31 protein-coding genes are annotated in these 45203 nt (G+C 61.6%); 17 read left to right on the plus strand and 14 right to left on the minus strand.

The features are described 5' to 3' along the window. A partial coding sequence (locus OXT71_21325; GenBank protein MDE2928935.1) for an aminomethyl transferase family protein occupies positions 1–199 on the plus strand: 199 nt, incomplete at its 5' end. A gap of 102 nt (positions 200–301) precedes the next feature. Here the strand turns inward: OXT71_21325 and OXT71_21330 are convergent. After that, positions 302–1417, minus strand: coding sequence for a TauD/TfdA family dioxygenase (locus OXT71_21330; protein ID MDE2928936.1), 1116 nt, complete (start codon positions 1415–1417; stop codon positions 302–304). 288 nt (positions 1418–1705) lie between these two features. Here OXT71_21330 and OXT71_21335 point away from each other — a divergent pair, with 288 nt between their 5' ends. Then, positions 1706–2827: a mandelate racemase/muconate lactonizing enzyme family protein gene (locus tag OXT71_21335; protein MDE2928937.1), complete on the plus strand. Its 1122-nt coding sequence runs from the start codon at positions 1706–1708 to the stop codon at positions 2825–2827. A gap of 803 nt (positions 2828–3630) precedes the next feature. Then, on the plus strand, positions 3631–4392 hold the full coding sequence (locus OXT71_21340; GenBank protein ID MDE2928938.1) for a hypothetical protein: 762 nt from the start codon (positions 3631–3633) through the stop codon (positions 4390–4392). 69 nt (positions 4393–4461) lie between these two features. Here OXT71_21340 and OXT71_21345 read toward each other — a convergent pair whose 3' ends face one another. Next, a complete protein-coding gene (locus tag OXT71_21345) occupies positions 4462–5937 on the minus strand; it encodes a PQQ-binding-like beta-propeller repeat protein (protein ID MDE2928939.1) in 1476 nt (491 codons plus the stop codon). 72 nt (positions 5938–6009) lie between these two features. Then, complete coding sequence (locus tag OXT71_21350; protein ID MDE2928940.1) at positions 6010–6231, minus strand: hypothetical protein; 222 nt, start codon at positions 6229–6231, stop codon at positions 6010–6012. Positions 6232–6745: 514 nt separating this feature from the next. Between OXT71_21350 and OXT71_21355 the strand changes: the two genes are divergently transcribed. From OXT71_21355 to OXT71_21370, 4 genes are all read left to right on the plus strand, one after another. Then, a complete protein-coding gene (locus tag OXT71_21355; GenBank protein MDE2928941.1) occupies positions 6746–9256 on the plus strand; it encodes a hypothetical protein in 2511 nt (836 codons plus the stop codon). Positions 9257–9473: 217 nt separating this feature from the next. Then, positions 9474–9944 carry a hypothetical protein gene (locus tag OXT71_21360; protein ID MDE2928942.1) on the plus strand — a complete coding sequence of 157 codons (471 nt, stop codon included), beginning with the start codon at positions 9474–9476 and terminating at the stop codon, positions 9942–9944. A gap of 351 nt (positions 9945–10295) precedes the next feature. After that, positions 10296–12812, plus strand: coding sequence for a DUF1553 domain-containing protein (locus OXT71_21365; protein MDE2928943.1), 2517 nt, complete (start codon positions 10296–10298; stop codon positions 12810–12812). A gap of 5 nt (positions 12813–12817) precedes the next feature. Then, positions 12818–14245, plus strand: coding sequence for a DUF1501 domain-containing protein (locus tag OXT71_21370; GenBank protein MDE2928944.1), 1428 nt, complete (start codon positions 12818–12820; stop codon positions 14243–14245). 96 nt (positions 14246–14341) lie between these two features. Here OXT71_21370 and OXT71_21375 read toward each other — a convergent pair whose 3' ends face one another. The 5 genes from OXT71_21375 to OXT71_21395 all read right to left on the minus strand — a co-directional run bounded on the left by OXT71_21375 (position 14342) and on the right by OXT71_21395 (position 19580). Continuing rightward, positions 14342–15484, minus strand: a complete 1143-nt coding sequence (locus OXT71_21375) for a Gfo/Idh/MocA family oxidoreductase (GenBank protein ID MDE2928945.1) — start codon at positions 15482–15484, stop codon at positions 14342–14344. A 76-nt stretch (positions 15485–15560) separates the two neighbouring features. Continuing rightward, positions 15561–15914 (minus strand): hypothetical protein, encoded by a 354-nt coding sequence (locus OXT71_21380; protein MDE2928946.1) that lies wholly within the window; start codon positions 15912–15914, stop codon positions 15561–15563. 63 nt (positions 15915–15977) lie between these two features. Further along, entirely contained in the window at positions 15978–16760 is a 783-nt protein-coding gene (locus OXT71_21385; GenBank protein ID MDE2928947.1) for a class II aldolase/adducin family protein, read from the minus strand. A gap of 152 nt (positions 16761–16912) precedes the next feature. Then, entirely contained in the window at positions 16913–18292 is a 1380-nt protein-coding gene (locus tag OXT71_21390; GenBank protein MDE2928948.1) for a hypothetical protein, read from the minus strand. A gap of 10 nt (positions 18293–18302) precedes the next feature. Then, on the minus strand, positions 18303–19580 hold the full coding sequence (locus OXT71_21395) for an Nramp family divalent metal transporter (protein MDE2928949.1): 1278 nt from the start codon (positions 19578–19580) through the stop codon (positions 18303–18305). A gap of 243 nt (positions 19581–19823) precedes the next feature. Between OXT71_21395 and OXT71_21400 the strand changes: the two genes are divergently transcribed. Together OXT71_21400 and OXT71_21405 are read left to right on the plus strand one after the other, a co-directional pair. Next, complete coding sequence (locus tag OXT71_21400; GenBank protein ID MDE2928950.1) at positions 19824–22868, plus strand: PSD1 and planctomycete cytochrome C domain-containing protein; 3045 nt, start codon at positions 19824–19826, stop codon at positions 22866–22868. 19 nt (positions 22869–22887) lie between these two features. Continuing rightward, positions 22888–24339 carry a DUF1501 domain-containing protein gene (locus OXT71_21405; GenBank protein ID MDE2928951.1) on the plus strand — a complete coding sequence of 484 codons (1452 nt, stop codon included), beginning with the start codon at positions 22888–22890 and terminating at the stop codon, positions 24337–24339. A 131-nt stretch (positions 24340–24470) separates the two neighbouring features. On the opposite strand, the gene OXT71_21410 is transcribed toward OXT71_21405, so the two are convergent. Further along, positions 24471–26207, minus strand: a complete 1737-nt coding sequence (locus OXT71_21410; GenBank protein ID MDE2928952.1) for a B12-binding domain-containing radical SAM protein — start codon at positions 26205–26207, stop codon at positions 24471–24473. A gap of 100 nt (positions 26208–26307) precedes the next feature. Here OXT71_21410 and OXT71_21415 point away from each other — a divergent pair, with 100 nt between their 5' ends. Then, positions 26308–26478 carry a hypothetical protein gene (locus tag OXT71_21415; GenBank protein ID MDE2928953.1) on the plus strand — a complete coding sequence of 57 codons (171 nt, stop codon included), beginning with the start codon at positions 26308–26310 and terminating at the stop codon, positions 26476–26478. Between the two features lie 50 nt (positions 26479–26528). On the opposite strand, the gene OXT71_21420 is transcribed toward OXT71_21415, so the two are convergent. Together OXT71_21420 and OXT71_21425 are read right to left on the minus strand one after the other, a co-directional pair. After that, complete coding sequence (locus OXT71_21420; GenBank protein ID MDE2928954.1) at positions 26529–27602, minus strand: ASPIC/UnbV domain-containing protein; 1074 nt, start codon at positions 27600–27602, stop codon at positions 26529–26531. A 21-nt stretch (positions 27603–27623) separates the two neighbouring features. Then, the gene (locus OXT71_21425; protein MDE2928955.1) at positions 27624–29333 is read right to left on the minus strand and encodes a VCBS repeat-containing protein; all 1710 of its coding nucleotides are present in this window, start codon (positions 29331–29333) and stop codon (positions 27624–27626) included. Positions 29334–29463: 130 nt separating this feature from the next. Between OXT71_21425 and OXT71_21430 the strand changes: the two genes are divergently transcribed. Together OXT71_21430 and OXT71_21435 are read left to right on the plus strand one after the other, a co-directional pair. Then, positions 29464–30147, plus strand: a complete 684-nt coding sequence (locus tag OXT71_21430) for a methyltransferase domain-containing protein (protein MDE2928956.1) — start codon at positions 29464–29466, stop codon at positions 30145–30147. Positions 30148–30191: 44 nt separating this feature from the next. Continuing rightward, positions 30192–31910, plus strand: a complete 1719-nt coding sequence (locus OXT71_21435; GenBank protein MDE2928957.1) for a hypothetical protein — start codon at positions 30192–30194, stop codon at positions 31908–31910. On the opposite strand, the gene OXT71_21440 is transcribed toward OXT71_21435, so the two are convergent. Beyond that, complete coding sequence (locus OXT71_21440) at positions 31812–33014, minus strand: galactose mutarotase (GenBank protein ID MDE2928958.1); 1203 nt, start codon at positions 33012–33014, stop codon at positions 31812–31814. The genes OXT71_21435 and OXT71_21440 overlap by 99 nt on opposite strands. A 191-nt stretch (positions 33015–33205) precedes the next feature. Between OXT71_21440 and OXT71_21445 the strand changes: the two genes are divergently transcribed. The 4 genes from OXT71_21445 (at position 33206) to OXT71_21460 (ending at position 41935) form a co-directional block, all read left to right on the plus strand. After that, the gene (locus tag OXT71_21445) at positions 33206–36559 is read left to right on the plus strand and encodes a PSD1 and planctomycete cytochrome C domain-containing protein (GenBank protein ID MDE2928959.1); all 3354 of its coding nucleotides are present in this window, start codon (positions 33206–33208) and stop codon (positions 36557–36559) included. Positions 36560–36563: 4 nt separating this feature from the next. Further along, complete coding sequence (locus tag OXT71_21450; protein MDE2928960.1) at positions 36564–37988, plus strand: DUF1501 domain-containing protein; 1425 nt, start codon at positions 36564–36566, stop codon at positions 37986–37988. A 39-nt stretch (positions 37989–38027) separates the two neighbouring features. Continuing rightward, the gene (gene cysK, locus OXT71_21455; protein ID MDE2928961.1) at positions 38028–38966 is read left to right on the plus strand and encodes a cysteine synthase A; all 939 of its coding nucleotides are present in this window, start codon (positions 38028–38030) and stop codon (positions 38964–38966) included. A gap of 401 nt (positions 38967–39367) precedes the next feature. Next, positions 39368–41935 carry a UvrD-helicase domain-containing protein gene (locus tag OXT71_21460; protein ID MDE2928962.1) on the plus strand — a complete coding sequence of 856 codons (2568 nt, stop codon included), beginning with the start codon at positions 39368–39370 and terminating at the stop codon, positions 41933–41935. Between the two features lie 79 nt (positions 41936–42014). On the opposite strand, the gene OXT71_21465 is transcribed toward OXT71_21460, so the two are convergent. After that, positions 42015–43376, minus strand: coding sequence for a M23 family metallopeptidase (locus tag OXT71_21465; GenBank protein MDE2928963.1), 1362 nt, complete (start codon positions 43374–43376; stop codon positions 42015–42017). A gap of 155 nt (positions 43377–43531) precedes the next feature. Between OXT71_21465 and OXT71_21470 the strand changes: the two genes are divergently transcribed. Next, the gene (locus OXT71_21470; protein MDE2928964.1) at positions 43532–44710 is read left to right on the plus strand and encodes a pyridoxal phosphate-dependent aminotransferase; all 1179 of its coding nucleotides are present in this window, start codon (positions 43532–43534) and stop codon (positions 44708–44710) included. A 41-nt stretch (positions 44711–44751) separates the two neighbouring features. On the opposite strand, the gene OXT71_21475 is transcribed toward OXT71_21470, so the two are convergent. Beyond that, positions 44752–45066: a putative quinol monooxygenase gene (locus OXT71_21475; GenBank protein MDE2928965.1), complete on the minus strand. Its 315-nt coding sequence runs from the start codon at positions 45064–45066 to the stop codon at positions 44752–44754. Positions 45067–45203 lie beyond the last annotated feature (137 nt).

The raw sequence follows: 45203 nt of genomic DNA on the forward strand, positions 1-45203 counted from the left end.
CTGCAACATCGCGCTCGGGTACATACCTGCCGGGAAGTCGGCCGTCGGCACGGAGCTCACGGTGTGGCTGCCCGACGAATACGCCAGCGAGGCGGGCCGGCCGGACCGCGCGCGGGTGTGCGAGGTTCCCTTCCGCCCCTCAGTGAACCCCAGCGCCCGCGAGATCGCTTTCGCCCGGGGCCTGGACGCGACGGTGTAGGCGCCCGCATCCGTGAGCAGGTTCGGCCCAGCGCAAACCGGCTCTGATGCCGGCTCTGCGATCGGGCTCGGAATTCAGGGCATTTCCGCGGGTTTGCGGCCTTCAGATCCGGCCGGTGCGGCGCAGCAACCTCAGGTGGTTGCGCACGTTGTCGTGCTCGAAGTAGGCGTCCTGCAGGTGGCGGCGCCCCTTGGAGCGCAGCGCGGTGCGGCCGTGCAGCACACGGTGCCCGGCGCACAGCAGAATCTGCCCGCCCTCCAACCGGACGGAAGCCTGGGCGTTGGGGTCATTGATGCGCCTGGACAGCTCGTGGTAGGCGGCGTAGAAGTCGCCAAGCCGAGGCTCCGACAGGGGAATGGCCTGCATTTGCTGGGTGTTGAAGCGCAGCAACCTGATCTCGCCGCCGCTGTCCAGCTCGACCATGGGGTTGGCCGCGTAGCACTCGTACTCTTCGCTGAAGAGGCGAAAAGGCACCGGCACCGCGCAAAGCACGTCGAACTTGCCGGGGTGATCGTTGCGTAGTTCGTTGAGCACGCCGAAGCCGTCCACGACGCAAGACTCGCCGCCTTCGCATTCGTTCACCAGCATGTGCAGCGCCTGAACGCTGGGCGGCCAGTTGTAGCTGGTAAAGTCGTTGTGCGGCGCGACCGCCAGATCCGTGTGCGCGATGCTGTATCCCTTGGGGTCGACCACGACGTTGTGGATGCGTTCGAACAGCACTTCGCGGATTGGCCCCAAACGGGTCGCGAGCTGCTCCGACGAATCCGGGTCGGTGGGGGCGTCGACCAGCACGCAGACCCCGGTCCGCAGAATCTCCTCGATCATCTCCGCCGCCGTGCTGTCGTCCGCCAGGAACCGTTGATAGTCGTACTTGCGCGGCTGGAACCGGCTGTCCCAGTAGTGCAGGTCCAAACGAGGCCGGCTCAGGAGGCCGTGGATCTCACGTGACCGAAAGCGCGTGCGGTGTCCGTCCGGCCAGGCGATGGAGATGGCTTCGTGCTCGGATCCGGTGCGTTCGATGCTGACCTGCAACGGTCTCAGGTCCTTGGCGACCCGGAAGATGTGGAACCGCTTCTCCGTGGTCTGCACGACGCGGCACTCGCTGCAACCGCAATTGTCGCGCAGCCAGAGGTAGGGAAGACGGGTGCGTTCGCCACCGCTCCAAACCGCGGTCAGGTCATCGACATTCCGGGCGACGCTGCTGATCGATTGCTGCATGGTCGATCCCCTCGATCCGTTGTGACCGGCCCGGAGCATGCGCTGCCGCAACGGCTCCGGGCATCCGTGCGTTGAGGAACGCTTCGGAGCATTAGGTTCGCTTTTTTACCGCGTGTCAAGCACCGGCCCCGGGCGGGCTCCCTTGACATAGTCCTGCGTTTTCAAGCACGTTTCGTCGCCAGGAACCCTGATCGGAAGAGTGACAAGATCAGAGGGAGAAGGGGCCGGTTGTGGCCAGTACGAGCGCCGTTGCGGTAGAGCCCCCACCCCCCCGGAGGGACGGTCCTCATGCAGATCGAACGTGTCGAAGTCATGGTCGTGGCGCCGAAAGTTCAGCGCTTTACGTGGTCGCACGACCTGGATGAGCAGTACACGACCAATACCATCGTCCGGATCACGACGAAGGACGGCCACGAGGGCATCGGCGGCGTCTGGAACAGCACATCCTACGATTTTGATCGCTACACCTGCGAGACATTGCGGCACCTGATCCCCGCGGTGGTCGGCCAGGACGCGACGGCGCGGGAAGAGATCTGGAAAAGCCTGTGGCCGCGGGTCTTTCCCCTTCCGCCGCAAGCCCTGTCCGTCATCGACATCGCGTTGTGGGACCTGAGGGGAAAGGTCGCCGGAAAACCCCTTTATCAGCTCTTGGGAGGAGCAATGGATCGAATCCCATCGTATGCCAGCACGCCGATGCTGGACGACGTGCCGACGTACCTCCGCTTTATCGAAGAAATGATCGAGCGCGGCTTTACGGCCGTGAAGTTCCACTGCTGGTGCCTGCCCGAAAAGGACCTGGAGCTGGCCCGCGCCGCCCGCAAGGAATTCGGCGACGGTGTGGCCTTCATGTTGGACGCGGAAAACAACTACGACCTGCAGAGCGCCAAGCGGGTGGGCGCAGAGCTGGGCGACCTGGGATTCACCTGGTTCGAAGCTCCACTGTTTGACTACGACCTGCCGGGTTATCGCGAGCTGACCCGGAGCGTTGGAGTACCGGTCATTCCCTCGGGGAATTGGCTTCAGGACCTGACGGCATTCAAGCACGCAGTGGCGACCCAATGTTGGACGGCGGCCCGGACCGATGTCGCAGTCGCCGGCGGCTTCACAGGGGGCCGGAAGTACCTGGCCGCAGCGAAAGCCGCGGGTATGCGCTGCGAGGTCATGGCCTGGGGCACCACGCTGGTTTCAGCCGCCAACCTCCACCTGATGCTGGGGACCGGACTGAGCACCTATTTCGAGCAGGCGGTCCCGTGGGAACCGTACGAATACGGGATGCACGACGTGATCCGCGCCGGTCCCGACGGACATGTCGTCGCGCCGTCGGCTCCCGGCCTGGGGGTGGAAGTCGACTGGGACGCCATGGAAGCGGCAACGATCCACCGGCTCGATTCCCGGTCGCTGTCGTATTAGGAGCGGGGGTTGTTAACCCCCGCGTGACCAATTTTCACAATGGAGCTCGAAAGCATGGGCGCCCGTGCGGTTTCATCATCGTCCGTCCTCTCCGCCCTGAAATTGCCGTCAAGCCCCCGAAATATCGCCATAGGCATGGAAGAGAAAACAGAGCCGCGGTAGGCCCTGCCTCCGGGCTTCGTGAAATGGCTCGGGACCGCGCGGAACTCTGGACGGAGAAGGGACAGTTCCCTAGCTGATCCGGATTTCTCACTTGGAGGTATTCACTCGATTGACCACGTGAACTCTCAACCTGGGTTGTCGGTGCGGGTGATCAACCTGGATCATATCTTCAAGAGCCGGAATCCGAACGAAGCACGGTTGATCCGGTGACCCGCATGGCCCGGACTGTGCGCGCGCGACCGGTTCCATCGAACACGCCCCTTGGCCCGCCAGGATTACGAGTGCTACCGCAATCACCCCAAACACCACCCGGCTGTACCAATCAGCCAACATGACAATTTGTCTCGATTCCATATTCACTCCCCCTGCGGTTCGTCGGCCTTGTATTGACGGGAATTTGAATCACGCAACCTAAAGATGGTTGCCACCACTATCTTGGATGCGTGTCCAGGCGAGATTTCTCAGTGTCAGAGCAACGGGAATGCCGGCGACCATGTACGGATGCAGGAAAGTGGCCGTTGAAATTGTCAGACGTCGAAGGAGTGGATCAGTCCAGAGCCGCTCGATCCCATTAATTTTTTGCCCGGTGAGCCCTTTCCGGAGAAAAAAACACATTTGTCTTCAGTGAGCTTGGAGACGCCATGAAAAACATCCCCCGAACCCCCGAAAAACGATTCACCAAATTGTCATCGATGGGACTGATACCCTCGCTGCGGTCGACTCCGTGGCGTCCGTACCTTTTCGCCCTTGCGGCAACGTTGCAACTCTTCAGTTGGGAGCCGCTCTGTGCGCAACAGAGGGATCCTGCAATAGAGATCTACGGATTAACAGGCGCTTACTATTTTGGAAACACATCGCACGTGTTGAAAGGCGGGGAATGGAAACCACAAATCGGGGTCGGTGGTTTGTTGCCTCTGGGATCGAAGTGGGCGCTGATGATCGATGGCGTCACGAGCCATCTGGAAGTCAACGAAGGGCCACACAATCGATACACCTACCATCCATTCACAGAGTTCTACAGACAGAATCCGGGGATTCAGAACAACGACGTTACGACGCAGAGACTGATTTCCGTTCTGCCATCCGTCGTCTGGCTGTGGAGAAGGGATCGATTCTCAACCTACATCGGCGGCGGCCTTGGGTTCGAGCAACAGCGCCAACTGATCAGGTATCAACCGGCTCAAGAACAGGAGAATCCTGACGGAAGCCGCATCCTTGTCCGCTCTGAAGAATTTGTGGAGTCCAGGGACATGGTATCTATCCTGCCCTTCAATCTCCGTGCGGGTGTGCTCGTGAGCCTCGCGCCGCGCGTTGTCTTGCGGGCGGGTTACTCGTTCGTTGGTGCGTATCTCGACACGGCCGCCTCCCAATCTCTGGAATTGGGGGTCGGATATCGTTTCTAGTTGTAAAGGCCGGAATTTGGGACGTTGCGGCGGAACCCGCTTTGCCGTCAGTCGCCGAATTACCGAACATCATCGGGGGTCAGAACGAGGTGAATGGGGGACAAGACTGTCCCCCCTCCCACCCCTCGCAATCTCGTCACGCGCGCCGAAGCAATAGAGTCGGCTCTGCGTTCGAATGAAGAGACGCCCGCCGGTAATCGCCGGTGTCGCGTACACGTCCTCGTTCAGGTCGTTGGTCTGCAGCACCTTCCAGTCGCGCCCGGGCTCCAGCACCACGGCTTTCCCGGCGTCGCTCACCATGTAGATCTTGCCGTCCCCGGCGACGGGAGAAGCGTAGAAGCCGTCCAGCGCTTCCTGCAGCCTGCCCTGTTTGAGGACCTTTCCGCTATCCGGATCCAATGCCGTCACGATGCCGCCGTTACGCACGAGGTAGAGCACACCGCGATAGAGAATCGGTGAAGCGACGTCGGGCAGCGACTTCTGATGACGCCAGAGCAGGTGAGACTTGGTCACGTTCCCCCGGCCGCCGAGGCGAATGGCCATGCAGCCGTTCTCGGAGATCCGGCGGGCCCGGTAGTGCGCCCAGTCCCGTGCGTCCATGGTGCCGTTCTTGTTCCGGTCGTGCATCTCCCAACCGCGGGGCAGCCATTCCGAGGGGATCTCCTGCTTGGTCAGCTCCGAATCGCCGTTCGTGTCGAACCGGTCTGCCATCTCCTCGAACGGCGGCAACTCCAAGCGAACGTCCGGCTCCCCCCCGGGAGCCCACCCATTGAAGTAGAGCCGGTCCCCGGCGACGACGGGGACGGATTTGACCTGGTAGGTCAGGCCGTCGAGCCGCCACAGTTCGCGGCCGTCCGTCGCGTAGCCGGTCATGCGGTAAGACCCCGGGACGATGATCTCGGGCCTTCCCTGCCCCCGTTCGCGGACCACGGGCGTCGAGAAGCTGTGCACGAAGTCGGGCCGCGCCTGCTTCCAGAGAATCTTGCCGTCGGACGGATCCACTGCGATGACAAAGGCATCGAGGTCCTGGTCACAGACTTGGACCAGCTTCCCGTCGACCAGGATCGGGGAGGACCCCATGCCGTGAAAATTAGAGAACGGCCCCATGGGCAGCGTCCAGAGTTCGGTTCCGTCCGGACCGTAGGCGACGAGACCGTACCCGCCGAAGAAAGCGTAGACGTTGGTCCCGTCGGTAACCGGAGTCGGTGCCGCCTCGTCGTTCAGCCGGTGCATCCGCTCGACTCTTCTCGAGGGCGCGGCCCGGCGCCAGACCTCCTGGCCGGTCGAGCGGTCGAGGGCGATGGTGAGGAGATTGTCCCCGTGGTGCGCCGTCAGGAAGATTCTGCTGTCCGTCAGGATCGGCGAGGATTTGCCCGGAGGCAGAGTCGTCTCCCAGATCACGTTGGACCCGGGTCCGAAGTCCACGGGCAGCGGGCCCTCTTCAGCGACTCCGGTTCCGTTCGGCCCCCTGAACCGCGTCCAGTCCGACGCGATGGCAGCGCAGGTGAAAAGCAGCAATGAGAGGATCGTCTTGCCCAACAGCATCGCTAAAGCCTACCCGATTGGAGCGTGCAGAAGACAATGTTGTCGCCCACAAGCGGCGGAGAGAGGGAACGATTACGCCGTTTCGGTGAAGGGATTCCGGATCTGCAGGCCGTTTGTCTTGAATCCGTGCTGGAGATCCTCCGAATACAGCACCGAACAATTGGTTGCCAAGGCGGCGCGACCGGTCGTGCAACACTTGCGGTAGAGTTCAAGTGCCTGCCTTTGCTTGCGGGATCCGAAAGCGTCGTCAATGCAGACCAGTACGTTCGTGTCCAGGAAACTACGGGCGCTCATGAATCTGCTCGCGGTCGAATTTCCAATCTGCCCTGTCACCGTGGGCTTGATGTGACAGGCGAGCCACCTCGGCGGCAACGACCTCCCGCGACGAGCAGCCAGCGAGATCGATGAGATAATTCCGTACGGCTTGATTCAAGCTCAGTCCCAGGGCAGCAGCCGCTTTTCGGGCCCGTACAGCGACGGCGGCATCAACTGAGAGAGTTAGTTTCATATCGACACAGGATATGGTTGCACGGGCTCTGTGTCGATTGTGGATTGGTCGATCCCTGGACCGGGTTTTCCCTGTTGTCAGTACAGAGTGCGAAGTTGGGCGGACACCGCACCCACGACTTGAAACATCGATACTTCCCGCGTCATGGCCCCTCCGCCGGAGAAGGGCTAGAATGCTCAGCTATCGCACTTGGTCCGGCGAGCCACGCCCCGGTCCCGTTACCGGAGGATGTTCGCCGCGGAAATATTCCGAGGCCGGATTGCCGAATCCCAAGGCACAACACTCCGCGGAGGCACCGTGATGATGACGAACACCCGTTGGTTTTTGGCTCCGATCCTGGTCTGTCTGGGTCTCGCGCAGGATGTCCGATCCCAGGATCCGACCGCTCCTGTGGATCTGACCCCCTATCTCGTGCAGCCGAAAGCAGAGGGATCAGGCCCGTCCGGATTCAAGTTGGCCTTCGCCGGCGAGGCCGGACACCGGCTCCAGTTCCAATACGGCGCCAGGGAAGCCGTCGAACTCCAGGTGTCCGTCGGATACCCGGCGGGAGGGGCTCGGACCTTGCGCCGACTGCTGGAACCGACCCCGGAAACCACTCGGCACAGTTTCGATCTGGGTCCGCTGCTGGCCCATGGACCCTATCGTCCGATCCCCGCCTACACCCGAAAGGGTCCCCAGGCCAGGAGTTGGCGTCCCTTGCGCACCGGCTGGTGGGTCGATACCCAGGACGGGGGCAAGTATCTCGTCACCGTCATGGCGCGTCGGGTGCAGGATGGCAAGACCCTGTTCACCACCGACCTGCGTCTCCCCGTCCAGACCTGGGTGGGAGCGGATCTGGACCGCTTGGCCTACATCGACGACAACGCGGCCAAGATCGATCTCTGGCTGGAAAAGGGCGCACCGGTCACCGAGCTGGCGGTCGAAGTGGATATCGTGGAAGCCCGGACCGGTGTCCTGCGATCCTCCCCCAGCGCGGTGCGCCTGACCCGGGACAAGGTCGGGGTGTCATTCGACCTGACGGACCTGGAGCCTCAGACATATCACGTTCGAGTCCGGCCCCGGATCGACGGGCACCTCTGGGACGACGGCGTCCGCCGGGCTCTTTACGTGTTCCGGAACGGGCCGCCGCCCAAACCGGAGCCGCCCATCGAGATCCCGGTGGCTCCCCAATTGTTCCTGGACGACTTCCTGATCGACGAACAGCGGAATCTGAAGAGGGTCTTCCATCCGGCCCGCAAGCTGGACAGCCAGCCGCTCGTCCGGGCGGACCGGCCCTGGGAGGGGCACGCGGTCATGGTCCCCGTCGGCTCGAGATACGAATTCAACGAAAACAAGAATCGTTACGAACTGGAATACAACAGCCTCAATCCCCGCCACCGGTTGCTGGCCGTCTCCAGTGACGGCGTGCGTTGGACCAAGCCGGATCTGGGCCTGGTGGAGTTCGAGGGATCCCGGGCCAACAATATCCTGGAGGTCATTCCCCGCGGGAGCAACGTGGAAGCGAGGGGCAGTTTCGGGGGACTTTGGGACTACCGGACTCGCGGGGTGCCCGATCTCCGGACCGCCACCATGGTCTACACCCCCAAGACCGAAGACATGTTCTTCCTCCGGGGGACGTATCTCATGGTCACGGACTCGGATGGGATCCGGTATCTCACCACGGAACGGCCCTTCATGCGGCATCACTCGCAGTTGGAATCGTTGGACAACCCCAACGACAACCTGGGGCCCATGTTCTACGACGAGCGGACAGGTGAGCTGGTGTTGTACTTCGCGCCGCATCCTCCGGCCATGGGGCGGGGGCTGGTGCGCTACGACAACAAGTGGGCGGTCTCGCGGAACCTGGGACGCATGACCACGCGGGACGGCGTGAACTGGCACCGGAGCTACATCTGGGCGCCGCCGCGGGAGCATCCGAAGCACCAGAGCTACGGAATGCAGCGGGTAAAGCAGATCGGGGACCTCTACGTGGCGTTCTTTCCGCTCTACGACTGCGAGACGCAGCAGATGGACGTCCACATCTGGGTGAGCCGGAACGGAATCCACTGGGAGGACGTGGGCGGGGACCAAGCCTGGATCCCCAACGGACCCGATGGCAGCTTCGATCATGGGATCGTCTACAGTCTCATCGACGGTCCGGTGGATGGAGACCGGTCAGAGGCGTTCTACCACGGGACGAATACTCTGCATTTCAACGCCTGGATTCTGAACCGGTTGCGGGGTGGATTGGATGATCCTCCTGTGCCGGCCTCCGAGATCTATGACGACAAGACTTACAACGGTCGGCCCTACCTGTCCCAGCCGGCGCCGGTGGGGCCGGGATGGGCCATGTACGACTGCATCTGGAGCTGGCGGCGGCCGCAGTGCAATCCGACCATGGAGGAGGTGCGGGAGGCCTTCTGGGCCGAGCTGGAGACGCACACGGGTCAAAATCGCGGTAACCACGTCGAGAAAAGCTGGGAGTACGAGATCGTGCCGTACCGCGTGGAGTTTCGGACCAATGGGTTTGCGTCACGGCGCGCTGGAGAGCAGGTGGGTATGTTGACGACCCACCCGCTGATCTTTCAGGGAAGCCGGTTAACGGTGAATGCTGCTGCCAGCAAGGGTCATGTGGCTGTAGAGATTCTGGACGAAGGGGGCAGTCCTCTACCTGGTTACGGCCGGAAGGAGTGTCTGCTGAAGGCGTTCGACAGTACACAGCAGCAGGTGACCTGGAAGGGAAAATCGGATCTGGCCGCGTTGCGAGGGCAGCCAGTTCGTCTGCGCATCTACGTTGAGAACGCCGACCTCTACGGTTTTCAGATTCGCTAATCGCGATTGCACATTCGGACGAACAAATCCCTCGAGATTTCGTCTTTACCGTGTGTTTGCAGAATTGAGTGTAGCGGCGACGAGGATTGGGATAGAGACATTCATATTAATCGGATGCTGGAATCTACTAAATAGCAAACTCGGAATTACGACCTCCAGCACCAGCGTGATATGTGGAACATCGAAGGGTGAGCCACCGTCCTATTGAGGAGGCACAATGAAACTAACGATCGCACTTATCGCCCTATTGACTGTTCTCGCCACGAACCTGGCATCGGTCGCGGAAACGGTTGTGTTCCGCAAGGTTGATTTCTACGAAGATCTGAGTGACAAGGAAGAGAAGTACGACGCTCGGCTGGCACTTGATCCCGAAGCGAGAACGATCATGATCGCAGATGAAAAGCACGGTGCGGACAAGAAGGTCTATGCACTCATTCCATACGACAACGTAAAAAAGATCGTATATGAACGATCATCCCATAGACGGTACAAGGCAGGCTTACTGGTGACTCCTTGGCTACTTTTTAGCAAAGGGAAGAAACATTGGCTCACGATTGAGTTTGAAGGTGTGAACGACCTGCCCCTCGGTTATGTCTACGTCCGACTGCACAAAGGCAACTACCGGCGCGTTTTGTCTGCCCTGTCCAGCGGTGTGGGACTCGAGATTGAAGAAATTATTGAGGACTGATGTAATCCCGGGTCGGCCCACCGTCCATGTGATCCTTCATTAATCGGAAAAAAGGAGCGGGTATAAATGGTAACTGTCCCCTACTTCTTTTCGATCCCCGGTCAGCAGGTTGTCGATTCGTTGTGAGCCAGCTTCATATCGTGCAATGTCGACCCTGGATTGGTCGGATGTCCTGTCCGCTCAATCGGTTGCCGGACTCCCGTATTCAAGGTAGACTTCCGACAGCTTATTGCCCGTACAGAATCTTTTTTCGGTTCACGCCAGCCTTTTCGGACAGACTCCGGAGGGTGATTTCAGGTGATCTCCTGCCGACGAGACGTTGCCCAGTCGATCTTGCGGAGTCTCGCGGCCATGTTCGGGATCATATTTCTAACTGCTAGTACCCCTCATGGTGTCCGGCCCACAACCGAACAGACCGAGTTCTTCGAGTCCAAGATCAGGCCGTTGCTAGTAAAGAACTGCTACCAGTGCCACAGCGAGCAGGCCAAGATCCTGTACTCGAAGTTGCGCGTGGATGGTCGAGCCTCTTTGCTCAACGGAGGCACCCGGGGGGCGGCAATCGTCCCCGGTGACGCGGACGCAAGCCAGCTTATCCAGGCAGTCCGCTACGAAAACCTTGAAATGCCTCCAGCGGGAAGGTTAACGGAGGCCCAGATCCAAGCGCTGGTCAGATGGGTCGAGATCGGAGCACCCTGGCCGGATCTGGAGATTGCCGGCGCTATCAAAACCGCCGACAGGCAAACGAACCAGGCCGCGAGTGAGAACCACTGGGCTTGGAAGCCTGTGAAGAAGGTTCCCTCTCTCCCAGTTCGGAACAACACTTGGCCCGCCGATCCCATAGACAACTTTATTCTGAAGAAGCTGGAGGCCCGGGAGCTCGCTCCCTCCCCCGATGCTGACCGCTACACGCTTTTGCGGCGAGTTTACTTCGACCTCATCGGTCTTCCCCCAGAGCCCGAAGACGTTGCGGCGTTTGTCCACGACGACTCCGAACTCGCCTTCGAAAAGGTCATTGACCGGCTTCTGATATCCCCCGGATTCGGCGAGCGCTGGGGTCGGCACTGGCTCGATCTGACCAGCTACGCTGACAGTCTGGGACAGGGCCGCCGCATTCCGGCAAGGGAGGCCTGGCGATATCGCGACTACGTCATCAACGCCTTCAATTCCGACAAGCCCTACGACCGCTTTGTTCAAGAGCAGGTCTCTGGCGACGTCCTCCCCTGGAAAACCGACGCCGAGCGCCGTGAGCAGCTCGTAGCCACGGGTTTCCTGGCCATCGGGCCCTGGGCCGTGGTGGATTCCGACAAAGAAAAACTCCGCATGGATGTCGTGGACCAACAACTCGACACCCTGGGCCGGGCCCTTCAAGGCTTGACCCTCGGTTGCGCCCGCTGCCACGATCACAAATTCGATCCCATCCCCACCCGCGAGTACTACGCATTGGCGGGAATCTTCCGCAGCACTCGAACTCTCAACGGCCGAATGAGCGGCGGCTTCAGCGACGTCAACCGGGTGTTGCTGCCGGAGACCCCGTCCGAGATGAGAAAGCGCGCCCTCGCCACGGAGGAATACCAACAGACCCTGGACAGGTTCCTGAGCGAATATGAAGCCGTCGAAACTGAAAAGAAGCGCCTGACCGACCGGCAGAAAGCGCTTGACGAGGCAGGAACCGAAGCCAAGGAGGAGCTGGAGAAGGAACTCAAGGAAATCGACAAGAAGCTCAAGGAAGCGAAGGACCGGATCAGACTGTTGGAGTTCCGCCGTCCCGGTCCGCCGATGGCCATTGCCGTCCAGGATCGGCCGGTCCCCAAGGACTGTCGCGTCAACATCGGCGGGGACCCGCACAATCTCGGCGAAGAGGTTCCCAGGGGGTTTCTCTCAGTCGCTTCGCCCGCCAAGGCCGGCCGCATCGACAGCCATCGAAATCTGAAAGGGCTCTACGAGGGTTTCCAGAAATCGAGCGGCCGACTGGAGTTGGCCGAGTGGCTCATCGACCCGCAGAACCGCCTGCTGGCCAGAGTCATGGTCAACCGAATCTGGCATCATCTTTTCGGCGCCGGCTTGGTCCGTACGGTCGACAACTTCGGTGCCGGCGGAGAGCCTCCCAGCCATCCGGAACTGCTCGACTACCTCGCCTCCCGTTTTGTCGAGTTGGGATGGTCCGTCAAGGGCATGATCCGGGAGATCGTTCTCACGGGGACCTACCGTCAAGCCAGCAATCACAACCTGAGAGGGCACGAGATCGACCCGGACAACCGCCTGCTGTGGCGGGCCAATCGGCGCCGGTTGGAGGCGGAATCCTATCGCGATGCCGTGCTGGCCATCAGTGGCGCGCTGGACCGCACCCGGGGAGGCCCTACCCTGCCCCTGGATATCCCCGAAAGCATCGCGCTGGGTTTTCCCACGGCACTGACGCAGGACGCCAAGGTGAATGACGAGATTCTGAATCGTCGAACGATCTACCTGCCGTCGGTGCGCAAGAATCAGCTCCCGCAGCTCGACCTGCTGAATCTTTTCGATTTCCCCGATCCCGATCAGACCATCGGAGCCCGGTCGGTCACCACTGTCCCCACGCAGAGCCTCTATCTTTTGAATTCTCCCTTCCTCCGGGAGCAGGCTCTGCTGACGGCCCGCACCCTCCTGGAGGCCGGGGCGCCGGACGACAAGACGCGGGTCTCCGATTTTTTCCTGCAAGCCTTGAACCGGCCCGCCACCAACCAGGAAGTGGAGCAGGCGCTGGATTTCATCGCGAAATTCGAAGTGAAGCTGGGCCGTCTGCCGGAGGCGTCTGATGATTCGCGCCTGAATGCCTGGGCGCGCTACTGTCATTCCGTGTTTGCGTCAAACGAATTCCTTTTTCGAGGATGATCCCCATGAACCTCCCACCTCACCGAGACTTGACCCGCCGCCGTTTCTTGCAATCCTCCGCTTGCGGTTTCGGCTCAGTGGCGCTGGCCGCCATGTGCACCGAGCAGGCTTCGGCCGCCGCCGGCCCCCTGGCGCCGAAGGTTCCGCATGTTCCGCCCCGCGCCAAGCGCGTGATTTTCATGTGGATGGCGGGTGGCCCCTCCCAACTCGACATGTTCGACTACAAACCGCGGCTGGCGAAAGAGAGTGGAGAAGCCATTCCCTACGAGATCCCCGATGGGGTGGGGATGGACTTGAGCTGTCTGATGGGACCGATCTCCCCGATGCGGCCCCGGGGACAGTCCGGAATGATGATGACCGATTGGTTGCCCCATATGGCGAAGCACGCCGATGAGCTGTGTCTTCTCCGGGCCATGCAGGCGGACAACGAAGCTCATGCCCCCGCGGCCAGGCAACTGCACACCGGTGATCCCCGCCTGATTCGTCCGTCGATGGGATCGTGGGTCGGGTACGGGCTGGGAACCGAGAACCGGAATCTTCCCAGCTTCATCACCATCTGTCCCCTCCTCGTCGACGACACCGGGAACGTCCAGTTTTTCGGGAATTCATTCCTCCCCGCCGTCTACCAGGGAACGGTGCTGGGAAGCCGGGCCACCGGCGCCGAGAAAGCGGTGTTTCGTTATATCGAGGATCCGAGCCTGCCTGTCGATCTGCAGCGAGATCAGGTGGATTTCATTCAACAGATGAACCGGGCGCACCTGCAACAGGTTCGATCCGACCGCCAGATGGAGGGACTCATCCAGTCCTTCGAGCTGGCGTTTCGAATGCAGTCGGAGGCTCCGGACCTCATCGACCTGTCGTCCGAGTCAAAGGCTACACTCGACCTCTACGGCATCGGCTGGAAAGAGACCGACGAATTCGGACGCCAGTGCCTGCTGGCGCGGCGCTTTGCCGAAGCCGGCGTGCGTTTCATCCAGATCACCTCCAGCGGCTGGGACCATCACGAAGCGATCGGCAAGGGCCTCCCCCAAAAGTGCGCCAACATCGACAAGCCCACGGCCGGGCTGATCTCGGACCTCAAGGCCAGGGGACTGTTCGACGACACGCTCCTCGTCTGGTCGGGTGAATTCGGGCGAACCCCCCACTTCGAGGATTTTTCCTTCGGAGACAAGTCCCAATACGGGCGGGGTCACAACCCCGAAGGGTTCTGCACATGGATGGCCGGAGGGGGCGTGCGTGGAGGCATGGTCCACGGCGTCACCGACGAGTACGGGCTACGGGCCGTCGACCAGAAGGTGCACATTCACGACTTGCACGCCACCATCCTGCACCTGCTGGGCCTCGACCACGAGAGGCTGACCTATCGCTACAGCGGTCGCGACTTCCGCCTCACGGACGTCTACGGGCGGGTGGTGAATGAGATCCTGGCATGACGCCAGGCGTGGCCGGGTCCTGAGGGGCGGGCGCTCGGATCAGCGCCGAGACGAGTCGCACGGAACAGGGTAGACAAGGTCGGTCAGGGCTCTCATTTACGACGCCACCTCCTGGGTTTTCCCTGTTTCCGCCGCCCGGTAGGCAGCGAAAATCACCCTCATGAGATGGAGGCACTCCGCTGCCGTCATGGGAGGCGGGGAGAGCCCCAAGGCGGCGTCAACCGCCTCCTGCACCAGCGGACCGTACACGTAGGGTGGATTGGGATCGTCCTGATATTGGAAGAACTGGACACCCCGGGGCGCCTCGGGATGCGTGGAGTACCATTTCAAGGTCTCCCCATAGGGCAGGTCCATATGGAACCAACCCTTCGAACCCCAGAAACGGACCTGGTTCTGGTAGCCCTCGTCCAAGTAGTACCCGGCGTTGAGGGTTCCCACCAAGCCCTTGCTGAGGCGAAAGGAGACGACTGCTGCATCTTCGACCTCGATGGGCTGGCCTCCCACGTTCTCGCAGAGGGATGTGATCCGGTCAATCCGATCTCCAGTGAGGAATTGGATCAGGTCCAAGTAGTGGATCCCATGGAAGATGAGCTTTCCGCCTCCAGCCTTGTCCTTGAAGGAGAGCCAGGAGCGTTGATGTTCGGGGCGGGTCAGCCGCGTCTGGTCGCTGATCCAGTCCATGGTGGCCGAGTAGGGCTTCCCCAGAAAGCCGGACCGGATCAGGTCGCGCGCCTTCTTGACGGCCAGGCTCATCCGGGTCGCCATGGCCAACATCAGGTCCCGGCCGCGCGACTGCGCCAGCTCGACCAGAGGCTCGAAGTCTTCCAGGCGGGCACAGCCCGGCTTCTCCGTCATCACATGGCAGTTCGCCTCCAAGGCCAATCGGATGGCGGGAGGCGCGTGATGTCCTTCCAAAGTCACGACCACGAGCTTGGGGTGAACTCTCTCCAGCATCTCCCGATGGCTGCGGTAGGTTCCTTCCAGACGCCCGCCCAGTAGTTGTTTCGCCTGCTCGAAGGTCTTCCCCGTGGGGTCGGAAACGGCCACTCGACCCACTCCACGGGCCTGCGCAAAGCCCTTCAGGTAGTGTTCGGCGTGGCTGCCCGCTTCGCTGAAAAGGCCGGCGCTGAGGGATCCTTCAGCCGGTAGAGACCAGGCGGGTTCTGCTCTCCCGGAAGAAACGGCGAGGGTGGCCAGCCCTCCCAGGATCCGGCGTCGGGTGATTCTCTCCTGGTTCATGGGTTCCTCCTTCGATACCGTCATCCGGCCCCGCTTCCAAGCGGCTTTTTCTTGCGTACCCTCCATTGCGAGCGCGTCAGGCGCCGGCTTTCGTCGTCGTGATCCACCGGCTCAGGATGAAGAGCGCCAACGGGATCATGTAGATCAGGATTCCACCCAAGTGGCTCACTTGATACGAGAAAAGGAACTCGTAGATCCAAACGGCGGCCGCGGTGAACGCGCTGGCTGCCACAAAGGCCGAGTCCCGCCCGGTCCAGACCCTCTTTTTCTTGGGGAGGAGGACGAGATAGATCACAACCCCGGTGACCAGAAATCCCAGGAAGTGCAGCGGCCGGTACAGTGGGGGCCCGACGTACTGATCCAGGGACGCCAATCTTTCGTACAGGAGGACTGACAGGGCTACGGCCACGACGAGCCGCAGGAATCTCATCGCTCAGTTGCCATGCGGGAGCCTTCGGGCCGGCGCGCTCGAATCGATTCGGCGAAGCCGGGCTCAGTTACGGAACGAGGGGTCCCTCTGGTCCATGAGCCGGACCAGGGCGTCAAATTCCAGTTGGCCCAGGTCGGCGGCGCACTTGGCGAAATCGTCCATCTGATCCGCCGACCGCGCGACGACCGAATCGGACGGGATCACCAGTTTCTGCCGGCAGGCCATAGCATCGAGCTGGACCTGGCAGGCCCGCTCCAGACGGTAGATGTGCAGGAACGCCTCGGGGACGGTTGCTCCGACGCTCAACAGACCATGGTTGCGCAGGATCATGACGTTCGACGTTCCCAGGTCCTCGGCGAGCTTCCTGCGCTCGTCCAGGAACAGTTGAGAGCCCTCGTAGTCGTGGTAGCCGATATTGTTGTAGAAGCTGGTGGCGTTCATGCTGATGTTCAGGAGTCCGCATTCCAGCGCCGCCACGGCCATTCCGGCCCGGGTATGGGTGTGGATCACGCAGTGGGCATTCTCCCGGTGCTGGTGAATGGCGCTGTGGATGACGAACCCGGCCGGGTTGAAGGGATAGTCGGAGGGCTCGACCAGATTCCCGTCCAGGTCGATCTTCACCAGGCTGGAAGCCGTCATCTCGTCATAGCGCAGCCCGTAGGGGTTGATCAGAAAGTGGTGTTCGGGGCCGGGCACGCGAAGCGAGATATGCCCGTAGATCAGCTCGCACCAGTCGAAATAGTCCACGATCCGGTAGCACGCCGCGAGCTGGACCCGGAGATCCCATTCGACAGCATCGATTTCCCGAGGAACCTCAGTGACTACGGATGTCTGTATTGCCGCCATGGCTGATCCTCCTTGGAGGGGCGATTTCCTAATCGCCCATTCCTTTGTACGGCCGTTCCTTCATTGTTACGTCGGAGTTCGGCGGTTAGAAACCGCCGTTCCTGTTCGGCGGCTAGAAGCCGCCGCTCCTTTGGGATGAGATTACCACGACGTCAGGACGTTTCAAATCGGCGGTCGATGCGGTCCCACTGGTAGCCGAGTCCCGGCCCCCGAAGGGTAGACGTGCGGATCCTTCCCTGCTCCAGCTTGAAGAATCCAGGATGGACCGCCCGTTCCGGTTCGCTGCTGGCGGGGAAGAACTGGCGGCTGTTGGACTCCACGCCCCGTATGGTCTGCAGCCTACCGGCAAGCCCAGCCGACTGAAGCAGCGCGATCCCCGGATTGGTCAGATCCTGCACCGCGAACGGAACGCCGGCCGCCGCCGCCCGGGATGCCAGCACCAGTTCGGCCGATTGGCACTTGCAGGTCTTCAAGGCCAGCCCGCTGTAGCCCAGTTCCAACGCCAGTTCCAGATCCTCCAGCGAGCTCAGGGCCTCATCCACGATCACCGGCTTGATCTGCCGCAATTCCGTCATGTCCAACATTCGTTTTCGCAGATCCCTCTCGCAGGGCTGTTCCACGTAGAGCAGCGAGTCGAACGCAGCCCGGTTCTCTTCCCTCAACCGCACCAGAAGCTCCACCATGTACTGGGGTGTGCCGCACATCTCATTCGTGTCCGCCGTGAGCCACAGTTCATCGATACCGAGGCGGCGTTGCTCCGCACGGGCCAGGCGATAGACCTCCAACAGCCGGTTGAGATCCCACTCCAGGTCGGTCCCCACCAGCTTGACCTTCAGACAGCGGAGCGCCTCGTAGCGGATCCATTGGTCCAGGGAAACGGGAAGGCCGTCGTCGGGGTCATCTTCCGTGACTTCGGCCTCCGAAAGCTTGTCCATCCCCCCCACCAGGTGGAAGGCATCCACCTGTTCCGGCAAAGGATGGAGAAAATCCTCAACATAGCGGCCCGCGTAGGATGACCCCAACCAACGGGAGAGATCGTGGTCCATGTGCCCGGGGCCGTAGCCCAGGTAGGTGTCGATGCCCGCCGTGTTCCCGAAGGCATCGTGGAGGGCGGCGTCGGCGGCCGATGCGCAGATGAGCGCATTGAGCCGGGGCATCTCCTCGGCGGCCCCCGCGTCCCGGCAGAGGTCTCGCGCCAGGGTCTCCAATTCCGGCTCCAGTTCCCAAAAGAGGTCGATGGGGTGGGAGGAATCCTGTACGTCCCGGAGACGCCGGCACCAGGAACGCACGAGTTGGACCATCAGGTTCTCCCGCTGCGGATGGTCCACGCGGCTTGAGGGCCAGCCCCAGACGTCGGAAAGAAAGATGGCGCCCCAGCCTTCTCCTCTCTCTCCGCGCCGGTTCTCCACCAGGACCCGAACGTGGCACAGCCAGGCCGAATCCATCACCACTCCGCCGAACTTCAGGGGTGTCCGGGATCGTTCCCGGGTGAAGTAAGGTTGAATCTCCAGGATCCGAATATCCGTTTCCATGGCTGGTTCCCTACCCCGCCAACAAACTCTTCACCATCGGCACGACCCTGAGGGCCGTCATGCCGGCGATTCCCAACAGGACGGTCACGCCTACAAGGACGAAGGCCCGTTCCGGCAGCGACAACGGACGCCGCGCCATGGCGTCCCGGTCGAAGAAGGCCAGCAACGTGGCCAGTACGCCCAGGGGCATCGCCAGCAGGGTCAGGGCCTGGGCCAAGGCGAGGGCACGGATCTCCAACTGGCTCTTTGCGACAGAGGCCGACGTTGCCGACGCATCAGCCGGCGCCTCGGACTGAAGGATGGCAACAGCAGTGGCCATGCCGATGACCAGGATGATCCCGGCGATGAGCTTGGTCGTGGGAGAGTTGACCTTGCCCCCCAGGCCCAGCCCGTCGTTGACCAGGACCCCGCCGACCATGGCGTTGGTCACGAAGCTGGAGAAGGCTGCGGTGCCGAAACCGACGCAGAAGATGATCCGGGCGTACGGTCCGAAGACGCCCTCTAGTTGCATTGCCATGCCCGCGGCGCTGTCCACACGTCCGTCCGGGTAAAGAACGGCGGCCGCAGTCATCATGATCACGCAGCCGATGGCCGTGTAGAGAACGGACGCCAGCACCGTGTCGGTGACGCCGCTGGAGAGATCTTCTTCCTTCCAGCCCTTGGCACGGACCAGGTAGGCCTGGAAGAAGGCCGCCACCATCACGAACGTGGTGGCCACCAGGCCGCCTAACGTGAGCCAGTCGGCTCCCTCCGGAATATTGGGGATGGTCGCGCCCTTCAGGGCGGACAACCAGTCGGGGCCGGCCCACAGCAGGTTGGCCGCGAACGCCAGGACCATGAAGACCAGGAAGAAGGTCATCAACCTTTCCAGCAGCAGGTAGATGTTCCGGAAGCCTGCGAGGAAGACGATGGAGAGCAGCGTGAATCCCACCGGCCAGACCAACTTGGGGACGTCTCCAAAGAGCGTGGTCATGGCGGCGGTGACGCCCAGGTTGTTCCCGAACTGGAAGGTGGCGTTCACCGAGGCCAGGGAGAAGCCGCAGACCACGGCGAACCAGGGGCCCAGCTTTCGGGAGGCCAGTCCCAGAAAGGTCTCTTGTGAGTAGAGTCCGAATCGCAGGAAGAGGGCGAGAAACCCCGCCATGAGGGCGCCGGCAAGGATGGCCAGCCAGAGCATGGAGTAGCCGTAGACCGCGCCGGTTCGCGACATCAGGGTGACGCTGCCCGGTCCGATAATGCAGGCCCCCACGATAAACGCGGGTCCGATGCGTCTCAATCCGATGGCCATGGTCGAAACCTCTCCCTATTGTCTAATGGGAGCCGGAGTTTTCCTACCCCCGCTGTTCCGGTTTGGGAAACCTCAAATTATTACGCGCAAAAGAAGACGGGGGGACTAACAGTCCCCCCTCCTGGCGACGATATTCGCCCTGGATTGATATACTCGTGCGACACCCCGAATCGAGGTTGGCGTATGCGCTGGACACCAGTCCGAAGGCTCCAAACCTGGGCATCTCTCTTTGTGCTCAGCATTATGAGCACCGTCGCCCTGATGAGCGGATCGGGCCCGCCGCCCTCCGCGGACCGGGACGTCGACTTCGCCCGCGACATCCGCCCCATCCTCGAGGCCAACTGCAACCAGTGCCACGGCGCCGGCCAGAGCATGAACGGTCTTCGCCTGGATACCCGGGAGGCGGCCCTGAAGGGGGGCCAGTCCGGACCGGCCATCCTTCCCGGCGACGGTTCCTCGAGCCTCCTCTACCGGAAGATCGTCGGCGACGCCCCGGGGTCTCCCATGCCTCTCACGGGTACCCTGCCCCGCGACCAGGTCGAGATGATCCGTACTTGGCTGGACCAGGGAGCCCCTTGGACCGAGGCCATCGATGGAACCGGCGACGGCGTCAAGAAGCACTGGGCCTATGTCAATCCGGTCCGTCCTTCCCTTCCGAAGGTCAAAGATATGTCCCGGGTCCGCAATGCCATCGACCGCTTCGTCCTGGAGCGGTTGGAACGGGAAGGCCTGGAGCCGTCCCCGGAAGCCTCGCGGGAGACCTTGATCCGCCGCGTGACCCTGGATCTCATCGGGCTTCCGCCGACTCCCGAGGAAGTGGACGCCTTCGTCGAGGATCGGCGTCCGCTGGCCTACGAGCGACTCGTCGACCGGCTCCTGGCCTCGCCCCGCTACGGAGAGCGCTGGGCCCGGCCCTGGCTGGACCTGGCCCGATATGCCGACACCAACGGCTACATCCACGACCGGCGGCGCAACATGTGGCTCTATCGCGATTGGGTGATCAAGGCCATCAGCTCCGACATGCCCTTCGACCAGTTCACCATCGAGCAGATCGCGGGGGACCTGCTGACCGACGCCACTCCCGAGCAGAAGATCGCCACCGGATTCCACCGCAACACCATGATCAACACCGAGGGTGGCACCGACCCGGAGGAGTACCGGGTAGCGGCCATCCTGGACCGGGTCGAGACCACCGGAACCGTCTGGCTCGGGAGCACCATTGCCTGCGCCCAGTGCCACGATCACAAGTACGATCCCATCACCCAGGAGGAGTACTTCGGGATGTACGCCTTCTTCAACAACACGATGGAGGAGAACAACCCGAAGACGAAGGTCCGGCCGCAGAACGCCAGCATCACCCTGCCTCCCGCCGACTATCTGTCCTCTCACCGCTCCGAAATCGAGCGGGAGATCGTGGAGCTGAAGGCTGCATTGAAACGTTCCACGCCGGAGTTGGAGGCGGCGCGGACTCAATGGGAGACGCAAACGGCCACGGAGATGGTCTCCTGGAGCGATCTGGATCCGGTCACCTACTTCTCCCTGGGCGGCGCGGAACTGACCCTTCAGGGGGACGGTGCCCTGCTGGCTTCCGGACCGAAGCCGGGGCGCGAAACGTTTGTGGTCGTGACCGAGACCCACGTCGAGGGAATCACCGCCATCCGTCTGGAGACCCTGACGGATCCCAGCCTGCCCCACGGCGGGTCCAGCCGGAGTTCCGACGGGGAGTTCATTTTGACCGAGTTTGAAGTGGTGGCGGAGCCTCTGGCCGCCTCGGGATCCTCCTCACCGGTGGCGTTCAGCGGCGCCGCGGCCGAGATCGATCCCGTTACCATGGGAATTCGCCGCGCCCTGGACGGCGACCCCACCACCGGCTGGTCCAACAGCGGGACCAAGCAAGAGAACAGGGTCGAACGCCAGGCCATTTTCCTGTCCGAGTCTCCCTTGGGCTTTTCGGGTGGAACCCGGTTCACCATCCGCCTGAGACATGAGGGAGAGAAGCCGGGCAAGACAATCGGCCGTTTTCGTTTTTCCGTGACCCGGGATCAGGACCCGGCCCGGAACGTCAAGCTCCCGACGCGGGCAGAACGCGTCCTGGCCGTTCCCCCCGTCCGGAGGACCGAGGTCCAACGCCGGACCCTGAACGACTACTATCGCGGCTTCGCCCCCCTGCTGACGCCGAAACGGCAACGGCTCTCCGAGCTTCTGGCCTTCTGGAAGCAGTTGACCTCGCCCAACAGCCTGGTCATGAAAGAGCTGGAGAAGCCCCGGACCACCCATCTGTTTGTCAAGGGAAGTTTTTTGGACCCGGGCAAGGAGGTCCATCCGGGCGTCCCCACGGTGCTCCATGCCCTGCCGGAGAGCGACACGCCGCCCAATCGCCTGACCCTGGCCCGCTGGCTCGTCTCGCCGGAGAACCCCCTGGTGGGACGGGTCACCATGAATCGGCTCTGGGCCGATCATTTCGGCCGGCCACTGGTCACGACGCCGGAAAACCTGGGGACACAGGGCGACCGACCCACGCATCCGGAGCTTCTGGATTGGCTCGCCACCGAGTTCGTGGATCAGAATTGGTCCATGAAGACCATGCATCGTTTGATGGTCACATCGGCGACCTATCGTCAAGATTCCCGCATGGGAGAGGTCCTGCGGGAAAAGGACCCCTCCAACCAGTTCTACGCCCGTGGGCCGCGCTTCCGGATGGATGCCGAAATGATTCGGGACAGCGCGCTGAGCACCGCGGGACTCCTCAGTCTGAGGCCTTACGGTCCCAGTGTCTTTCCGCCTCAGCCCAAGGGGCTCTGGGACAACCTGTACGTGGCGGACACCTGGATCACGGGTCGCGGTGACGACCGCTACCGGCGGGGTCTCTACACTTTCCTGAAGCGGATTCGTCCCTATCCCTTCTACGCCAATTTCGACGCTCCCAGCCGTGAGTCCACGTGCGTGGCTCGCAGCCGGTCCAATACGCCGCTCCAAGCGCTGAACTTGATGAACGACCAGACCTTTCTGGAAGCCGCCCGGGGACTGGCCCACCGCATGATCTCGGAAACGGGTCCGGAAACGGCCGACCGGATCTCCCACGGATTTCGCCTTTGTGTCGGTCGCCGGCCGTCACCCGGAGAGCTTCAGGATCTGACCGCCCTCTATCGGCTTCAAATGCAGAACCTGTCCGGATCCGCTCCGGATGCGGCGAATGCGCGCGAGAAGGCGGAAACCGGAGATTTCATGGCCTGGACCAGTGTGGCTCAGGTGCTCCTGAATTTGGATGAAACCATCTCGCGACCGTGAGTCCCAGGAAAAGGCACCCATGAACAGCCAACAGGAGTTTTTGAAAGCCGTCACCCGCCGTCACTTTTTCTTCCGGGGAGGGATGAGCATCGGGTCCATCGCCCTGGCCGGGATGTTGGACGACCGGCTATTGTCGGCGCCCGCCCCGGATGCCCGCCATCCCATGGCGCCGAAAGCGGGGCACTTCGAACCCAAGGCCAAGAACGTTATCTTCCTTTTCATGTCGGGCGGTCCTTCTCAGCTCGACATGTTCGACAACAAGCCGCGGCTCACGGAAATGGACGGCCAGAACGTCGCGGAGGGAACGCTGGACGGCAAACGGTTCGCCTTCTTGCGAGGGACGCCTCAGGCCTTGGCTTCTCCCTACTCTTTCGGTCAATACGGTGAGTCGGGGGGCGAGGTCTCGGAGTTGCTGCCCCACCTCGCCGAGGTCGTGGACGACCTGACCATCGTAAAGTCGGTCCACGCGGAGCAGTTCAACCACGCTCCGGCACAATTGTTCATGAACACGGGGCACCATCTCATCGGCCGGCCCAGCATGGGTTCGTGGCTGACCTACGGGCTGGGCAGCGAGAACCGCGACCTCCCGGGCTTCGTGGTCCTGCAATCGGGTCCGGTGGAGGTCTTCGCCGGCAATTCGTGCTGGGGTCCTGCATTCCTTCCCACCGTCTATCAGGGAGTCCAGTTCCGGTCCCAGGGCGATCCGGTACTCTTCTTGTCCGATCCCGAATGGATGACCCGCAAGGCTCGCCGCCAATCGCTTGACACTCTGAAGAAGCTCAATCAACGGCAATACGAGGCCGTGGGGGATCCGGAGATCCTGACCCGCATCGCCTCCTACGAATTGGCCTACCGGATGCAGACCAGTGTCCCCGAACTGATGGACATCAACGGCGAACCGGAGCACATCCACCGCATGTACGGGACCGAGCCGGGAAAGGAATCCTTCGCCAACAACTGCCTCCTGGCCCGGCGCCTGGTGGAGCGGGGCGTCCGCTTCGTCCAGCTCTATCACCACGGATGGGACCACCACGGACTGATCGCCTCGGGGTCCATCATCCACAAGGAGGGGTTGCAGACGCGCTGCCTGGAGATCGACCAGGCCTCAGCCGCCCTGGTGAAGGACCTGAAAGACCGGGGCCTGCTGGAGGACACACTGGTGGTCTGGGGCGGCGAATTCGGCCGGACTCCCATGAACGAGCATCCCGGAAAGTATCCGGGACGAGACCATCATCCGTACGCATTCACCATGTGGATGGCCGGCGGCGGCACCAAGCCGGGAACCACCGTGGGCAAGACCGACGAGCTGGGATTCGACATCGTGGAAGATCCCATCCACATGCACGATATGCACGCAACCATTCTCCATCTGCTGGGTCTGGACCATACCCGGCTGGTCTACAAGTTCCAGGGACGCCAATTCCGCCTCACGGACGTGGGCGGCCACGTGGTGGACAAGCTGCTCGCATAGGGGAGCGGCGACAATCTTGTCGCCGGTGGAGCGGCGGTTTTCCTACCGCCGCACTCCGTTGTGACAAACTTGCCGACGAAGACTGGCGGACAAACAGTCCCGATTGTCCCTCAGTCAACTGAAGAGTATTTCTACTTGACCGGCAAGGCCAACGGAGCCTCCGGACTCAACGCATGCTGGAAAGCCGCCAGAGCCTCAGAGATGCCGTCCCCGTAAAAACGGAATTCATCGGGGATGGCCTTCTGTCGCGCATTTGCGTGTTTTAACATCTCCTGTCTGAACTCGTCCCGCATTCCCGGTGCCGATTCAGACTCCCATCCGGCTTCATTGAATGATGCCAACTCTGATTTCAAGTACTCCTTGAAGCCACGGAGAACGGTCTGCTGGCGCGTGAATTTTTCGCAGTGATGACCCATGCCGGCCAGACGGATTGCGAGCAGCAGGAATCGAGGATGATTCCTGGAGACTTTGGCGATATAGCGCGAAAACGGCGGCAACTGCTCCGGCGTCAGGCGCCGCCGGATCCGCATGATTCCCGCCAAGAGTATGTGGTTGCTTACCGGCTTGTAGACGTGTGGTACGGGGTTGAGGTTGTCGAGCAGGGTCAGGCAGCGGTCGAAATAATTCTCCAACGTTGCATCGTAGATGGTCCTGATGACCCGGAGATACCCTTCCACCAGCACCCCGGGATCCATCTGCGGCTTGAAGTTCAGGGCAGTGTCGTCGATCTCGACAGGTTTGTTCAACAGCCGATTCTCGCGCTCCAGCCGGTCCCACAGGTTGGTTCCCTTGAGTGCGGTCAGCAACCCGATCAGTGAGATCGGAATCCCGGCTGCCTGAATGAATTCGATCTGGGCGTCAAACGCGTTCTCATCGTCTTCGTCCAGCCCGAGGATGAAGCCGCCCAGAACATGCATCCCCTTCTGTTGAATCTTGCGCACAGCCGTGAGCAAGTAGTTGTCGTCGCGCATGTCGATGTTCTGAGGCTTCTTCATCTTCTTGAGAGCCGCCGGGTTGGGCGTTTCGATGCCGATGAAGACGGATTCGAAGCCAGCCTCGATCATGACATCCATCAAGTCGTTCATCCGAACGAGATTGACGGTCGCTTCGGTGGTCAGTGTAAAGGGATAGCGATGCTCCTTTTGCCATTCGGCGATCACCGGGAGGAGCCTTGAAACTTCCCGTTTGTTGCCAATGAAGTTGTCATCGACCAGAAAAAGCGGACCCCGCCAGCCCAACTCGTACAAATGGTCGAACTCGGCCACCATCTGTTCCGGTGATTTCGTTCGGGACACACGGCCGTACAACTTCGTAATGTCGCAAAACTCGCAATCGAAGGGACATCCCCGGGAGAACTGCAGGGACATCGAGTAATACTCGTTCATATTGATGAGGTCGAAACGGGGAACCGGGGACAGGGTCACATCCGGTTTCCTCGGGGCTCGGTAGACCGGTTTGGCCGTGCCGGTTTCCAGGTCGCGAAGGAATCCAGGAAAGATCTCCTCCACCTCATCGAGTACGAAATGATCTATGCCTTCCATTTCCTCATGAAACGTGGTGGGATGCGGCCCGCCGGCAACGACGGGAACCTGCGCGCGGTTGCAGCGCTCAACGACCTGCTCGAGGGAGGGGCGTTGCGGAATCATGCTCGATGTGAACACGAGATCCGCCCACTTCAAGTCGGTGTCTTCGAGCGAAGTCACATTGAGGTCGACCAGGCGCAAGTTGTACCGGGATGGGAACATCGCGGCGACGGTGAGCAGGCCGAGTGGTGGATGTGTCGATTTGATTCCCATGATGTCCAAGGCGTAGTCGTTGCCCCAGTAGGTGGGTGGGTGCTTCGGGTAGAGGAGAAGGGCGTTCGGCATGGCTCATGACTCCTCGTTCAGTACGCGCACACGTGCCAACGACAGGCCGGTGTCGTCATCGCCAAGTCCGGCCTCCCGACAGAAAGCCTAGTCCAAACGCATGGCCGACGGCCAGCCGGGGCACAGCTTCCGAACGCTGCTGGAGGATCTGGCGGCCATCGTTCGGTATCGGGTGGTTCTGAAGATCCCCGGAGCCCGTCCCTTCACCATCGTGACCCGGCCGACGCCGTTGCAAAAGCAGGCGCTGGAACGACTTGGAAATCGCCTATAGACGGTATCCAGTAGCTCTACCGAAAGGGCCACGGCCTGACAGTCCCCTTCCTACCGGCAAAGGCGATCCAGCTTGCGTTTGGCCTCTTCTCCCCAACCGGCGGTGCTGTCGGCGACCCGGCCTTCCTCGTCCACCAGGATCGAGAACGGGACGAACATCTCGTCTCCCGCGAAGATCTTCTTCAGATCCTCCTGTTCCAGCAGGTAGACCGGATAGGACACGCCCAAGTCTCGGGCATATGATTCCACGTCTGAGAGGGGAACCCCCTGGTCGAGACTGAGACCGATCACCTGGATGCCGTTCTCTTCCAGCTTGGCCTTGGCCGCTTCCAACTCAGGCATCTCCCGCCGGCACGGCCCGCACCAGGTGGCCCAGAGATTCACCAGGTACGACGTTCCCTTCTCCAGCGGAAGCGAGACCTCCTCTCCCTCCGGAAGCGTCTTCAGCGCCAGCTCGGGCATGGGCAGGCCCCGTTTGATCTCCAGCTTGCTCCAGAGGACCTGTTCCTCCTCCAGGGGATCCGGCAAAGCGGCCGACGGCAGGGACAGGGCCTGGTAGTCCGGTTCCTCCTCCACCAGCTTCAAGGAGGTGCCGGAGGGAATGGGACCGACCCGCTGGCGAACACCGGAGGGCCAGGTAACTTCCATCCATTCCGCCTCCTTGGTCTCCCCCAGTCCGAACAGGAGCCGCCGGTCGGGCTGAGCCATGAAACCGCTTCCCCCCGAGAGGATCCGGGTCTGGACCCCCAGGGGAGTCTTCACCCGGACCTGGGCGCCGAATGCGTCCTTGCCGCTCTTCGTCCCCTCCAGCTCGACGCGAATGAAGCCCTTGTCCTGGCCCACGTTGTTGCGGAACAGGAGATGACCTTCGCCCTGGATGGTGGTGAGAAAGATGTCCAGGTCGCCGTCGTTGTCCAGGTCGACGGGAACTGCCGAGCGTCCGTCGGAGATGGAGTCGATGCCCGAGACGCCTGAAATGTCCTGAAACCGGGTGCCCTCCCGATTCAGGAAAAGGGCATCCCGTTCGAATCCGCTGAAGGACAGTCCCTCCTCGAAGAGCAGAGCCATATGGTTCGTCTGGTAGTCCTGGTTGCCGGCCTTCTCGTCGCCGACCGTGGACGCCACGACGTGGCGCCAGAAGAAGCTTCATGTGTCCTTCATGGACTTGCCGCTGATGAACCCGTTGGGAGAGTAGAGGTCCTCCCAGCCGTCGTTGTCGAAGTCCACGAAGACTCCGCCCCAGGCCCATCCGGCAACGAAGGGTCCGAACTTGCCGCTCACGTCCCGAAAGCCGCCCCCGTCCAACCCTTCGAACAGCGTATTTCCCGCCGCCAGCTTCTTGAGTCCGCTGCGGTCTCCCCGGCCCTGCGGGAACAGCCGGTCCAGGATCCGGTTCCCGGCCGTCGAGGACATGTTGGTGACGTAGAGGTCGATCCGCCCGTCGTTGTTGAAGTCGCCGAAGGAAACGCCCATTCCATTGCCGGGGTCCAGCAGCCCCATGCTCGCGGCCCGGTCCTCGAAGCGGTCTCCCAGGTTCACGTAGTAGCCGTTCTCGCCGAAGTCGTTGGCCACGTAGAGATCCAGCCGTCCGTCTCCGTTGATGTCGGCGAATTGGGCGGCATAGCTCCAGCGCTGGTCGCGGACACCCCACGCGGCCCCCGCTTCCCGGAAGCTTCCATTCCCTTGATTCAGGAAGAGCAGGTTCGGAGTCCCGTTGGAGGCGCGGTGCCAGGAGTCGGGCATGACCCGGCCGTAGCGGTTGTAGGAGGCAACGTAGACGTCGGTCCAGCCGTCCTTGTTCACGTCACCGGCGGTGGCGCTGAAACCGATGGCGTTCACCGCGATGCCGACCTCTTGCGAGATGTCGAAGAAGAGCAGTCTCCCGGAGGGCACAAGGCGGTTCTCGAACAGCATCTGCTCTCCCACCGAGGCCATGAAGACGTCCAGATCGCCGTCGTTGTCGTAGTCGAGGAGCAGCGGCGCCGTGCCCGGCGGGGTGATCGAGATCCCCGCCTTGTCGGCCACGTCCTGAAACTGGCCGCCCTGGTTCAGGTAGAGGTAGTTCCGGTTGATGCCCGTGACCACCAGATCCTGCAGCCCGTCCTGGTTCAGGTCTCCCGCAGCGGCGCCGTGATAGACGAAATCATCGTTTCCCGGTTCGCCATACCGGGGCAGCGAATTGGAAACTCCGGCCGGAATGCAGACCTCCGAGAAGAGGTCTGCCGACGCCCGCATGGTCCTGACTTCGTCCAACTGGAATTCGGAGATCTGCCAGTTTTCCTCCCCGGTCTTGACCGCGACCAGACGGCCCGTTCCCTTCACCCAGAATCGATGGCTCTTGCCGTCACGCCCGATCAGGAAGAACTTGAGGTCCCCCTTGCCCTCGACTTTCGCCCTCCGCTCGTTGAAGCGGGCCCCCTTGACCTGAAAACGGGCATCCTCGACGGATGAGAAGGACTCCAGGAACTTCTCCCAGCTCTTCACCAGTCCGGTCCGGGGCACCTTCTTCGGACGCTTGCGCGTGACGCGGGGCGCGGCAGTCGAGATCCATTTGAACTCCGAAGCCGGGACACCGGAAAGAGCCGGCCACGGCGTCACCCGGGACGGGGACTCGAAGAACTCGCCAATCCGTTTCAGGTCCCGTTCCCGGACCGTCACCGAGAATTCCAGGAGGGAGTTGGCCAGGGATTCGGAGAGTTCCTCGGTCTGTTCCAGTTCGGCTTTGTCCAGCTCGACTTCCCCCAGAACGGGGAGTAAGGCAAGAAGACCCAGCAGGAGAACAGCGGGGGGCCAACCCGGATGTCGGCGAGCCGAGGGGATCCCCCGTGCGGATTTTGGTGCTGAATGGAGCTTCAAGTCGAGCCTGCCTTTGCCGTGAAAGCCGCCATTATAGCCGAAATCCGAAGCCCGATTACGAGGTGGCAGTTACCGGTGTCGATTGGTTCCGGGCTATCCGATTGGAAGGTGGTACCATGCCCTTTTTCCCATGAGCCACTCCGTTCGCCGGCACCTGCATCTTGAAATCGACGAGTACGACGAGATCATCCGGCAGTTCATTCCCTGCTACGATCGAACGCTGGAGGAGGTTGCTCAGGCAGTCGACCTCTGCCACCCCAAGCGGGTGCTCGATCTGGGCGCCGGGACCGGGGCCCTCTCCGAGGCAATCTTGGAGAAGTGCGGAGACAGCGTCGTGGAGTTGATCGACGTCGACGACGAAATGTTGGCTCGCGCCCGGATGCGGCTGCAACGCTTCGGCGAACGGGTACGCCTGAGACGGCAGTCGTTTTACGACTCCCTTCCCCCTTGCGACGCCGTTGTCGCCTCGTTGGCGTTGCATCACGTGCCGGACCTGGACGCCAAGGCCCGACTCTTCGGACGCATCCATGACGCGTTGGCTCCGGGCGGCGTCTTCGTCAACAGCGACGCGACCATGCCGGACGATGCCTCCCGCAGGGCTGCGGACTACGCGGTCTGGGCGGCGCACATGGTCTCGCGCGGAATCCCTAAAGAGCGCGCCTATCGGCACTTTGACGAATGGTCGGATGAAGATACGTATTTTCCGTTGGAATGCGAACTGGAGGCCATGACCCGCGCCGGATTTGACGCCCGATGCATTTGGAGTCAGATTCCGATTTCAGTGCTGGTCGGCCGGAAACGATGCGGCGGCTGAACCGTTCTCACCAGCGGTGGTTGTGCCGTCCCGAGGACCTTTCGATGACGAAATCATGGCCGGTTTTCCTGGTAACGATGCACATGACCGCGGTGTTGGTCCTGGGGACAGGCGGAATGGGTCCCCCGGAACGGTCCCGCGAGAAACCGATCCCGCTGGGAGGCCACCGGCAGCTCTTCGTCGACGACTTCCTCATCGACGAATCAACGGGCGTCGATCTGAGGTTGAACCAGCCGAGGAAGTATGCGGACAACCCGGTCCTGGCGAGAGTGCCGAAAGGCGAGGCGGCTTGGGAGGCGGGCATGCCGGTCGCCTTTTCCAGCGTCCTTTTCGATCCGGACGATGGACTCTTCAAACTCTGGTACAGCCTGCACGCCGGCAGCGGAGGGGACGAGCACGCGGTCCTCTGCTTCGCCAGGAGCGCCGACGGCATCCGGTGGGACAAGCCGAGGCTGGGAAAATTCAAGTACCGGGGAACGACGGAAAACAACATCGTCGTGCCTCACGGCGGCTTGGCCAGCGGGGTCTTCCTGGACCACCAGGAGGCGGACCCGTCCCGGCGCTTCAAGATGCTGCACATGCGGGAAGACTACAAGATCTACGCGTCCCATTCGGCGGACGGCCTGGACTGGATTCCGTACAACGACGGCAAGGCCGTTTTTTTCGAACCTCCCGGCCACGACAGCCAGATGATCGCCTACTGGGACGAAGCCCTCGGCCTCTACGTCGGGATCATCCGGGACCGCACCGGCAGGATCTCCCAGGTCCGGCCGCGCCTGGTGAGCGACCCGGAGGCTCGGGCCGGTTGGCGGCGGCACTGGGACCCGCGGAGGAACCGTGCTCCCGAGAACCACAGCATCCGCCGGGTGGGCCAGATCACGAGCCGCGATTTCGTTCACTGGAACGACTATCGGGTCATCGTAGGGCCGGACGCGGAAGATCCTCTCAATCGGGACCAGTTCTACAACATGGAGGTCATGACCTATGAGGGCCTCCGTATCGGCCTCGTCACGGTCTTCAGCTACGACCCCGACTACTGCCGGGGCGCGGTGCAGTTGACCTCCACCCGGGACGGACGAACCTGGGACCGCGCCGGAAATCGGGACGTGTTCCTGCCGCTCTCAAACCGGCCCGGCGATTTCGATTGGGGCGCGATCTACGCCTTGCAGGGTCCCTTCGTTCACGACGACGAAGTCCGGATCTACTACCACGGTGCCGGTTACGATCACAATGAAACCCTTCCTCCAGGGGTCGACGGATTCCCCAATGGCATCGGATTGGCGACGCTTCGGTTGGACGGGTTCGTATCGGTCCGAGCGGGCAAGCCGGGCGGAAGCCTGACCACCAGGAGCTTTACCTTCACCGGAGATGAACTGGTGGTCAACGCCGATGCCGGGAACGGCCGTCTCCTGGTGGAGGTCCTGGACCATGGGGGGAACCCCGTTCACGGCTACACCCGGGAGGACTGTGACCCCCTTCGGCAAGACGCTCTCCGCCAGAGGGTGAGCTGGAATGGTCGCTCCGCCGTCAGCTCCCTAGCCGGAGAGCCGATCCGGCTGCGTTTTCACCTCCAAGAGGCGAGCCTCTATTCGTTTGAGTTTCTGGTGGCGGACGCCACCGGCGGTTCGGCCGGCGGTGCAACGGACCCGGTAGCCCGCGACGCCTCAGGTTCCCCGGACGTCGGGAAACCTGAACACGGTCCGGGACTCGTAGGTTTCACCCGGTCTCAGGATCGTGGAGGGAAACTCGGGCCGGTTGGGTGAATCCGGATAGTGCTGGGTTTCCAGGCAGAAGCCGGAGCGGCGCTCGTAGACGCGTCCACCCTTGCCGGTCAGCGTCCCGTCCAGGAAGTTGCCGGTATAGAGCTGGACGCCGGGCTCGGTCGTGTGCACTTCCATGACGCGTCCCGTCATCGGCTCCCTGACTCTTGCCGCCGGCGACGGACCCTCGTCCTCCTGGTTCAAGACGAAATTGTGATCGTACCCGCCCCCGATTTGGATCTGCTCATAGGGAGAATTGATTCGCGCTCCGATGGGCATCTCGGCCCTGAAGTCGAAAGGGGTGCCTTCCACCGTCCGGATCTCGCCCGTGGGGATGAGTTCGGCATCGTTGGGAGTGAATGCCGCGGCGTTCAACTCCAGGATGTGCCGCAGCACGTTCCCCGTTCCCTGGCCCGCCAAGTTGAAGTAGGAGTGCTGGGTCAGGTTGATGGGCGTGGCCCGGTCCGTGGTGGCGCGATAGTCGCAGACCAGTTCGTTGTCCTCCGTCAGGGTGTAGGTCACCTGGACGTCCAGCTTGCCGGGGTACCCTTCCTCTCCGTCCGCACTGGTGTACTCAAGGACGATGCCGACACCGTTTTCGTCCTCGACCGGCCGGTCCTGCCAGACCACCTTGTCGAATCCCTTGATGCCGCCGTGGATGTGGTTGTCCCCGTTGTTCCGGGCCAATTCGTACTCGACTCCGTCCAGCGTGAATCGGCCGTTGGATATGCGGTTGGCGTAGCGTCCCACCAAGGTGCCGAAGTATGGATGCTTGGCGAGATAGCCTTCCAATGAGTCGAATCCCAGGACGATGTCGTCGAAGTTGCCGTCCCGGTCGGGGGTTCGGAGGGAGACGATGATGCCGCCGTAAGTGATGATCCGGACTTCGATGCCGGCGGAATTCGTCAAGGTGTAGATCCGGACGCTCTCGCCGTCGGGAGTGGTCCCGAAGTCGGCGGAAGACAAGCTCGGGGAAAAAAGGCGTTCGGGCTCCATGGTTTCCTTCGATTCGTCGGGAGGCGGGCCACAGGAAAGGGTCCCGGCAAGGACCATCAGAGAGACAACACCCGCGACCACCGAGCAGGATCCGCTCTTGATGGCATCCATCTTTCCCTCCCCGCGAGTCCGCGAAAAAGCCGTTCCCATAGGGTTTGACTACACAGCATCGAGACCCTATCCGAACACCGGCGGCAGCGCAAACCGGCGCTGCCGGGATCTCGTGCAAGTTGTTGATCCAACGTCGGCAAAGTGCGTCGAAGACAGAAAGATATGCTATCGTTTGGGCGCGGGTACGAAACGTGCTGATTCCCTGTACCATCGCGATTCCGAACCTCAGGCTCCGCCTCTTGGCGATTCTGTTTCTGGTGCCGTTCCTGGTCCTCGCCAATGGCCGCTCCCTCCTGTCGGCGCCATCCGGCGCCCAGAGCGACCGCGAGGCCATGGAGTTCTTCGAGACCAAGGTCCGCCCTCTCCTGGTCGAAAACTGCTACTCCTGCCATGGCGACAATCAGCAGCTCTCCTCGCTCAGAGTCGATTCCCGCGAAGCCCTCATGAAGGGTGGTCTTCGAGGGTCCGCTCTGGTTCCCGGTGATCCGGACCGGAGCCTGATCATCCAGGCCGTCCGGCATCAGGAGCTGAAGATGCCCCTGGGCCGCATGCTCGCCGACGCCGAGATCGGTCACTTGGAGAGCTGGGTCCGGATGGGAGCGCCGTGGTCCGCGGTTCCCGACGTGACCAACGAACCCGATTTTTACGCCCGCCTGATCCGGGAGCACTGGGCCTTCCAGCCGGTTGCCGATCCCGATCCTCCGCAGGTGGATCATCGGAGCTGGTCCGGAACACCGGTCGATCGCTTTCTGCTGGCGGCGCTCCGCAAGGAGGGACTGGAGCCGGCGGAGCGGGCCGATATCCGTACCCTGGCCCGGCGCCTCAGTTTCTCGGTCGTGGGACTGCCGCCGGATCCGGCCAGCGTGGAGGAGCTGCTCCGGGACCGGTCCGGGCAGGCCTACGCCAACTTCGTGGACCGTCTCGTGGATTCTCCCCATTTCGGGGAGCATTGGGCGCGTCACTGGATGGACGTGGTGCGTTTCGCCGAGACCTACGGATACGAGTGGAACTACATCGTCAAGGGAGCCTGGCGCTACCGCGACTACCTGATCCGCGCCTTCAACCAGGACGTCCCCTACGATCAACTGGTAAGGGAACATGTCGCCGGCGACCTGCTGGAAGACCCCCGGATCAACGTCCCGCTGGGAATCAACGAATCCGCCACCGGTTCGGCATTCCTCCTCATGGGTGAGATGGGGCACGACGACTGCATCGAGTTCCGCGAAATACGCACCGATGTCGTGGACGACCAGATCGACACCCTCACCCGGGCCTTCCAGGGACTCTCCGTGGCCTGTGCGCGCTGTCACGACCACAAACTGGATCCCATTCCCATCGAGGACTACTACGCACTGTACGGGATCCTGAACAGTGCCCGTCCGGTCACCAGCACGCTGGACACGGGTGGTTCCCAGTCTCCGCTGATGCAGCGCCTGCGGGCCCTGAAGCCGCAGATTCGGTCGGAGCTGGCTGCCGCCTGGTTGAAGCAGGTCGAGGAGATGCCGGCCTATCTCCTGGCGGCGCAGGCCCCGGTCGATCCGGCGTCGGCGGATACCACCACTGATCTCCAGCCCCAACGCCTGGAAAGATGGATCCAGGCGCTCCAGAAGGAGAGCGTCGATCCGGAGAGCTTTCTCTATCCCTGGTCGACGGTCACCTGCGAAGGGGGTCTGGCGCCGGAACGGTTTCAGGAACTATGGCAAAAGGTTGCGCCGAAGCACTTGAAAGAGATCCGCGACCGCCAGGCCTATAACACGGAGAACTTCACTTCCCTGTCTCTGAGCGACTGGTACCCCGAGGGGGTGGGATTGCTTGAAGGCCGATCGGAGAACGGCGAATTCGTCCTGGCCCCGGAAGGACAGGAGGCGGTCAACGGAGTCTATCCGGCCGGGATCTATACCCACGCCCTTTCGGAACGGCTGAACGGGGCGCTTCGCTCTCCCTATCTGCCCAAGGAAAAGAAGTTTCTCAGCCTCCAGGTCATGGGTGGAATGCTCGGCGGGCGCCGGGCGGTGGTGGACAACTGCATGCTGGGCGAGGGCGTCGAAGTCTTCGACAGCACGGACTTGAACTGGCAGAAGATCTCGACTCTTCAGGACAAGGAGCGGTTTCCCGTCTATGTCGAGCTGGTCACCAAGACCAGCAACCCCCGGCTCCCGGACCGGCCCAAGAGGATCAAGGGATTCACCGAGGAGAAGATGGCGGCGCCCGGATCCTATTTCGGCATTGCCCGGGCCATGTTCCACGACGTGGAGGATCCTCCCCGCAAGGATCTTTCCCATCTGTTGCCCTTGTTTCGGGACCCGGCTCCCAAAGATCCCACGGAAGCCGCCCGGCGCTACGCGGAGCGAAGCCGTGAGGCTATGGAGGCCTGGTCCCGGGGAACACCCGACGAAAACGACGTCCGCTGGATCCATTGGCTCGTCACGAACCACCTGGTGGACAATTCCGTCGATCTCACTCCCAGACTCTCGCAACTGATTGCCGAGTACCGAGGCATCGAATCCGGCATTTCTCAACCCCAGACCATCAACTCGTTGCTGGACATGGGTTCGGGGCGGGACTATTCCCTGCTGAAAAGTGGTGACGCCGAGAATCCGGGGGACCCCGTACCGCGCCGCTACCTGACCGCGCTCACCGGGGGACGGACCCTCGAATCCAATGGAAGCGGCCGGCAGGAGCTGGCGGAACTCATTGCCTCTCCCCGGAACCCCCTCACCGCACGGGTCATGGTCAACCGGGTCTGGAACTACCTTTTCGGACGAGGCCTGGTAGCCACAATCAACGACTTCGGCAACTTCGGGGAGCGTCCCTCCCACGCCCAGCTACTCGACCATCTGGCGAACCGGTTCATCGCCGACGGCTGGTCCCTGAAACGGCTGGTCCGGCGGCTGGTCCTTACCCAGGCTTTCCAACAGTCGAGCCGGACGTCCGAGGCAGCCTCGCGGATCGACCCTGAGAACCGGCTTCTGCACCATTACCCGGTCAGGCGCCTTGAGGCCGAGGCCATACGTGACTCTATTCTGGCCACTTCGGGCCGTTTCGATCCCTTGCGCTACGGTCCCAGTATCGAACCCTATCGGCTGAAGACGAAGGAGTACCGGAAGCTCCACGCCGGTCCACTGGACGGGCACGGGCGCCGGAGCGTTTACCTGCGGGTCACCCGCATGGAGGGCCCCCGGTTTCTGGAACTCTTCGATTTTCCCGTCCCCTCCGTCTCCAGAGGGCGTCGGGACGTGACGAACGTGCCCTCCCAGGCTCTCGCCATGCTCAATGATCCCTTTGTGATCCAACAGGCGGATTTTTGGGCCGACAGGATTCTGGAACACGAAGGGGGGACGCTGGAGGAACGCTTGGAACGAATGTTTGTCAAGGCGTTCTCCCGGCCCCCGAGTGCCGAAGAGGTGGCCCGTTTCGTAGAGCTGGCCCGGAAGCTGGGACGCTTGTATCAGGTTCCGCAAGAGCATATCCTGGCCAGCAAAGTGATTTGGAAGGACGTGGCCCACAGTCTCTTCAACACGAAAGAGTTCATCTACCTGAGGTAATGCCATGACCCAGCAAAACAAGGAACAAGGCCTTTGTCCGGGTTGCCTCGGCGCTCCGCTGACACGGCGCCAGATGCTGTCGTTGAGCGCCAACGGGTTCGGACTGACCGCCCTGTCCGCTCTTATGGCTGAAGACGCCTACGCTGGTCTGGTCCCGACTCCACCGACCCATTTCGAGCCCAAGGTCAAGAACGTCATCCTCTGTTTCATGCCCGGCGGTGTCTCGCAGATGGACACCTTCGATCCCAAACCCAAGCTGAGCGAGTTGCACGGCAAGCCCTCCGGTGACGGGATCCGGACCTATCAGGGTTGTCACTGGACCTTCAGGAAATACGGGAAATCGGGGATCCCCGTGAGTGAGCTCTTTCCTCACATCGCCACCTGCGTGGATGATCTGGCCATTGTTCGCTCCATGGTCTCCAACTTCCCGCTGCACCCGCGCGGCAACATCCTTTTCCACACCGGCCGCAACGTCGGCGGTTACCCGAGTCTGGGATCCTGGATCACCTACGCGCTGGGGAGCGAGAACAAGAACCTGCCCGGATACGTCCTTCTCCACCCTGAAGCCACGTCGATCCCGCCGGGAGGATTGGAGAACTTCTCCAACGGCTTCCTCCCCGCAACCCACCAGGCGTTGCCTGTGAAGGCGGAGGGGACACCCATCGAGAACCTGGTCCCCGCCGACGAGGGCGCCATCCAGAACACCAAGTTGTCGGTGTTGCTGGACCAGGATCGGGATTTTCTGGCCGAGGCCGGCAGAAACGACGCCGTCGAGTCGGCCATCCGAAACTACGAAATGGCCTACCGGATGCAGTCCCTCGTCCCTGATGTGCTGGACCTGTCTCGCGAAACGGAAGCTACAAAGCGGCTCTACGGCCTGGACACCTCCAACAAGGACCAGCGGAACTATGCCCTGCAATGCCTCCGGGCGCGGCGGCTGATCGAGTCGGGCGTCCGTTTCGTGGAGGTGACGCCGCCCGTCCTTTTCGGCGCCACCAACGGCACGTGGGACCAGCACACCAACCTGAAGAAAGGACATGAGGGGAACGCCCTGGTGGCGGATCAGTCTGTGGCCGCCCTGATCAAGGACCTCAAGTCCAGAGGAATGTTGGATGAGACGCTGGTCATCTGGGGCACCGAGTTCGGCCGCACGGTGGACACCGGAACCAACGGAGACGGCCGCGACCATCTGGAGACGGCCTTCACCATCTGGATGGCCGGCGGTGGGGTCAAGGGGGGGACCGTGTATGGCCGGACCGACGACATCGGCAAGACCGTGGTGGAAAACAAGACCACCGTCCACGACCTGCACGCCACCATCCTGCATCTGCTGGGACTGGACCACGAGCGCCTGGTCTATCGTTTCGGGGGCCGCGACGAGAGTCTGACCGACGTCCACGGCCGCGTGGTCCACGAAATTCTGGCCTGATATCGGGGCTGGCCGGTTGGCCGTCATCCAACTTCACCCATGCCCCGTCACCGCCCCCTGCTGGCAGACAACATCCTCGAACTGATCGGCAACACGCCGCTGGTGCGGGTCCAGCGCCTGACTCGTCCCGGGTCCGCCGAGCTCCTGTTGAAACTGGAGTCCCTGAACCCCTCCTTCAGCGTCAAGGACCGGATCGCCTACGCCATGCTGAAGCAGGCGCAGGACGAAGGCAGGATCCAACCCGGAAAGACCGTCATCGTCGAGCCCACCAGCGGCAACACGGGGATCGGCCTGGCCATGGCCTCGGCCGTAATGGGGTACCGCCTGATCCTGACCATGCCCGACACCATGTCCATGGAACGCAGGCGCGTCCTTCAGGCCATGGGCGCCGAACTGGTCCTGACCCCCGAGGTCCGGGGGATGACCGCCGCCATCGAAAAGGCGGAAGAACTGGTGAGCCGGCTCCCCGACGCCTACATGCCGCAACAGTTCAACAACCCGGCCAATCCCCGGGTTCACCGTCACACGACGGCCCTGGAGATCCTGGAGGCGACGGACGGGAGGTTGGATGCGTTCGTTGCGGGCGTGGGAACGGGGGGCACCATCACGGGAGTCGGTGAGATCCTGAAACGGGAATTGCGCGACGTCCTGATCGTTGCAGTGGAACCCGCCGATTCACCGGTGCTTGCGGGCGGAGAGCCGGGTCCCCACGAGATCCAGGGGATCGGAGCCGGATTCGTCCCGTCGGTCCTGAATCGCAACGTCATCGACGAGATCATCCACGTCGATTTCGAGGACGCCCGCCTTGTCACCCGGGACATGGCCCGCAAAGAGGGCATCTTCGCGGGCATCTCATCGGGGTCCAACTGCTGGGCCGCGCTCCAGGTCGCGCGTAGGCTGGGGACGGGCGCCCGCGTCGTCGCCATGGTCTGCGACCTGGGCGAACGCTACCTGAGCCACCCGGTCTATTCGGAATAGGCAAGATTCCCAAAAGCCTCTGTGCGAGGCGGCAACACAACGAATTCCAACGCGTCCATTCCCTCCAGAAACCGGTGAAGACAGGCTTACCAGATCGGATCACTGCCAAAGGTTCGTGGTTTCATCGGGTTTTCTGTTCGGGATATTCACGGCTCGCCGTTGCGGATGGCACCCTTCGTTTGCACGGTTCTCGGACGCGCACGGAAGTCGAGATCAACCTCAGCCGTATCGATCGTATTGCGAAAGTCTCGGGATGGTTTGGTCGTTGCCGACTCAGGATACGCCCGAAATCCAAAAAGCCCTTTTCGATTCGTGGGCTGGATTCGATTTCCGCAGACCGAGTCGTTGAGGCCGTTCGATTCGTAGCAGCTCAGCGGGCTTTGGAACTGGCCCCGAGACTGTTGGAATTCGACCAGCGAATTCAGGCAAATTTGCGTGGCCGGGAATATTTTCGCTGCTCTTCCGCGGATGCGCTTCGTGCTCAGATCGAAACTTTGGTGCAGGACGGCAACCTGGAACTCGTCCGCATCCATTTGCCGATACCCGCAATAAATGCCTTGGTTCGCCTCCGTGAGTTCAGGTGCCGAGAACAATTGGAAACGGCTCGCGAGCGAGGGAATTCCAGGTTCGTCAGGGCGCAAGCAGGAGCTGTTCGCACCGCGTCCTCCGGCGTTTTAGATCACACGCTTACGGACGAACAGGCACACGCAATTGCCACGGACGAGGACGTTACTCTCGTATTGGCCGGCGCCGGAACCGGAAAGACTGCGGTAATCACCGGCAAAATCGCCTATCTCGTCCGCCACCAAGAAATTGACCCTAAAGAAATCCTTGTATTGGCCTTCAACACGAAGGCTGCAGACGAGATCCGGAACCGCCTGCCAAGGGACCTCCAAGGCGCAACCGTCCGCACGTTCCATTCCTTCGGGATGCGTACTCTGGGAGCGGCACGAGGCAGGAAGCCTCAGATTTCGACTCTTGCCGACGACCCCGCAAAAATGGCTCAGGCCATAGACGAGATTCTTGAAGAGTTGCTTACGTCGAAGCAGCATAAAGAGCAGGTGGCGGAACTCCTGACCCTGCATAGAAACCCCTACAGGTCCCCGTTCGATTTCAAGACAGCTAGTGACTATTTCTCGTACGTGCGCCTTTGCGAGCTTCGAACCTTAAGTGGAGATCTGGTCAAGAGTTTCGAAGAGGTCCAGATTGCCAACTTCCTCTCCATGAATGGCATCAAGTTCCAGTATGAAAAACCTTACCCCGTAAACACGGCCGACAAACGGCACCGGCAATACATGCCCGACTTCTACCTCCCCGACCACAAGATTTACATTGAGCACTTCGCGCTCAACGAGGAAGGTGACGCTCCGACGTTCTTCCGCAACTATCAGGACGGTGTCTATTGGAAACGGTGCATTCACAGACGCTATGGCACCAAGTTGATTGAAACGTATAGTTGGCAGGCCCGCCGTGGAATTCTCCTCCGGGAACTTGAAAAACTTCTTGAACACAGCAGTGTAGACTTCCGCCCGGTTTCCATCGACCGCCTGCTTGAAGACCTCAGATCGATCCTGGAGTCATGGCTGTCCAGATTGATCCTTTCGTTTCTCAAGCACGTCAAGACGAGCATTCTGTCAGCGGACGATCTGACCCGCCGCGCAAAGAAATCACCCGACAAGTTTCGGAGTTCAGCTTTTCTGAAAGTTTTCGAAGCCGTGCGGGTGCGTTATGAGAAGAGGCTCGCGAAAGAAGGCGCAGTCGACTTCGAAGACCTGATCAACGAGGCCGCCCGGCATATTCGCGATCCTCGTTCTTTTGCGCAGTATCGCTATATCCTCGTCGACGAGTTTCAAGACATTTCCGCCAGCCGAATGGCGCTGCTGACAGCCCTCAATACACCCGAAACCGCTTATTTTCTGGTTGGTGACGATTGGCAATCAATCTACCGTTTTGCAGGCAGCGACGTGAGCCTCGTTCGTGGCTGTGGAGAGTACCTTGGCCACGTCCGTGAACATTGTCTGAGCACGACCTTCAGATACGGCAGTCGCGTCGCCGATCCCACGTCGGAATTTGTGCAGCGGAACCCCGAACAAACCCAGAGAAGCCTTCGTGCCCACAGCGATGAACTCGATATGGGTATCACGGTGGTTGCATCCAAGGAACCATCTCAGGGGGTCGAGCGCGCACTCGATGACATCCTGGAACAGGTACGAACTCGGGACCAAAGTAGTCCAGGACACGACAAGAATGATTCGTCCGTACTGGCACTCGGTCGTTATAAAAATAGTGTGAATGCCGTAAGAGAGGCAGCCAAGTCCAGACGCATGGGCGTCGACTTCAGCACGGTCCACAGTGCGAAGGGGCGCGAAGCCGATTTTTCTCTCGTACTCGACCTTAAGGACGACAGGATGGGTTTCCCTTCACAAATCGACGACGATCCTTTACTCAATCTCGCCTTACCCCCAATGCGAGAGCATCCCTTCCCCCACGCGGAAGAACGCCGCTTGTTTTACGTTGCGGCAACCCGGGCCAAGCGAGCGGTCTACTTGATAGCGGATCAGATCCACACTTCAAGTTTCGTTCGGGAACTGGTCCAGGACTACGAGGGTATTCGTCGAATTGGTGATCCGGCGCAATCCTCAGCACCAGACTGCCCTCGCTGTGGAGGGTATCTCGTCGAATCAAGGACTGGGAGGACTCTTCGTTGCGTCAACAACCCGATGTGCAAGCATCAGGCACCCCGGTGCGAAACCTGTAAACAGGGATATTCTCTATCCGACGGGCAAAGAACAAAGTGCTCCAATCGCCGTTGCGAGTCCTCTCCGAGGGCTTGTCCCAGTTGTAAATACGGGATTCTTGTTTTGCGAAGTGGTCCGTATGGGCAGTTCCTGGGATGTAGCGGGTACTGGGATGAACCACCATGTACCTATAAGCAAAGGCTGCCGCCGGATCGTTTTCTTGGGAAGTGATCGAATCAGGACTGCACGGACATCGTTGCCGAACGACCATCAGCACGATGAGAATGCTGCTTGTCGAAGCGACGTGAGGTCAATTGCGACTCTCTGCTTCTCGAGTCTCCAGCCTGGACAGGACCCGCTTCCGAACCCAGGCCGGGTCCCACCACTCGATGGGGTTCACCTGGGTCCCGTGCAGGACCATGGTGAAGTGCAGGTGATCTCCACCCGCCAAGCCGGTCTGACCGGTCCGTCCCAAGGATTGCCCCTTCCGAACCTCTTCTCCCACCTTCACATCGAAGCGGCTCAGGTGGGCATACAGCGACTGCAGGCCCAGACCATGGTCCACGACCACGGTATTGCCGTAGATCCCCAGATAGTCGGCAAAGATGACGACGCCGTCGTTGGAGCACTCCACCGGGGCCTGAGCCAGTGAGGCCAGATCGAAGCCCAGGTGGGTCTGCTCGTCCACCTTCTTTCCCCGGTAGATGTAGGAGCGGAAATCCGCAAAGGACGATTCGACCTGCGAGTTGCTCAACTGCAGAAACTCTTCGGTCCAGAGGGGGGCTGCGGCGCTCTGGGCAGCCAATTCGGCAATCTGCCGGTTGTTGATCCGGCGCAACGATCCATTCACCTCCAGGTACGTCTCCAAGAGATCGGAGGTGCCCCGGACATGGTCGCTGCGCTCTACGATGGACGGCAGAACCCGCTCCATGAAGCGGTCGGAAATATTTATGTTTCGTTTTCGGAATCGTCCCGGAAACACCTTCTTCCAAAAGTTCTCCCGGCCCCGGTTGCCGGCTGGATCCTGGGCCCATACCGTCATGGCGGTGTCTCTGTCCTGGTCGTGTCCCAGAGCGAAAAGACAGATGTAGAAGCCTTCTTCCCGGGAGGGAACGGGGTATCCTGCGTAGATCCGGTCACCCACCTGGATTCCGCTGGAGTCGACCGGTTCGGACACCCTGTAGCGGACGGCCGCGGACCCGCCCTGCCGGATGTAGTGCTGGTTGGAGAGAACCTCGATTCGCGGAGGCGTCCGGTCCAGGCGGAAGGTCTCCTCCTCAACCGTTTCCCGAGACCAGAGCCCCAAGCTCGCGTGGTCCTGAACCTGCACCTCCAGCGTGAATGAACCTTCTTTCAGGTCTTCATGCGGCGCCATATCGGACGGGCGCACCTCAAGCCGCCGCTTGAGAGTCCCGTCCGTCCAGAGGAATCCCGCCTCGTCGAAACTCTCTTCGTGCACCACGACTTCACTTCCCTGCTGCCGGAAGAGGAGCCGAAGCGACTTGAGCCCCCGGCCTTGATCTCTGGCCTCCACCTGGATCTCCGTCTTGGGACCGACGGTTCCGGCCGGATCGATCCAAACAACTTCGGGAGGCGACGAGTCCCAAGTGGCGAGGGCCCAACCGGCCACGAAAGCCACCAGCAGAATCAATATCACCGCCAACGGTTTCATTCCCGAATCCTCGCGGCCGTCATCCCGTAGAAGCCTTACAGAAACCCCCTTGCGGGTCAACGCCATCGGGCCCGATTGCGGCCCGGCGGGTCCAATTGACAGCGTCCGACCCCCCGACTAAACTCCCCGCCATGAGTGTTCAGGAGCGATCAGGATTGAAGATTTCACAGCGCCTCATGCAGCTTCAGGAGTCGGCGACCATCGCGGTCAGCAACCGGGCAGCCGAGTTGCGCCGGGCGGGAGTCGACGTGGTGAGTCTGGGAGCCGGGGAACCCGATTTTCCCACTCCCGCTCACATTCGGAAACACGCGCTGGACTGCATTGAAGCGGGAGAGACCAAGTACGCGAAACCTGCGTCGGGAGTTCCCGAGGCCAAAGCGGCCGCGGTCGAGAAACTGCGCCGGGAGAACTCGCTGGAATATTCTCCCTCCCAGATTCTGGTCACCGTGGGCGGAAAGGAGGGCCTCTGGCTCGCCTTCGCCACTCTCCTGGATCCTGGAGACGAGGTGATCATCCCCGCGCCCTACTGGGTTTCGTATCCGGAGCAGGTGAAGATCGCCGGCGGCGTGCCGGTCTTCGTGAGCGCGACGGTGGATGCGGACTTCAAGATCACGCCCCAACAGCTTCGGGACGCGCTGACGCCTCGAACCGCGGCGGTCATCTTCAACTCTCCCAGCAATCCCAGCGGGACCGTCTACAGTCCGGAGGAGACGGACGCTTTGGCCGAGGTCCTGGCCGACCGGGACGACGTGGCGGTGATCAGCGACGAGATATACGACCGGCTCCTCTACGGCGGCCGGACCTACAAGAGTTTCGCGGCCACGTCCGCTCACGCCTATGAGCGGACCTTGACCTTCAACTCCATGTCCAAGACCTATTCCATGACCGGATGGCGGATCGGCTACGTAGCGGGGCCCCAGGACCTGATCCGCAACCTGGGCAAGCTCCAGTCCCAGACCACCAGCGGCGCGGCGACGTTCACCATGCACGCCATGGCTGCGGCCCTCACCGGCGATCAGGAATGCGTCGAAGAGATGCGCTCAGAGTTCGAACGGCGTTCCAAGGTCCTGCACGCCCGGCTCAATGCCATTCCCGGAGTGGTCTGTCCCGAACCGGCCGGGGCCTTCTACGTGTTTCCGGACGTTTCGGCGACCTATTCCCGCCTTGGGGTTTCCGGTTCGGTCGAGTGGACCACGCGCCTGTTGGGGGAGGCGCATCTGGCCGTGGTGCCCGGCGCCGCTTTCGGGTTGGACAGTTGCGTGCGGCTCAGTTTCGCCACGGGCATGGACGTGATCGAGGAGGGCCTGGACCGATTGGAGCGGTTCCTCGACTGAACAGCGCCGGACTCTCCGGAACGATCCCCTGGACGTGGAGCTCAGCCGTCCCAGTCCTCGTCCGCCGGAAACACCGACACCGCCTGCTCCACCAGCGCCTCGCCGTCGAACCAGTTGCGGGTCGTGTGCTTCCAGCGCAGAAAGTGGGGAGCCTGGCGGTGAGCTTCCAGGGCCGCCTCGTCCCGATAGACTTCATAGAGAAAGATCCGGTTCGGGTCGTCCGGATCCTCCAGCACGTCGAATCTCAGGCAACCCGGCTCGTCCTGGACCGAGTGAAGGGCATCGTCTAGCATGGCTTCCATGAAAGCCTCCCGATGCGGAGGCTGAATCCGGATCGTGACCAGAAGAGCGATCATTTCATGGTCTCCTTTTCCCCGATTCTCGAGGCTGTAGTTAACTCCTAGTGTAGTGTCCCGTTAGTTCCTGTATTATGATGGCCAGTTCCTCAACCGGAAAGGAGACTGCCATGCCACGCGGACGCCCACTTCCCCCT

Source organism: Acidobacteriota bacterium, assembly GCA_028874215.1.
GTDB lineage: Bacteria > Acidobacteriota > UBA6911 > RPQK01 > JAJDTT01 > JAJDTT01.

Excerpts from the sequence above, each read along its gene's own strand:
- OXT71_21390 (MDE2928948.1), bottom strand. The coding sequence starts at position 18,292 with ATGGAAACGGATATTCGGATCCTGGAGATTCAACCTTACTTCACCCGG.
- OXT71_21430 (MDE2928956.1), top strand. The coding sequence starts at position 29,464 with ATGAGCCACTCCGTTCGCCGGCACCTGCATCTTGAAATCGACGAGTAC.
- OXT71_21360 (MDE2928942.1), top strand. The coding sequence starts at position 9,474 with ATGAAACTAACGATCGCACTTATCGCCCTATTGACTGTTCTCGCCACG.
- OXT71_21355 (MDE2928941.1), top strand. The coding sequence starts at position 6,746 with ATGATGACGAACACCCGTTGGTTTTTGGCTCCGATCCTGGTCTGTCTG.
- OXT71_21465 (MDE2928963.1), bottom strand. The coding sequence starts at position 43,376 with ATGAAACCGTTGGCGGTGATATTGATTCTGCTGGTGGCTTTCGTGGCC.
- OXT71_21335 (MDE2928937.1), top strand. The coding sequence starts at position 1,706 with ATGCAGATCGAACGTGTCGAAGTCATGGTCGTGGCGCCGAAAGTTCAG.
- OXT71_21345 (MDE2928939.1), bottom strand. The coding sequence starts at position 5,937 with ATGCTGTTGGGCAAGACGATCCTCTCATTGCTGCTTTTCACCTGCGCT.
- OXT71_21475 (MDE2928965.1), bottom strand. The coding sequence starts at position 45,066 with ATGATCGCTCTTCTGGTCACGATCCGGATTCAGCCTCCGCATCGGGAG.
- OXT71_21395 (MDE2928949.1), bottom strand. The coding sequence starts at position 19,580 with ATGGCCATCGGATTGAGACGCATCGGACCCGCGTTTATCGTGGGGGCC.
- OXT71_21365 (MDE2928943.1), top strand. The coding sequence starts at position 10,296 with ATGTTCGGGATCATATTTCTAACTGCTAGTACCCCTCATGGTGTCCGG.
- cysK (MDE2928961.1), top strand. The coding sequence starts at position 38,028 with ATGCCCCGTCACCGCCCCCTGCTGGCAGACAACATCCTCGAACTGATC.
- OXT71_21410 (MDE2928952.1), bottom strand. The coding sequence starts at position 26,207 with ATGCCGAACGCCCTTCTCCTCTACCCGAAGCACCCACCCACCTACTGG.
- OXT71_21400 (MDE2928950.1), top strand. The coding sequence starts at position 19,824 with ATGAGCACCGTCGCCCTGATGAGCGGATCGGGCCCGCCGCCCTCCGCG.
- OXT71_21330 (MDE2928936.1), bottom strand. The coding sequence starts at position 1,417 with ATGCAGCAATCGATCAGCAGCGTCGCCCGGAATGTCGATGACCTGACC.
- OXT71_21350 (MDE2928940.1), bottom strand. The coding sequence starts at position 6,231 with ATGAGCGCCCGTAGTTTCCTGGACACGAACGTACTGGTCTGCATTGAC.
- OXT71_21435 (MDE2928957.1), top strand. The coding sequence starts at position 30,192 with ATGACGAAATCATGGCCGGTTTTCCTGGTAACGATGCACATGACCGCG.
- OXT71_21415 (MDE2928953.1), top strand. The coding sequence starts at position 26,308 with ATGGCCGACGGCCAGCCGGGGCACAGCTTCCGAACGCTGCTGGAGGAT.
- OXT71_21370 (MDE2928944.1), top strand. The coding sequence starts at position 12,818 with ATGAACCTCCCACCTCACCGAGACTTGACCCGCCGCCGTTTCTTGCAA.
- OXT71_21440 (MDE2928958.1), bottom strand. The coding sequence starts at position 33,014 with ATGGATGCCATCAAGAGCGGATCCTGCTCGGTGGTCGCGGGTGTTGTC.
- OXT71_21380 (MDE2928946.1), bottom strand. The coding sequence starts at position 15,914 with ATGAGATTCCTGCGGCTCGTCGTGGCCGTAGCCCTGTCAGTCCTCCTG.
- OXT71_21375 (MDE2928945.1), bottom strand. The coding sequence starts at position 15,484 with ATGAACCAGGAGAGAATCACCCGACGCCGGATCCTGGGAGGGCTGGCC.
- OXT71_21450 (MDE2928960.1), top strand. The coding sequence starts at position 36,564 with ATGACCCAGCAAAACAAGGAACAAGGCCTTTGTCCGGGTTGCCTCGGC.
- OXT71_21405 (MDE2928951.1), top strand. The coding sequence starts at position 22,888 with ATGAACAGCCAACAGGAGTTTTTGAAAGCCGTCACCCGCCGTCACTTT.
- OXT71_21340 (MDE2928938.1), top strand. The coding sequence starts at position 3,631 with ATGAAAAACATCCCCCGAACCCCCGAAAAACGATTCACCAAATTGTCA.
- OXT71_21385 (MDE2928947.1), bottom strand. The coding sequence starts at position 16,760 with ATGGCGGCAATACAGACATCCGTAGTCACTGAGGTTCCTCGGGAAATC.